This is a genomic window from Streptomyces sp. NPDC107521 (genome assembly GCF_055598485.1).
This window is the reverse complement of sequence record NZ_JBVKAT010000015.1, coordinates 1-57,671: the sequence shown is the minus strand read 5'-3', so window position 1 is coordinate 57,671 and position 57,671 is coordinate 1. Positions and strand designations below refer to the sequence as shown.

Here is a 57,671-nt window from a genome sequence, read left to right as displayed (position 1 = left end):
CCGGATCACGAAGAGCGGCTGGCCGAACTCGACCAGCTCCGCGTCGGCCGCGAGGATCCGGGTGACCTCGCCGGACACGCCCGCGGTCACGGAGTTCATCAGCTTCATGACCTCGACGATGCACAGCGCCGAGTCGGCCTCGACCTTGTCGCCGACCTCGACGAAGGGCGGCTCGCCCGGCTTCGGGGCGCGGTAGAGGGTGCCGAGCAGCGGGGCCCGCACCAGGGTCTCGTCGGCCGCGAGGGAGCTCTCGTCGAAGCCCGCCGCGGGGGCGGCGGGGGCGGGCGACACCGGCGCGGGGGCCGGGGCGGACGCCGGGGCGGCGGCCGCCCGCTCGGGGGCCGCGGCCTGCGCCGGGGACGCGGCGGGGGCGGGGGCGGCGGGCTCGAGCGGCGCCCCGCCCCGGCTGACCGCGATCCGCAGATCGCCCTTCTCGAACCGGAACTGGGTGAACTCGGCGTTGTCGAGCAGCTCGATGATCGCTGCAAGCTCCTCGAGGTCTATGTCCACGAATCGCGTGCCCTTCCGTGCTCCACGTCACACGCTGCGTGTGACGTGGAGACCATCGTGGAGGCACCTTCCCAGGAGCGCAATGAATTCGGGCAACTTTCTTCTGGGCGCAAAGCTGCCTGGTCGGGACGGGTTGGCCGTACCGGAGGGGCGCGGTCCGGGGGTGCGGGAGCCCGTCGGGACAAGTCCCTTGGCGGGCATGGAAAAACGTTCCGTCAAACGGCGTCAGGAATGTCCCCGTGCGGTCTCTTCACGGGGGAGACGGCATCCGTGCCGCCTCCCGAGACGGCAGAGGAGAGGGGCATCGTGACCACCACCGGTCCGCGGACCACCGGGCGGACGGCCGGACAGGCGGCCGTACTGCCGACCTGCAGACAGCTCCAGGTCCTGTCGGGCGTCGCCCGGGGGTACAAGAACGTCGAGATCGCCGGGCACCTGCACGTGGCCCGGCCGACCGTGCAGCGCCACGTCGACCGGCTGGGCAAGAGCCTGGGCACCAGCGAACGCGCGCGGATGGTCGCCATCGGCTACGAACGCGGCTGGCTGGCCCGGCTCTCGCCCGAGCCGCGCGAGTGGGTGGTCCTCACCGGGCGCTGCCAGGACGTGCTCCGGCTCATCGCCGAGGGGAAGAGCAACGAGGAGATCGCGGACGGCCTGCACCTGAGCGTGAACACGGTCAAGAGCCACGTCCGCCGCATCCTCGACGTCCTCCAGGCCCGGCACCGGGCCCACGCCGTGGCCCTCGCCTACCAGCACGGCCATCTGCGCCGCCGCCCCGACCCGCACACGGCCCACCCCGTACCGGTGGCGCGGGCCGCGTAGCCGGTACGGGCGGGGGCGACGGGCGGACCGGGATGCGCGGCGGGCGCCGCGGGCCCGGAGCCGCGGCTGTCCCGCGCCGGACCTGGCCGCGGCCCGGCACCGCCCGCCTCCGCCGGGGACGGGTGTGCCCCGGCGGGACAGGGCCGCCGGGGCACGCGGCCCGGACCGGCGAAGCCCCCGGACCGGGAGGCCCCGGAGACCCGGTCCGGCCAGGAGCGGGGGACGAGCGCACCGGGTGCGCGGTGCGCCTTGGTCACGGGCCGGGCCGATCGGGTCCGGATGGACGGCGGCCCGTGCGGCGGGCCCGGACCCGTGCGGCGGCGGAGAGCCCTCGGACCGCCGCCGCACAGGGCCCCGCGCGCGCTCCAGCCCGGACGCCGCGCCCGCCCCGGCGGTCCGGCCGGCCTCCGGGCCGGGGGCGATGTCCCGGACGGGAGCCGGACCGCCCCGGCGTCCGGGGCGTGCTGCCGTGCCGGATGCGCGGGAGTGCCGGAGGATGTGGGGAGAGGACCGTCCGGTGTCCGCCGCGGGACGGACCCGCCGGGCCCGGCGGGGGTGGTGGGCGACGCCGCGCGCGAAGGCCCACGCCCGCGTCCACGGGAGCGCACCGATGGGGAGGCCCGGTCCCCCGGACGCGCGCGATGGCGACACCGGGGCGCGGTGATGCCCGTGCCGCGGGCGTCCGACCGGCCCCGGACGCCCGCCGGGCCGGAAGCGGCGGGCCGCAAGCGGCGGGCCGCAAGCGGCGGGCCGGAGGACGCCCCGGCGGAGGAGGGACGAGGTGGAGGACAGGCACCTCCTCAAGCGGTACGAAGCCCTCCTGGGCGCGGTGCCCCAGCTGGTGTGGGCGATGTCGGCCGACGGCGTCGTCACCCGGCTGACGGGCCGGGGGATCCCGGAGAGGCTGTGGGCACCCGACGGCGGGGCCTCGTGGATGAACGCGGTGCACCCGAAGGACCGGGAACGGTTCCGGCGCGTGTGGCGCAGGGCCACCCGGCGCCGGCTCCCCGTCGACGAGATCGTGCGCGTGCGACTGGAGAACAGCCCCGACCGGTACCGGCACGTCAGGATCGTCGCGGCGCCCGTTCCCGGCGGGGACGAGGAGTGGGTGGGCACCGCTGCCGACGCCGAGGACGACTGGCGCACGCGGATGCGGGAGAAGCTGCTCGCCCGCATGGCGTCGGTACCGGCCGCACGCGATCTCTCCGAGGCGTTCATGACGGCCGCGGCGGCCGTCGTCCCCGAACTGGCCGACGCCGTGGCCATCTTCCACGTGCAGAGCGACACGCCGGACGGATCCCCGCCCGCGCGGGACGCGCCCTCCGCGGTACCGGTGGGGCGGGTGGCCCTCGCCCCGGGCCTGCCCTCCCTGCCCGAGCTGAGCGGGGACTTCACGATGGGCCCGACCACGCAGCGGGCCATGCGGTCCCAGCGCTCCCAGCTGCTGACCTTCTCGGCGGGCCGCCCGCCCGAGGGCAGCTTCTCCCGCGTCTCCGACCAGTGGCTCCGGCGGGCCGGGGCCACGAGCGTGGCCCTGCTGCCCGTCGTGGTCGACGGCCGTACCGTCGCGCTGGCGAGCACGGCGACCTGCCGCGGGAACCCGCCCGCGGACGAGGCGGACCTCGCGCTCCTTCAGGACGTCTTCCAGCAGATGAGCGGACCGCTGCGCCGGACGCTGGAGATGCAGGGCATCCGGGAGACGGCCCTCACCCTGCAGCAGTCCTTCCTGGCCGCCCCCTCGTACGTCGGGGGTGTGACGATCACGGCGCTGTACCACCCGGCCGACTCCGCCGCGGAGGTCGGCGGTGACTGGTACGACGCCGTCAGGCTCTCGGACGACTCGCTCGCGGTGTCGATCGGCGACATCGCGGGCCACGACCTGGACGCGGCCATGGCGATGGGACGGGTCAACAGCACGCTGAGGGGCCTTGCCTTCGACAGCGGACCGGCGGCGAGCCCGGCGGCCACACTGCACCGGCTCGACCGCATCGTCCAGGCACTCGACAGCCCCTCGATGGTCACGGTGGTCCACGCGATCCTGCGGCGGCGGGAGGGCGACGCCTGGGACGTCACCCTGTCGAACGCCGGACACCCGCCGCCCCTGTTCGTCCCCGCCGGCGCGCCACCGCGGTATCTGCACGACCTCGCCGCCCCGGACCCGCCCCTCTGCGTCACCGACGCCTTCCCCCGCACGGACCTCTTCGTGGCCATGCGCGAAGGCGACACCCTGCTGCTCTACACCGACGGGCTCGTGGAGAGGCCCGGGACGGACATCGGCCACAACCTGCGGCGCCTGCGGGAGCGCACCGGCGCCCTGGCCCGGAGAGGAGTGCCCCTGCCCAGCCTGATCCGTGAACTCCTGCCGTCCGTCCACGACCGCCGCGACGACATCGCCGTCATCGCCCTGCGGGCGGAGAGGGAACGATGACGCGGGCGGAACGCGCCATCGGCCCCCCGCCCCGCACGAGCGGTGGGAAGACCACCGGGCCCGGACCACCGCGAACCCGGCACGAGCAGCACGCCACGCACCCGTACCCACCCTCAGCGGGAAGGTGTCACATGAACACTCCGAACAGCAGGCCGCAGGGGCTCGTCACCTCACGGGCCCACTCCGCCCGGGTCTACGACTACATCCTGGGCGGCAAGGACCACTACCCCGTCGACGCCGAAGCGGGCGACGCCATGTGCGAGCACTGGCCCGCCCTCCCGGTCCACATGCTGGAGAACCGGCGGTTCATGCACCGCGCCGCCCGCTACCTCGCCCGGGAACGGGGCATCCGGCAGTTCCTCGACATCGGGACCGGGCTGCCCACCTCGCCGAACCTGCACGAGGTGGTGCAGGAGGTGGCACCGGAGTCGCACGTGGTCTACGTCGACAACGACCCCATCGTCCTCGCCCACGCGCGCGCCCTCCTGCACAGCTCGCCCGAGGGCGCCACCGTCTACGTCGAAGCCGACATGCACGACCCCGACGCCGTGCTGAACAGCCGGGAGTTCCACGAACTCATCGACCTGGACAGGCCGGTCGGCCTGATGGTGATCGGCATCATGCACTTCATCCTGCCGCCCGAGGACCGGCGCCTGATCCAGCGGCTGCTGGATCCGCTGCCGTCCGGCAGCTACCTGGCGATGACCATCGGCACCGCGGACTTCGCGCCCGAGGAGGTCCACCGGGTGGCGGAGGATTACCGCAGGCAGGGCATGCCCATGACGCTGCGGGACCTCGCCACCGCCCGGTCGTTCTTCGACGGGCTGGAGCTCCAGGAACCGGGCATCACCCAGGTGCACCTCTGGCGCCCGGGGCCCGAGCAGGACGGCATCGACGGCCGCGACATCGCCATGTACGGAGCGGTCGCGAGGAAGCCCTGAGGAAGGACGGCCCCGCCCCGCCCGGACGGCCCCGCCGGGCCGCCCGCACGCGGTGCCCCTCGCCCGGCCGGGCGCCCGGTGCCGCGGGCCGCGCCGGCCGTCGGCGGTGCCGTGCGGCCGGCCCGGCGGCGGAGCCCTCCGGGGTGTCAGGGCGTCCCGCCGGCGGCCATGCTGATCAGCTTCTGGGCCGGCAGCCGCAGGCGCACCGTGTCCTGGGCGAACCGCTGGGGAGTGACCGCCGAGCGGACGTTCAGCCGCCCGAGCGGGGTCTCGAACCGGTAGAGGTACTGGCCGCCCAGGTAGTGGTGGTCGATCAGCCGCCCGCTCAGCAGGTTGGGGGCGGACGGCGACTCGTCGTCGGCGTCGAGCACGACGATGTCGCCGGGGCGGATGCCGAGGGTCAGTTCGCTGCCCAGCGGATGGTCGCCCGGGCCCAGGCGCAGGCGCACGCCCCGCGCGGTGACCTCCGGGCCGGACGAGGCGTCGCACGAGGTGACCGCGGCCGACCGGATGAGGTTCATGTGGTCGAGGAAGGTGGCGACGAACTCCGACTTCGGCGCCCCGTACAGCTCGGCCGGTGTGCCCTCCTGGACGACGGCGCCGTCGTGCACGATGCCGACGCGGTCGGCGAGCATCATCGCCTCCTCCTGGTCGTGGGTGACCAGCAGGCAGGTGATCCCCTTGCGCCGCGCGAGTTCCTTCAGCTCCAGCCGCAGGTCCATGCGCAGCCGGGCGTCGAGGTTGGACAGGGGCTCGTCCATGAGCAGCACCTTGGGGTGCAGGGCCAGGGCCCTCGCCAGCGCGACACGCTGCTGCTGGCCCCCGGAGAGCTGGGTGACCTTGCGGTCCGCCTGCTCGGTCAGCCGGAAGAGCCCGAGCGCTTCCTCGACCCGGGCCGCGGCCTCCGGCCCCGGCGGGCGGCGGACGCCCCGGCGCAGGGGGAAGGCGATGTTCTGCCGGATCGTCATGTGCGGCCACAGGGCGTAGGACTGGAAGACCATGGCCTGGGGCCGCTCCTCGGGCCCCACCCACACGTCGGGGGAACGCCCGAAGACCTGCCGGCCGTCGATCCACACCGAGCCGCTGTCCGGGCGCTCCAGGCCCGCCACGATGCGCAGGGTCGTCGTCTTGCCGCAGCCGGACGCGCCGAGCAGCACGTAGAACTCGCCCCGGTCGACGGACAGGGAGACCTCGCGCAGTGCCGGAACCGGGTTGCGGCCCTGGGTGAACGCCTTCGACACGCCTACAAGTTCGATCATGGTGAGGCTCCTAGAGGGACTGGCGCCGGGCGACACGGCAGAAGGCGACGAGGAGGACGGTGATCATCCCGAGCTGTATCACCCCGAGGGCGCCGGACAGGCTGGTCTCGCCGGCCGAGCTGTAGCCGTAGATCCGGGTGGACATCACGTCGGTCCCGTCGCTGGAGAGGATCAGGGTGATGGTCAGCTCGCGAAGGGTGAGCAGGGCGATCCAGAACCAGGCGTAGACGAGGCTGCCGCGGACGGTGGGCAGGACGACGGAGAGGAAGGCCCGGCCGCGGCGTACGCCGGAGACCGCGGCGGCCTCCTCCAGTTCGTGGTGGACCTGGAGCATGGTGCCGTGCAGCGTCCGGTACGCCGTCGCGACGAACCGGCAGGCCACCACGAGGGCGAGGAAGGCGGCGGTGCCGTACAGCGGCAGCCACCTGTACACGGAGAGACCCACGTACACGAAGGACACGGCCATCACGATCGAGGGAATCGCGAGGGTCATCATGATCAGCGCGTCCAGCCCCCGCCGGCCGCGCAGCCGGGTGCGGGTGACCAGCCAGCCGGCGCACGCGGCGAAGGCGACGGCGGCGGTCGGCACCACGGCGACCAGCAGCAGGGTGTTCGGCAGGACCTCCCCCAGGTCGTAGGCGGCGTCGGTGTAGGCGGCGAAGGACAGGTCCGCGAACGCCTCGGCCGACGGGGGCCTCAGATACGGCATCAGCGAGGCCCAGACGAGCATGAGGACCGGGAGGACCACGCCGGCCAGGGCGTACGACCCGATCAGGCCGTAGGCCGCGGTCCGGCCGCCCCGGGTCAGCCGGATCGGCTCGCGGGCCGCGCGCTTGCCGGTGACGGTGGCGAGCTGGCCGGCGCGCCGCATCGCCCGGTAGTAGGCGAACATGACCAGCCCGATCCCCAGCGCCATGCCCAGGCCCACGGCCGCCGCGTTCCCGTACTCGGGGACGCCGGTGGAGCCCTGGGTGTACTGGTAGATCAGGGTGGACAGGACCGTGATGCGGGAGGGCATGCCGAGCATCCCCGCGTAGTCGAACACCTCGACCGCGACGATGAAGAAGAAGATCGACACCCCGGCGATCGCGGGAGCGGCCACCGGCAGCAGCAGCTGGAGGGCGGCACGCCAGCGGGGGATCCCGTGGACCGCCGCCGCCTCCTCGATGTTGACGTCGATGACCCGCAGGGTCGGCACGAGCATGAAGAACGCCGGTCCGGCGAAGTCGAGGCCCTGGAGCAGGATGATCCACTTCAGGCTGTACACGTTGCTCAGCGGGGCGCCGCCGCCCAGGTCGCCCCACCAGGTGTTGATGATCCCGTTGCTCGGGTTGAACATGAAGATGTAGCCGAGGGCGACGAGGAAGCCGGGGATCGCCATCTTGGCCGCGGCCAGGAAGAGGATCACGGTCTTGCCACGCAGATCCGTCCTCGTGTAGAGCCAGGCGAGGGGCACCGCGACGACCAGCATCACCAGCACGCTGCCCACGCCGAGCACCAGCGTCCGGACCAGCGTGCCGCCCAGACCGCTGGAGGCCAGCACGGTACGGAAGTTGTCCAGGGACAGTGCTCCGCCCCCGAACCCCTCTCCCGGCCCGAAGGCCGCCCAGACCAGACCGGCCAGGGGGACGAGGAGGACGGCGCACAGGAGGACGATCATCGCCGCCAGCACGGCCAGCGGCACATCGACGCCGCGCCGGGGCCGGCGCGCCCGGGAGGGCGGCCCGGGCCGAGGCGTGCCCCGCTCGTCGTCGTCGGCGGCGGGAGGGCCGGTGACGGCCTCGGACACGCTGTGTGACCCCATCTCTACTTCCTCAGCAGCTGGGCGACCTGCTTGTCGACCTTCTCGTAATCGTTCATCCACCAGTCGAGGTCCGCGGTCATCACACCGCCGGCCTTCTCGGCGAGTGCGTGCAGATCGGTGCCGGGCGTGGTGTACCGGGGCCAGTCCAGCACCTCGAACGCCTTCCTGCGGCCCTGTTCGGTGGCGTTGAGCCAGTAGAGGAAGAGCTGGGCCGCGGCGGGGTTGCGCGCCCCCTTGAGGACCAGGCCCGCGCGCGGGACCACGGGGGTCTTGACGGGCGCGTACGCGATGGGGGCCTTGGCGGCGCGCTGGCTCTCGCCGATGCGGATGCCGTATCCGATGGGGAACTCCCCGCTGCTCACCTGGGTCCGCACGGCGGTCGGGACGGACGCCATGGACGCCCTGCCCTTCTCGAGCAGACGGTTCACGAAGTCGAGCATTCCGTCGGTGCCGAGGCCGGCGGCGAGCGGGCTGAACACGTCCGGCAGCCCGGCGGTGACGATCTTGCCGCGCCAGGTGTCGGTGAGCAGGTCGTCCAGGGTGCGGGGGGCGTCGGCCTCCTGGACCGAGCCGGTGTTGTAGAGGACGGCGCGGGCGATCTCGGCGATGTAGATGCCCTGGTGGCCCTGCCAGACGTCGGCGGGGGCGACGCCCTCCATGGAGGCCCAGTCGACCTGCTGCACCAGGCCCTCGGCGTTGAGCTGCTTGACCACCAGGGGAGTGGTGGCGAAGACGTCGATGGCCGGCGCGATCCTGGCCTTCGACTCCTGCACCAGCTTGCTGGCGTAGCGCGGGTCGGGTTCACCGCCGACGAACGAGATGTCGAGGTCGACGCCGGTGTCGGCGCGCAGCGCCTGGCGGAGCTTCCGGGCGTGGGCGGAGGTACGGGAGTCGGTGCTGACGAACAGGCGGACCTTGCCCTCCTTGGCCGCCTCGCTGGCGAGGGAGTCGAGCGACGACGGCAGCTTTCCGCCGCCCGAGCCGCCCGTGCCGCCGGGTCTGGAATCCGTGCCGCTGCCGCAGGCGGCGAGGAGTCCGCCCGCTCCCAGCGCGGCCATGCCGTGGAGGACCGAACGGCGGTTGAGTGAGGGGAACTGCTTGGTCATGGTCGGTATCACCTTGCTGAGAGGGCCGGACGGGCTGTCCGGTCGGAGCCGCGGGGTGAGCCTCCCGGCCGCGCGGTACGGGGGTACCGCGCGGCCGGGGCGTCCCGCGGCCGGGGACCGCGCCGGGCGGCGGGAGGGCCGGGGAGCGTGCCGGGGGGATCCGGGGAGGGATCCGGGATCAGACGTCCACGGTGTTGAGCCGGGTGGACACGGTGTTGAACTCGCGGCAGCCGGACTCGGTCGCGGCCACCACACCGCCGACGATCGCACCGCTCCTGCCGGACCGGGCGTCGGGCTGGAGGGAGAAGGTCATGCCGGGCCTGATCTCGAAGTCGAAGAACGGACCGGCGTGGCCGTCGGCGTGAGGATACGTTTCTGCGTACGAGTCGACGTGCTCCCGGATGCCGAGGGCGGAGCCGCCGCCGGACAGCAGGGGGTTGAGGGAGGCGAACTGGGGCGTCAGGTGCCACATCCCCGACTCGGTCAGCGGCACCTCCATCGCCGCGCACACCTCGCCGAAGGTGGCTCCGGGCCGGACCGCGGCCACTCCCGCCTCGTAGGAGGCACGGGCGACCTCGGCGCAGCGGGCCGTCCCGGCCGGCGGCTCGCCGAGCGTAAAGCTCATGTTGACATGGGTGTTGAGCTCGGCGTAGTTGGGGAAGATCTCCGCCCACACCATGTCCCGGCGCTCCAGCTTCCGGGAGGGCTCGGGGCGGGTGAGCCAGGTGGGCTCGCCCCAGGCGTAGTTGTCGAGCCCGGTCTGGAAGAGCATCCAGGTGACGCGCATCCCCTTGCGCATCATCGTCGCCACGCCCTCGGCGTACAGCTCCGTCTCGTCCACTCCGGGCCGGGCGAGGGCCATCATGGCCTCGATGGCGGCGTCGCCCGCGGCGGCCGCGGTGGCGATGTGGGCGAGGTCCTCGTCGCTGCGCCGGGCCATCACCAGCCCGTAGTCACGGGTGACGTCGACCAGGGTGGCCTCGGGGAGCCGTTCGCTGATGGCGTCCCAGACCGGCTTGGACACCCAGCCGCCCGGGTAGAACGGCGAGCCGTAGCCCGCCCCGATCACTCCGAGCCGGCCCCTGCCGAGCTTCTTCTCGTGGGCGATCGCGGGCAGCAGTTCGGGGGCGGAGCCCACCCTGATGTCGTCGATCCAGGTCTCCAGGCCGCGTTCCCTGGAGAGCTGGTGCTGCGCGGCGACCTGCGCGGCGAAGGCGACCATGGTGGGCTCGCCGTGCCGGGGGAGGACGTAGTGCTGGTAGCGCCGGTCGCGGAAGAGGTACTGGCCCGCGTCGTAGCGGTCGCTGCGGTCGGCGCCGAAGATGAGCAGGCCGTCGAGCTCATGGGCGTCCATGAACTCCTGGGTCTGCCGCATCCGGAACGCGCGCTCGCTGTGCGGCGCGGCGGCTTCCGGGATCGTGGTGCCGCCGGAAGCGGAGAGGGGAGTGGGAGTCGGCACGGGTCGCTCCTTTCGTGGCCCCCGCGGGCGCACCGCGCGGTCGGCGGTGCCCGAGGGGGCGTCGACTCGGTCTTCGGGCGAGTCGTTGCGGGGTGATCGGGAAGGGCGTGGGGGACCGGGCATCGCATGACCGTCTGTCCGGAGGTAAGGAAGGGCCGGGCCGCACGGGGACGCGCGGGCCGGGACGGGCCCCGCCGGAGGTCCCTGCGGGCACCGGGCGGGCCGAGCCCCTTCGGGCCCGGCGGGCCGCCGGGCGGTGTCCGCCGGTCCGGCCGGCGGTGGTGCCGGCCCGCCGGCGGTCCTCGGGCCGCCGGTCCTCGTGGCCGGACGGCGGCCGTCGCCCCGCCGCGCCGCGCGGGGCGGCGGGGTCCTGGTGCGCGCCGCGGCGCCGGGCGTCCCGTCCGTCGTGGACGGGGGGCCGGGCCGGGCGGCGTATCCGGCTCGCCGTCCGCATCGCGTCAGCGCCCCGCGCCGTCCGGCCCGGGGCCGGACGGGGGCCGCGGGACCCGCCTGCCGGCGGGGCCGTGCGGCCGGTGCGGTCCGGCGCCCCGGGAGCGCCGTGCGCGGCCGGAGCGGTGTCCGTCCCCGGACCCGTCGCGTTCGGCGGGGAGCGGAGCGGTCACCGCCCTCCGGGCGGGGGCGCGGAGACCGGCGCGGGCCGGACGGCATCCGGGCGGTTCGGTGCGGAGCCCGTTGAGCGAGGTGGATGACCCGGCCATTCAGGTGCCTCCGATCTCGTGGTCGAACCTCACGTGTGCCGCGCGGCGCCGGGCGGGGTGTCCGGCCGTTCGCCGTACCCCGGCCCCGGATTTTCCGCCGCGCTTTCGCGTGCGCCGCTGCCGGCCGGAGGACCCGTCCGGCAACCGGGAGCCGTCCGGCTGCCGGGGGGAGAGCCCCGGCCTCCCGGTGAGCTCGTGGTCCGAGGGGCTGGTCCGGTGCCGAGACCATAGGCACCGACCACCCGGATGCACAAGGCTCAGACAAAAGAAGCTTTGGCTTGAGCATCTTTGCTCGCCCGCTCCTGCCGCCGCCCCGCCCGGTGCCGCCCCCCGCCCCGCCCGGGTCCGCCGGGCCCGCCCCCGCGGCGGCCGGGTCAGTCCAGGTGCCGGAGCCGGGTCTCCAGCTTGCGCAGCAGCCGGGCGAGCTGCTCCTGCTCCCCTTCGTCGAGCGACGCCAGCATCTCCCGCTCCCGCTCCAGGTGGTCGTCGATGATCCGGTCGATCAGGGCGAACCCCGCGGGCGTCAGCTCCGCGTACACGCTCCTGCGGTCCTCGGTCGACCTGATCCTCCTGATCAGCCCGTCCCGCTCCATCCGGTCGAGCCTCATCGTCATGCCGCCCGAGGTCAGCAGGGAGGAGTTGGCCAGCTCCCGGGCGGTCTTGCGGTACGGGGGCCCCATCCGGCGCAGGCTGGCCAGGACCTCGAAGACGGACTGGTTGATGGAGTGCCGGTCGTACAGCCGGTTCGACAGGTTGCGGATCAGCAGGCTGCAGCGGGTCACCCGGCCGACGACGTCGATGCTCCGGGGGTCCAGCGTCGGGCGCTCCGCCCGCCACTCGGCGATGATCCGGTCCACGTCGTCCGGCGGACCCTCCCGGGTCGTGCCGGCGGCGGCCCCCTTCGGCCGGGAGCCGTCCTGGCCAGGGGTTTCGGTTCGCCCGGCGCTTGGTGAACTCACGTGCGCCCGCCCTTCGGTCGTCTGGAAAAGCTGAGCAGCAAGAATATCAGCGATAGCTATTGACGCTCTAAGAGACTTATATCTAAGTTACTTGCGCCGGGGAGGCCCCGGCCCGGCAGAAGCTGCGCAAGGGGGCGTCATGGCTGGTGGGGCGAGAGACATCATCGTGGCCGGAGGGTTCCGGCAGGGACGCGGTGAACCGCTGCCCTCGGTCGACCCGGCGACCGGCCGGGTGTTCGCCGAGGTCTCGACCGCGAGCGTCGAGGACGTCGACGAGGCCGTCACCGCGGGGGAGGCGGCCATGCGGGACCCCGCGTGGCGCGACCTGCTGCCCCACCGGCGGGCGGCGCTCCTGCACCGGGCCGCGGATCTCATCCACGCGGAGTCGGAGAACCTCGCCCGGCTCCAGACCCTGGACAACGGCAAGACGATCACCGAGACCCGGGCCCTGGTGGCGAGCGCCGCCGGCACCTTCCGCTACACCGCCTCCGCCCTGGAGACCCTCGACGACACACTGACGACGGCCCGCGGTCCCTACCTGAGCATGAGCGTCCACGAGCCGATCGGTCCCGTCGCCGCCATCACCCCGTGGAACTCGCCGATCGCCAGCGAGGCCCAGAAGGCCGCCCCCGCGCTCGCGGCGGGCAACGCGGTGCTGATCAAGCCGGCGGAGTGGTCCCCGATGGCGGCCCTGAGCCTGGGCGCGCTCCTGCTGCGCGCGGGCTTCCCGCCCGGCCTGGTCAGCGTGCTGCCGGGACCGGGCCGCGTGGTGGGGGAGGCACTGGTCCGCCACCCGGGCGTCCGCAAGGTGACCTTCACCGGCGGCACCGGCACCGGCCGCCGGATCGCCGCCGTCGCCGCCGGGAAGCTGATGCCGGTCTCCCTCGAACTGGGCGGCAAGTCACCGACGATCGTGCTGCCCGACGCGGATCTGGACCAGGCGGTCCGGGGCATCGTGTTCGGCATCTTCTCCTCCCAGGGACAGGCGTGCGTCGCGGGATCGCGGCTCATCGTCCACCGGTCCGTCCACGACGAGGTCGTCGAGAGGATCACCGCGGCCGCCGAAGCACTGGTCATCGGCGCTCCCGCCCGGGAGAGCACCCACATGGGCCCGCTCATCGCCGCGGAACACCGCGCCGAGGTCGAGTCGTACGTCCGGCTCGCGGCCGAGGAGGGCGGGCACATCAGCACCGGAGGGACACGACCCTTTGGGGACGACCTCGGTGACGGCTTCTACTACCGGCCCACCGTGATCACCGGGCTCGGCCCCGGGTCACGGGTCTGCCGGGAGGAGATCTTCGGGCCCGTCCTCGTCACGCTCCCGTACGACGACGAGGACGAGCTGCCGGCCCTGGCCGACGCCACCCCCTACGGGCTGGCCTGCGGCATATGGAGCCGCGACTACCGCAGGGCGTGGCGCCTGGGCCGCCGCATCGAGGCCGGCACCGTCTGGATCAACACGTACAAGCAGCTCTCCGCGGCCACCCCCTTCGGCGGGGTCAAGGAGAGCGGCCTCGGCCGCGAGAAGGGCCGGGAGGGCATCCGGTCCTACATGACCCAGAAGGGCGTCTACTGGGGCCTCGACGAGACGCCGTCCGCCTGGGGCCTCTGACCCCCCGCCGGCCCCGCCCCTCCGGGACCCTCCGCACCCGCACCCCGCGCCCGGAGCCCCCGATACCCCCGCCCGCGGCACACGGCACGCGGCACCACCCCACCCCACCCGACACACGCACCACCCCACCCGACACGTAAGGACACGCCCGTGAACCAGCACAGCACCGCCCACGAAGACCGGTCCCCCTCCCGCCTCGGGGAACTCCTCGACTCCTGCGTGGCCACCCGCGAATCACGCCACGAGGACTGGGACACCCTGGGCTTCCAGGCCAAGGCCGGCGACGAGTTCCGGCGCGCGCAGATCCGCTACGTCGGATCCGGCGCCACCGGCGACCACGAGGGCGACGACCGGATACTCCCGGCCGGCCACTTCACCTTCTCGAACATGCGCCTTCCCGCGGGAGCCGTCGGCCCCGAGCACACCCACCACGACGCCGAGGAGGTCTTCTTCGTCCTCGAGGGGAGCCTGGAGGTCACCGTCCACGACACCGAGGACGGCACGCTGACGGCCAGCCGCACCCTCGGCTACCGCGACCTGGTCAGGGTCCCGGCCGGAGTGCCCCGCAGCCTGCGCAACACCGGGGAGACCGACGCCCTCTTCTGCGTGATCATCGGCGCCGCCCGGCCGCAACTGCCGACCTACCCGTCGACCTCCGCGATGCACGGCGTGACCCGTGACTGACCACCGCCCCTTTGGCCCGGCGGACCCGCCCGCCCCGGTCGCCCGGCTCCGCTCACTGCGCTCGGTGACCCTCCACACGCCGAACGCCGCCGACTCCGCCGCCTTCTACGACGAGGTGTGGGGCCTGACCCCGGTGGAACGCGACGGCGGAGCGGCCTGGCTGCGCGGCACCGGCACCGAACACCACATCCTCGAGGTCCGGGAGGCCGACCGGAACGCCGTCGGCAAGATCGTGTTCTCGGTCGGGGACCGCCGGGAGATCGACTCCGCGGCCCGGCGGCTGGCCGGACACGGGGTGCCGCTCCTGACCGGCCCCACCGCGCTGGACCAGCCGGGCGGCGGCTACGGACTGAGGTTCGCCGACCCCGAGGGCCGGCTGATCGAACTGTCCTGCGAGGTCGAGGCCGTCACCCCCGGCGACCCGGAGGGCCGCGCCGCGATCCCCCGCAAGCTCGCCCACGTCGTCCTCAACACCGTCGACATCGAGGCCGCCTGCGCCTTCTACACCGACGTCCTCGGCATGCGGATATCCGACTGGTCGGAACGGCAGATGGCGTTCCTGCGCTGCGGCACCGACCACCACTCCATCGCCTTCAACCGGGCGCAGTGGACCTCGCTCAACCACGTGGCCTACGAGATGACGACGATCGACCACTTCATGCGCGGCATCGGCCGGCTCAGACACCACGGACAGCTCCCCCTGTGGGGCCCGGGACGGCACGGCCCCGGCAACAACACCTTCTCCTACTTCGCCGACCCCTCGGGACTCGTCTGCGAGTACACCTCCGAGGTCGACCAGGTCCAGGAGGACACCTGGCTCTGCCGCACCTGGCGGCGCACCCCGGAACTCTCCGACCTGTGGGGCACCGCGGGACCGCCCTCCGCGGACACCCGCACCCGCATGGCCGGCATCCCCGACCCCGGAACCCTCGGCGGCCCGGCATGACGGCCCCGCGCGAACTGACCGTGGCCGTCCTGGGACACGGAGCCATCGGGTCGGCCGTCGCGGCGGCGCTGCTGGCCGACGCCGTACCGGGCGCCAGACTGGTCGCGGTCGTCGACCGCGTACCGCCGGCCCCGCCCGTGCCCGCCGCCTCGCTCGACACGGCCCTCGAACGCGCCGAACTCGTCGTGGAATGCGCCGGGCAGACCGCCCTGCGCGAGGCCGGACCCGCCGTCGTGGCCGCCGGCCGCCACCTGCTCGCCCTGTCCACCGGCGCCCTCGCGGACACGGCCCTGCACGAACGCCTGCTCGCCGGCCCCGGCCGGCTCACCCTGTGCGCCGGCGCCGTCGGCGGCCTCGACCTCCTGACGACCGCCACGCGCCAGGCCCCCTTCGACACCGTCACGATCCGCACGACCAAGGCCCCGAGAGCCCTGCTGCGGCCCTGGATGACCGAGCGCGAGACCGAACGCCTGCACACCGCGACGGCCCCGTTCGAGGTGCTGCGCGGACCCGCCCGCGAGGTCACCCGCGCGTTCCCCGCCACCAGCAACGTGGCGGCGTCCGTGGCCCTGGCCGTGGGCGACTGGGACCTCGTCGAGGCGTCCGTCGTCGCCGACCCCGAAGCGACCCTGAGCCGGCACCGGATCGAGGCGTCCGGACCCACGGGCCGGTACGCCTTCGACGTCGCCAACCACCCCTCCCCGGACAACCCGAGAACCAGCGCGGTGGTGCCGTACGCGGTCCTGCGCGCCATCGGCGCACTGGTGGGGACCAACGGGAGCGTGGCATGACCACCACACGCACCGTCACCGCCGGAACCGGCCTGCGCGTCGACACCGCGGGCGAACACGGCACCCCCGTGCTCCTGCTCCACGGGATCGGCTCGGCCGCCGCCTCCTTCGCCGGACAGCTGCCCGCACTCGCGCGCCACCACAGGGCGGCCGCCTGGGACGCCCCCGGATACGCCCGCTCGGACGACCCCCCCACCCCCTACCGCATGGACGACTTCGCCGACGCCGCCGCGGCCGTCCTGACCGGCCTCGGACCACCGCCCGCGCACGTCGTCGGGGTCTCCTGGGGCGGCGTCGTCGCCACCCGCCTGGCACTGCGCCACCCGCACCTGGTGCGCTCCCTCGTCCTCGTCGGCTCCACCCGCGGCTCCGGCCGCGACCCCGCGGCGGCACGGGCGATGCTCGAACGGGGCGGGGAACTGGCCGCGCTCGGGGCCCGGGAGTTCGCCCGGACCAGAGCACCCCGGCTGCTCTCCGACCGGGCCCCGGCCCCGGCCGTCGCCGCCGTGCGCGACCTGATGGCCCGCTCCGTACGCCTGCCCGGATACGCCGAGGCCGCCGCCTCCATGGCCGAGACCGACCACACCGGGGCACTGACCACCCTGCGCCTGCCCACCCTCGTCCTGGTCGGCGAGCACGACCGGGTCACCGGCGTCGCGGAGTCGGAGCACATCCACCGGCTGGTCCCCGGCAGCGCGTTCGCCGTCATCCCCGGCGCCGGCCACCTCGCCAACCAGGAGCGGCCCGACCTCTTCCTCCGCCTCCTGGAGGACTTCCTCACCGACGTGGACACCCGGCCCGGCCCGGCCGCGGCCGGGCCCGCCCCCCGCGAGGACCCGCCACCGGGACGGGCCGCGACAACGGACGGCGCGACGCGCGACAAGGAGCGCACATGGACCTCCGACTGAACGGCAGGGCCTACCTGGTCACCGGCGCGAGTTCCGGCGTGGGACTCGCCACCGCCCGGCTGCTGCTCGACGAGGGCTGCGCCGTCGCCGCGTGCGCCCGCGACGGGGCCCGCCTCACCGCCGCCCTCGGCCCCGACACCGACCGGCTGCTCACCGGGGCCGCCGACGTCCGCGACCCCGAGGCGGTCCGGCGCCTGACCGAACGGGCCGCCGGACGCTTCGGCCGCCTGGACGGCGTCGTCAACAACGCCGGCCGCTCGCTGATGGCCCCCTGGGACGGCACCTCCCGGGACCAGTGGCGGGCCGAACTCGAACTCAAGCTCTTCTCCGTGCTCAACACCGTCGAAGCCGCGCTGCCCTGGCTGGGCGCCTCCGACGGACCGTCCGTCGTCAACGTCAACGCGATCCTCGCCCGCCAGCCCGAGCCCGCCCTCGCCGCCACGTCGGCCGCCCGGGCCGCCCTGCTCAACCTCACCCGCACCCTGGCCACCGACCTCGGCCCGCGGGGCATCCGCGTCAACTCGGTCTCCCTGGGACTGATCGACACCGGCCAGTGGCGACGGCGCCACCAGGAGAACGGCGGCGAACACGACTACACGGCCTGGAGCGCCGCCCTCGCCGCGGACCGGGGCATCCCGATGGGCCGTCTCGGCACGGCCGAGGAGGTCGCGTTCCCCGTCGTCACCCTGCTGTCCCCCCGGTCGGCCTACGTCACCGGGGCGACGCTCGACGTCGGCGGCGGGGTGAGCCGCTATGCGTGAGCGCCACCCGCCGACGGCGGACCCGCCGCCCGCCCCCGCGACGGCGCCCCTCCCCCCGGAACCGAGAACGAGAACGGAGCCTCCCATGCCCCAGGGCGACGGCGGTGAACTGCTGGTGACCGTACTGCGCGAACAGGGCGCCGAAGTGGTCTTCGGAGTGGTGAGCGTGCACAACCTCCCGCTCGTCGAAGCGGTCAGCGGCGCCCTGAGGTTCGTCCCGGTGCGGCACGAGGCCGCGGCGGTGAACGCGGCCGACGCCTACGCCCGGGTGAGCGGCGGCCTGGGCGTCGCCCTGACCAGCACCGGAACCGGCTGCGGCAACGCGGCCGGCTCCCTGATCGAGGCCCAGTCGGGCGGAGCACCGGTCCTCCACGTGACGGGCCAGATCGACAGCCGGTACCTCGGACTCGGCCGCGGCGTCATCCACGAGACCCGCGACCAGATCGGACTGCTGCGCGCGGTCTCCGCCCACACCGCGACGGTACGGCCGGGCGCGGACGCGGGCGCCCTGCTCCGCGACGCGATCGCGCACGCCCGCACACCCCCGTGCGGCCCGGTCAGCGTCGAGTGGCCGATCGACCTCCAGTACGCCCGCCACCGGCTCGACGGCCCGGCCGCCCCGGCCGGCCGGCCGCCCGCCCCGGACCCCGGACAGCTCGCCGCCGCGGCGGAACTCCTGGCGGCGGCCCGCCGGCCCGTGATCTGGGCCGGCGGCGGCGCCCGCCGCGCCGGCCGCCCCCTGCTCGCCCTCGCCGAACGGCTCGGGGCCCCCGTACTGTCCAGCAACGCGGGCCGCGGCACCCTGCCGGAGGACCACCCGCTGGTGGTGGGCAACTTCGCCGCCTCGCCCGCCGGCAGGGAACTGCTGGAGAGCGCGGACCTCCTGCTGAGCGTGGGAACCCACTTCCGCTCCAACGAGACCGCCGACTACACCCTTCCCCGGCCGGACCGCCACGTTCAGATCGACATCTCGGCACCGGCGATCGGCCGGGTCGTCCCCGCCGACGCGGGGATCGTCGGCGCGGCCCAGCCCGCCCTCACCGCTCTGCTGGAACTGCTCCCGGACAGCGCCGCCGAGCCGGGATGGCGGCAGCGCGGCGCGGACCTCGCCGCGCGGGCCCGCACCGCGCTGCGGGCCTCGATCGGCCCGTACGCACCGGTCTGCGACGCGCTCAGGAGCCGCCTGGACCGGTCGTCGGTGATCGCCCGCGACGTGACCATCGCCTCCAGCCAGTGGGGCAACCGGCTGCTGGAGATCTACGACCCCTCGACCAACCTCTTCCCGCTGGGCGGCGGGATCGGCCAGGGCCTGTCCATGGGGATCGGCGGCGCCCTCGCCCGGCCCCACACGCCCACCCTGGTCATCGCCGGCGACGGCGGACTCAGCGTCCACCTCGGTGAACTCGGCACACTCGCCCAGGAGCGGCCCTGGCTGGTGCTGTGCGTCTTCAACGACGGGGGCTACGGCGTGCTCCGCAACATGCAGGAGGCCCACCGCGGCCGGCGCAGCGGAGTGGACCTGACCACGCCCGACTTCGCGGCCCTGGCCGCCGCCTACCGGCTGCCCTTCCAGCGGGTGACCCGCGCCCAGGACTTCGCCCGCGCCCTCGACGAGAGCCTCGCCGTCCGCGGACCGAGCGTGATCGAGATCGACGTGGACGCGCTCGGCCCCACCCCGGTCCCCTTCACCCCGCCCGTCACGGTCCCCGGCACCTGACCCCCGGCCCCCGCCCCCGACCCCTCTGGACGTAACCCATGACGAACGAACTCCTCGACGGACAGTCCTACCTGGAAAGCCTGCGCGACGGCCGCACCGTCTACATCGACGGCGAGAAGGTCGAGGACGTCACCGAGCACCCGGCGTTCCGCAACAGCGCGCGCTCCGTGGCCCGCCTCTACGACGCCCTCCACGACCCCGTGACACGTGACGCCCTGACCTTCGAGGACGACCAGGGCATCACCACCCACCGGTTCTTCGCGCCGTCCCGCACGCCCGAGGAACTGCTGGGGGCACGGGACGCCATCGCCGCGTGGTCCCGGCTCAGCTACGGCTTCATGGGCCGCACGCCCGACTACAAGGCTGCCTTCATGGCGAGCCTGTCCAGCGACCCCGAGCTGTACGCCCCCTACGCGGACAACGCCCGCGCCTGGTACCGCCGTTACGCGTCCCAGGCGCTGTTCCTCAACCACGTCCTCGTCAACCCGCCGGTCGACCGCAGCCGTCCGGTCCACGAGGTGGGCGACGTGTTCGTGCACGTCGTCAGGGAGAACGACCGGGGCATCGTCGTCAGCGGCGCCAAGATGCTGGCGACCGGCTCGGCACTGACCCACGCCACGTTCGTCGCCCAGAACAGCGCGGTCGGGCTCGAACCGGGCAAGGCCGAGGACTTCGCCCTGGCGTTCATCGCCCCCATGGACACCCCCGGCTGCGTCCTGCTCAGCCGCAGCTCCTACGAGGCCGCCGCCACCAGCCCGTTCGACCACCCGCTCTCCTCGCGCTTCGACGAGAACGACGCGGTCCTCGTCTTCCAGGAAGCACTCATACCGTGGGAGAACGTGCTGATCTACCGGGACGTGGAGAGGGCCAACTCCTTCTTCCCCCGCTCGGGGTTCATCAACCGCTCGCACCTCCAGGCGGGCACCCGCTTCGCCGTCAAACTCGACCTGATGGCCGGGCTGTTCGCGCGGGCCGCCAAGTCGAACGGCACCGACGGGTTCCGCGGGGTGCAGGCGGCCATCGGTGAGGTGTTCACCCTGCGCAACACCGCCTGGGCCCTCTCCACGGTCATGGCGACGGACACCCAGCCCGGCCCCGGGGGAAGCGTCGTCCCCCGCATCGAACACGCGGGCTCCCTGCGCATGTTCACCTCCCAGGCCTGGGAACGCGTCCGGGAACTCTTCGAGACGCACCTCGGGGGCGCCCCGCTGGTCGTGCCCTCCAGCCACCGCGACCTCGCCAACCCCGAACTCCGCCCGCTCATCGACCGCTACTACCGCGGCTCGGACTCCTCGGCCGAGAGCCGCATCAAACTCTTCAAGCTGGTCTGGGACACCATCGGCACGGGCTTCGGAGGACGCCACGACCTGTACGAGCGGGTCTACTCCGGCAACGCCGACCAGGTCAGGATCGACGCCCTGAACGCGGCCCGGCGCGGCGGACTCGCCGACCGCCTCGACGCCTTCGCCGGGGAGTGCATGGCCGACTACGACCTCGACGGCTGGGTCCGCGGCCCCTGGGCGCAGCGGTGAACCGGCCCGTGGACCAGGCACCTGCGGAGCAGGCGCCCGTGGAGCAGGCTCCCCTGGACCAGACGCTGTTCCGGCACGTCATCGGGCACTTCGCCAGCGGCGTGGCCGTCATCACCACCCGGGACGGCGACACCGACCACGGAATGACCGTGAGCGCCGTCTCCTCCCTCTCCCTCGACCCGCCGATGCTGCTGATCTGCGCGCACACCAAGGCACCGACACACGCGGCCCTCCACCGCGCGGGAGTGTTCTGCGTCAATGTGCTCGGCGAGAACCAGGAGCACCTCGCCTCCCAGTTCGCCGGTCCCCGCGCCGACAAGTTCGCCGGCGTCGCCCATGAGCGCGGTGCCCGGGGAGTGCCGATGCTCACGGACGCGCTGGCGGTCCTGGAGTGCGAGGTGGTGGAGGACATCGTCGGCGGCACCCACCGGGTCTTCCTGGCCCGGGTACTGGGCGCGCGGGCGCGGGAGGGATCCCCGCTCGCCTACTTCCGGGGCGGGTTCGGCCGGTTCGAACCCGCCCGGCACACCGTCGCCCACGAACGGCTGCGGGACCTCGTCATCAGCCGGCGGCTGCCGCCGGACACCGGCCTGCGCGCCGAGGACCTCGCCGAGCTGCTGGACACCCCGGTGGCCGCGGCCCACTACGCGGTGACCCGGCTGGTGGGGGAGGGGCTCATCGGCCGCGACCCCGAACGCGGACACGTCCTGGTCCCCCTGGCCCGTGCCTCCGTCGACGCGTTCGACGGCCGCCTCGCCCTGGAGATCGGCGTCGCGGCCGGCCTGCCGGGCCCCCTGGACCCGGCAGCGGTCCGGCAGTGGCGGGAGATCGCGGACCGGGCGGGGAAACACGTCGCCCACGGACGGATCACGGACACCGACGGCTACCTCACCGCGATCGAGGAGTTCCACGAGTACCTGATCGGCCTCGCGGGGAACCCGAGCCTGCGCCGGATCTACCGGCGACTCGGCACACCCGGCCTCATGGCCGCGGCACTCAGCGGCAGCGACACCCCCAGCGCCCACGCCGTCGAGGAGCACCACGAGATCATCGACGCCTTCGCCGTCGGTGACTTCGCCGGGATCAAACGGGTTCTCACCCTCCACAACCAGCACACGAAACAGGCGCAGCACCACGGCGTCGGCGGGGAGGCGACCGGCTCCTGAGACACGCCGACGCCCCCGGCCCCGCCCCCGGCCCCCGGACCGACCGCCGACCGGCGGGGAGCGCCGGGGGCCGTCCGGCCACGACACCATCGCCGCCGCACCCGGGCCACTGCCATGACGGCCGGACCGGTGGGGCGCGAGCCCGCTCGGCCGGATTGACCGCCTGAGGCCGCCCCCGGCCGCCCGCCCCGCCGGCCGCCCGGACTTGACGTCCCGCGGATCGGCCATCGGGGCGGTCGCCCGTCCGGCCGTGGAGCCGTGGACGGAGGCCGAACGCCACCGTGCCGCGGGTGTCCGGTGCCGGCCGGGCACCCGCGGCACGGGGCCGTCCGTCGGTGAGCGGGGCGGGCGTCGCGGCCTCCGGGAACGGAGGCGGCCCCCTGCGCATCGGAGAGCCCGCGCGGACGAGGCCGTCAGGACCAAGGCGGGTAGGGCTTAAGGGCCGTCCCGTAATCCCCGGTGGATCAGCGCACGGCGTCAGATGCGGTGCATCGCAAGGCGGAGAGCCGTCCCCATACCGGGCGTATTCGGGCGATCCGGCAACGCGGCGAGGCGCCGTAGCCGTCGTCGTGCGCCCGCCGGGGACTACGGGGCAGCCCTTAGGCTTGCTTTCGTGTCGAGTGCTCACTTCCTGTCCGGCGGGACCGGCTCGGCCGAGCAGGAGCGTCAGTACGCGCGCTACTACTCGGCGATAGCGACCCGGAGCCGGAGCCGGACCACCCCGCACCTCACGACGTACACGCTCCGTCCCGAGGTCGGCCGGGGATCGATCGAGGTGACGCGGCTGCGGGGATCGTTGCGGGTGATCCGGTACGACGTGGGCTTCACCGCCGATCACCGGGTCGGCTATCACTTCCCCGGGGACCGCTTCGAGCTGGAGGTCTGCCTCGACGGCCGGCTGCGCATAGCCGAGGACGAGGCGGGAGGGGCGGACCTGGGCCGGTTCTCGTCGTCACTGACGCCCCCGCGGCCGACCAGGGGAATGATCACGCACCCCGCGGGCCGGTCCTATCGCGGTCTCTCGCTGACCGGGTCCCGTGACGCGCTCTCGCCGTATCTGGGGAGCGTCGGCACCGGGGCGTTCGCGTCGGCGCTGGAACGGCTGGACTCGTCCGGGGGCGCCGACCTCTACCTCGGGCGCGGAGCACGCCTCCACGGTCTGCCGGGCCCGCTGGCGGACATCTTCGGATCGCGTGCCGAGAGCCCCGGCGGGATCCTGCTGATGGAGTCGCGGGTGATGGCGGCCCTGGCACTGCTCGTCGACGCGGCGTCGGCGCGCGAGCACCACGACGGGCTGGACGACCACGAGGCGGAGGCACTGCGCCGGGTCCCGCTGATCCTGTGGCGGGAACGCCACGACCCGCCCGCCCTCGCCGAGGTCGCCGGTGAGCTGTCGATGAGCCCGAAGCGCCTGGCCCGCGGTTTCAAGGCGCTGTTCGGCGTGACACCGTTCGAGCACCACCGCCGCCGTTGCCTCGAACGCGCCGCCGAACTGCTCCTGGAGACGGACTGGACGGTCGAGCGCATCGGACACGAAGTGGGATACGCGTCGGCCGGCAACTTCGTCTACGCCTTCCGCCGACGCCTCGGGACGACCCCCGCCGCGTACCGGCGCGGGCACACCTGACCGCTCCGTCCGGATCACCGCGCGCCGGGGAAGGAGTCCGGCGGCATGGACCGCGGCCGGGCGGGACGCGGCTCTTCCCGCGGCGGGCGCCCCGCCGCCCTGCGGCGAAGACCTCACCGCTCGCGGCGTCGTCCGGAACCCCATGCGGCGCGCCGGGAGGGCTTCCCGCCACCGGGGGCGCCCGCACCGGACACCGCCGCTCCTTCCGGGCGGCCGGGGCGGACCCCGGCGCGGGCCCGCCGGCCGTGGGCGACGGGCCCGCGCCGCTCGCTCCACATGAGCCGGTCCCCCGCTCCACACCCGGTCCGGGCCCCCGGCGCGACGATCGGTGCGGACCGCTTCCCGGCGGCCCGCACCGACCGCCCCTGGAAGAGGTCCGGACCCCGTGTCTCCCCGTGTGCCGCACGACCCGCGTCCGGCCGCCCGCTACCGCGGCGCGGTCCACCCGGCCGGCCACGGCGGTGCCGTCGCCGCCGGAGAACACCGGGAGGTCCCGGCCCCCGGCCCGGTCCGCGGGGCACGTCACGCCGGCCGCGAGACCTTCGCCGACCGGGAAGGAGCCCCCGCCCTCGCGCACGGCCCGGCACCGGCACCGCCCGAGGGGCGCGTGAAACGGCAGATGCCGCTGGTCATCTCCTGCACGGCGACCTTCCTCCTGCTGGCGTACGCCACGGTCGTGACCGTCGCGATGCCGGTGATCGCCGCCGATCTCCGCACCGGCTTCGCCACCCTGCAGTGGGTCATCGACATCTACACCATCGCCCTGGCCGCGCTCCTCGTCCCGCTGGGCACCCTCAGCGACAGGATCGGCAGGCGTTCCCTCCTCCTGTGGAGCCTCGTCGCGTTCGCCGCCGCCTCGCTCGCCTGCGCCTCGGCCCCCGGCGTCCTCGTGCTCGTCCTCGCCCGGCTGGTGCAGGGGACCGCCGCCGCCGCGCTGTTCGCCACCACCCTGCCGCTGCTCGACGCCTCCTACAGCGGCCGGGCCAGGCACCGTGCCTTTGCCGTCTGGGGGGCCGTGTCCGGACTGGCCGCCGCCGTCGGCAACGTCTCCGGCGGACTGCTCTCCGCCCTCGGCTGGCGCGCCGTCTTCGCCGCCGCCGTCCCCCTCGCGCTCGCCGCCGCGGTACTCACCGCGGTGTTCCTGCCCCGCGACCGGCCGGGCGGGCGCTCCCCGCTGAACGCCACCGGAATGGTCCTGCTCGGGGCTGCCGTCGGCGGACTCGTCGCCGCCACCCTCGTGTTCGCCGAGCACGGCCCCCACATGACCGCGACGACGGTTCTCGTGGCGTGCGCGTGCCTGGGCACCGTGTTCGTCGTCCATGAACGCCGCCGCCCGGACCGGGCGCTCATCGGCCCGGCGCTGGTCCGCAACCCCGTCTTCCGCACGACGGCCGTGGTCGCCGCCGCGTACTACTTCGCCGCCTTCGGCACGCTCCCGGCCGTCTCCTTCTGGCTCCAGGACGCACACGGCCTGGCCCCCGCGGCCGTCGCGCTGGTCCTCTCCGCGCAACCGGTGGCCTTCTTCCTCACCTCCGCGCTGTCCGGTGCCCGCCTCGGCCGGCTGGACCGGCGCGTCCCCTTCACGGCCGGTCTGGTGATCTGCGGTTCCGGATGCCTCGGCCTCGCACTGCCCGCGCTGGCACCCGGATGGCAGAGCATCCTGGCCGCGCTGGTCCTCACCGGTGTCGGCTCCGGGATCATCTCCCCCGTGCTGCCGGCCGCCGCCATGGACGGTGTGGCCCCGTCCCGGACGGGCGTCTCCTCCAGCGCGGTCAACGCGGCACGCCAGTTCGGGATCAGCCTCGGCATCGCCGCGTGCGCCGCCGCCGTACGCGTCCACCGGTCCGGTGACGACCCCGCCCGGTGGCCCCGCGCCCTGGTCACCATCGCCCTGGCCACCGCCCTGGTCTGCGCCGGGGCAACCGCGGCCGTGCTCCTCGGCCTGCGCCGCCGCCCGTCGCCGGACACGCCCGCGTAGCACCGTCCGGGCCCGGAGGGGAATCCCCCGCGCCCCGCGGCGGGCGGTGGCCCAAGCACCACCACCACCGCGGCGGCCGACGGCCCCCTCCGCCCCGGCCGGCGCGCGCCGGGACGGGGAGGACGGCGCGGCCGGAGCCCGCGATCGACCGATCACACCGGGCCGCGACCCCCGCGGTCCCGCCGCAGCACCGGGGGAGAGGGCATCGGCCCCGGCTCCCCCCGACACCGGCTACCAGGAAGGCCCTCCATGGACACCTCCGCCGACCCGGCCCCCACCAACCCCGCTTTCCTCAGCGACAACATGGCGGGGGCCTCGCCCGAGATGGTCCGGGCCGTCGCCGACGCGGCTGCCGGACAGGCCCCGCCGTACGGCAGGGACACCCTGACCGAAGCCGTCCGCCGCCGACTGAGCGCCGTATTCGAACGGAAGGCTTCCGTCTTCCTGGCCAACACCGGATCCGCCGCCAACGCCCTGGGCCTGGCCGCCCTCACCCGGCCGTGGAGCGGCGTGCTGTGCCACCCGGCCAGCCACATCAACAACAGCGAGTGCGGCGCTCCCGAGTTCTTCACCGACGGCGCCAAGCTGCTCGCCGTTCCGGGCGACGACAGCAAGATCGACCCCGACGCCCTGGAGCGGGCGGCGCGCCACCGGGCCGGTGATGTGCACAGCGTGCAGCCGTCCGTGCTGAGCATCAGCCAGGCCACGGAGAGCGGCAGCGTCTGCACCCTCGGGGAGATCCACCGCCTGGCCGGCATCGCCAAGGACGCCGGCCTGCGCGTCCACATGGACGGTGCGCGCTTCGCCAACCCCCTGGAACACTCGGCGCCACCCCCGCCGAGATGAACTGGAAGGCCGGCGTCGACGTGCTCTCGTTCGGGGCCACGAAGAACGGCGCGATGACCGCCGAAGCGATCGTCTGCTTCGATCCGGCACTGACCGGCGAACTCACCTTCCGCGTCAAGCGGGCCGGGCAACTCGCCTCCAAGATGCGCTTCCAGGCCGCCCAGATGCAGGCATACCTCACCGATGGCCTCTGGCTGCGCAACGCCCGCCGGGCCAACGCCATGGCCGCACGGCTCGGCGACGGCCTCAAGACCATGGCCGGCACCGACCTGCTGGCCACCCCACAGGCCAACATCATCTTCTGCCGCCTGCCCGAGCAGACCATCGACGCACTCCTCGCGGAGGGCTACACCTTCTACCGGGGCGCTGGGGACCGGGGATCGTCCGGCTCGTCGCCGCCTTCTCCCACACCCCTGACGGCATCGACCGGTTCCTCGACGCGATCCGCCACCACGCCCGCTGACCCCGCGGCCACGGACCGCTCCGGCGCACGGCGGGCATCACACACCAGGGCCTCCGGGCACCGCGGGACAGCCGGTCCGGTGCGCGGGAGCGGCCCCGCGCGCTCAGCGCTGACGTGCTCAGGGGCCCGGCCGGGGGAACGTACCGCCGACGGCCCCCGCCCCGCCCGCACAACCGGCTTGGCCTCCCGGACAGCTCCATTGCAGGATGTCCGCAGGATCCCGGACGGGACACGCCCGTCCGCCCGGACATCACCCCGAGGAACCCATGCACTCCCGCTTCGACGACACCGCCTGGCGCTACGGCCCGCTGGCCACCCTGTTCTACGAACTCGACAAGCCGGTCGGCACCTCGTTCGGAGACGTCGAGTTCTACGCCGACCGCCTGCGGAACGTGTCCGGCCCCGTCCTGGAACCCGCCGTGGGAACCGGCCGCGTCCTGATCCCCCTGCTCGAACAGGGGCTGGACGTACGCGGATACGACACCTCGGCCGCCATGCTGGAGCAGTGCCGCCTCAACTGCGCCCGGCGCGGGGTGCGGGCCGAACTGTCCGAGGGCGACATGACCACGCACCACGCCCCGGGGGCCTACGAGGCGATCGTGATCCCCACGGGGTCCTTCGCCCTGCTGCCCGATCAGGCGAGCGCGCGGACCGCGCTCGCCGCCATGCACGGGAACCTGGCCCCGGGAGGACGGCTGATCGTCGACGTCGAACCGCCGTCCACGGGCACGGCCCCCGACGACGGACCGGTCCGCCACCACTGGAGCGGCGACAACCTCATCACCCTCACCACCTGGCGCACCCACGTGGACCCGGTCGCCCAGCGCACCACCCGCTGGCTCCGCTACGAAGCCTGGCGGAGCGGCGCCCTGACGCGCACCGAACTCCAGGTCTTCTCCCTGCTGTGGTTCGGGCTGGCCGAGTTCACCGCCATGCTGCACCGGGCGGGCTTTGCCCGGGTCGGTGTCCACGGCGGCTACCGGGCGGGCACCGCGCCGACCGCCGCGGACGACGTGTGGACCTTCGAGGCCACCCGCGCGTAGCGAACCCGCCCCCCGTTTCCCACCCGCCCCCGGACGAACCCGGCGGGGCCGCCGCGGAGCGCGCGCTCAGGCGGAGGACGCGGCCGGGACCCGCATGCCGAGCCACTGCTCGGCGCCCCGGGCGGGGAACCGCACCACCTCGGCGAACCCCGGTTCCGCCACGAGACGCGTCGAACGGACGTTGCCGGTACGGGTGGTGGGCACCACCGGCTCGCCGGGACGGACGCCGCCGGACCGGCCGAGTGCCACCGCGCACGCCTCGGCGGCGTAGTCAAGGCCGCCGCCCGCGCCCTCGGCGCAGCCCCCGCCCCCGACCCCGGCGCCTCCCCTCCAGCGCGTCACCACCGCGCTGAACCCCTTCATCCGCACCGGACAGGCCCAGGGCGACGTCCACCCCGGCATCACCCTCGCCGGCCTCCACCCGCTCCTCGGCAACGCCCCCACCCGGCGCGCCCCCGACACCACCGCCCGCCGGCTCACCCTCGTCCTGCCCGGCCTCACCACCCGGGCCCGCCCCGGCACCGCCATGCGACACCGGACGAAGCCCGGGCCCGCCCGCCACCGCGGCAGGACGCAGACACCGCGCGCACCGTCCCCTCCGGCGCCACCGGCACGGCCGGACGGGGAGCCAAGGACGCCCGCCCGCGCCACGACACGGTTCACCGGGCTCCTCACCGCCGGCCGCACCCCGCCGGCCCCCGGCTTCGCGGACTCCACCACGAGGACTTCACCGACCTCACCGCGCCCCGGGAGGAACCGGCCGGCCACGACGGCCGCTCCTCCCGCCCGGGCACCTCCTCCACCGGGAGCGCGGAACACCGGACGGCCGCCGCGCTCGGCGCGGTTCACCGCGCGGTTCACCGGGCCCACCGGTTCGCGCGCCGACGAATCCGAACGGCTCGACCGACGGATCCGGCCGCGCCCCGCTCCAGCCCCGCCCCGCCGGGCCCGCCGACGGCCCGCGACGACCGCTGAGCCCGGACGGGCTGCGGACCACCGCGTGCGCGCGGGCGGCCCGCCCCGCAGGGCCCGGGGGCACGCCCGCGCACCCGGAAACCGGCGGCGCCCCCCGTGGGACGCGCGGCCGCGCCTTCCCCATTCGCGCGACCGGTCCGCGGCACCGGGCAGAATGGGGGCGATCACCAACCCCCAGGAGACGGACGACCCATGGAATTCCGCGACGACGTGGATCTTGATGCCTCCCAGGTCGATGACCGCGGCAGCGGCGGCGGCCGCATACCCGGAGGCGGGCTCACCATCGGCGGCGGCCTCGTCGGCGTCGTCGTCCTGGTCGTCGCACTGTTCCTGGGCGTCAACCCGGCCAATCTCCTGAACGGCGACGACTCGGCCCCCGCCGCCTCCCAGCCGGGTGAGAACCTGAACGAGAAGTGCCGCAAGGGCAGCGACGCCAACCAGTCGGAGAAATGCCGCGTGGTGGGCGTCGTCAACAGCATCCAGCGCTACTGGCAGGGCGCTCTTCCCGAGCACTTCCAGCAGACCTACAGCAAGGCCGGCACCACCCTGGTGTCCGGCACCTGGAGCACCGGATGCGGCCGGGCCACCTCCGCCATGGGCCCGTTCTACTGCCCGGCCGACCGCGGCGTCTACCTCGACCTCGGCTTCTTCCGGGAACTGGAGGACCGCTTCGGCGCCAAGGGCGGACCCTTCGCGCAGGCGTACGTCATCGGCCACGAGTACGGGCACCATGTGCAGAACCTGCTGGGCACCATGAACCGCGCCGGCCGGGACCGTACGGGAGCCGACAGCGGCTCGGTCCGGCTGGAACTCCAGGCCGACTGCTACGCCGGCGCCTGGGCCAAGAACGCCGTCACCACCGGCTTCTTCGAGGCACCGTTCACCGACTCCGACATCCGCGAGGGCCTCGACGCCGCGGAGGCCATCGGCGACGACCGCATCCAGGAACGCACCCAGGGCCGCGTCGACCCGGAGAGCTGGACCCACGGCAGCTCGCGGCAGCGGGTCCACTGGTTCACCACCGGGTACACCACGGGCTCCCCGGCCCGCTGCGACACCTTCACCGGCGCCGTCTGACCCGTCACCAGGACCCCGGCCGGTCCTCCCGGACCTCGAAGCCCGTCGCACCCCCTGAACCCGGACGGTGCGACGGCCACCGGGCTCCGCCCGGTGGATCACCGGCGGAGCCCGAGCCGGACCACTTCGGCGGTGACGGTGCGACGGAGGACATGGGCCCGCTCACCGTGAGCGGCGGCCACGCACCCCCCCGGCCGCGGTGGAGGCGGACGGCTGCCGCGCGAACGAGAAGCACCAGCCCCTCCCGCCGGCGCACCCGCCCCTCCCGCCGGGCAGCCCACTCCGCGCACCCGCACGACGCCGCACCCGCACGACGCCGCACCCGCGCCACCCCGCGCACCGCACCCCGGCCGCACACCCTCGCCGCGCCCCCGCCGCCGCGGGGAACCACCGGCGGCGGAGCCCGACGAACGCGGCCCCGGCCGCGAAGCCGCTGACCCGTGTACGGCGTTGCTCCTGGGAGCACGCCCCCAGGAGTTCCCGAACGACCCCGCTGAATCAGGAGCCTGCTCACTGTCGGGGACCACACCGCCGAACCTACTGTTCCTGCTCCAGGAAGACGTACGACGTGCCGCCGCCCGGCCCAACGGCAGGAAGACGGCACGTCAGGGAGTAAGGAGTCACTGTGCGACCGAAGGTCCGGACCACGCTGCGCTGCGCCCTGGCAGCCGCTGCGGCAACCGGTTTGACCGTTTCCCCGGTGGCTCAGGCCAACCAGACCACCCGCGCCGGAACCCGGCCCCCCACGGTGCGGGCAGCGCACCTGGAGCACATGACCATTCCCGACATCCAGCGCGCGATGGCCCATGGACGGCTCACGTCGCAGCAGCTCACCGATCTGTACCTGAAGCGGATCCGCCGGCTGAACCCCGGGCTCAGGGCCGTGGTCACGGTCAACCCCGACGCGAGGGACATCGCCCGGGCCAGCGACCAGACGCGCCGAACCCACGGGGCACGGGGGCCGCTGGAGGGAATCCCGGTGCTGCTGAAGGAGAACATGAACACCGCCGACCGCCAGCCGACCACGGCCGGTTCGACCGCGCTCCTCGGCGCGCGGCCGGACCGGGACGCGCAGGTGGTGAAGCGGCTGCGCGCCGCCGGAGCCGTGATCCTCGGCAAGGCGAACATGACGGAGTGGGCCAACTTCCGTGACCCGTACGCCGTAGCGGGCTGGAGCGCGGTCGGCGGGCTGACCCGGAACCCGTACGTCCTGGACCGCAGCGCCGCCGGGTCCTCCAGCGGTTCGGCCGCCGCCGCTGCCGCGAACCTCGCCACGGTGACGCTCGGCACCGACACCGGCGGCTCCATCGTCGACCCGGCGGGCCTGACGTCCACCGTCGGCATGCGCCCCACGCTGGGGACGGCGAGCCGGACCGGCATCGTGCCGATCTCCTCCCGTCACGACACCCCGGGCCCCCTGGCCCGCAACGTCACCGATGCCGCCCTCACCCTGTCCGTGATCAGCGGCCCCGACCCCGCCGACCCGGACACCGCCACCGCCGGGACCCTGCCCGCCGACATCGGCGGATTCCTGGACCGGGGCGCGCTGCGCGGCAGGCGCATAGGCGTGTGGCGCGCGGGCCACACCGGCGTGGACCACGACGTCGACCGGGTCTTCGAGGCGACCGTGCGCGAACTGGAGGCGCTGGGCGCGACCGTGGTCGAGGGCGCCGACGTGACCGAACCGGAGGAACTGCTCAGCCACCTCCTGCCGGCGCTGCTCTCCGAGTTCAAGCACGACATCAACGCCTACCTCGCCGCCACGCCCGGCTCCCACCCGAAGGACCTGGCCGGCCTCATCGCGTACAACGAGAACCACCCCCGCGCCGAACGGATGGACTGGTTCGGGCAGATGTACTTCACGGAGGCGCAGAAGAACGGCGCCGGCCTGGAGGATCCGGCGTACCGGGCACATCGTGCCGCTGCCACCGGCCTCGCCCGCCGCTCGATCGACGACGTGCTGAGGACGAAGAGGCTGGACGCGATCGTCACCCCCACCGCCCTGCCCGCACCGGCGGCCGACCACCAGTTCAAGGACGGGGACACGAACCCGTTCGCCAGCACCACCAACAGCTCCGTCGCCGCGGGCTACCCCCAGATCAGCGTCCCCGCCGGATACACCGCCGAGGGACTCCCGCTCGGCGTGACCTTCCTCGGCACCAGGGCGAGCGACGCCCGACTCCTCGGCTACGCGTACGCCTTCGAGCAGGCGACGCAGGCCCGGAGGACGCCGCGCTACCTGCCCACCACCGGCTGAGCCCGCCGTCCCCCGCCGCCGCCCGCCCCCGTCACCCGTGCTCGCCCGCCCTCACCAGACCCACCTCGTAGGCGGCGATCACCGCCTGCGCCCGGTCACGGACCCGGAGCTTCGCGAAGAGCGCGGTGATGTGGTTCTTCACCGTCGACGGACTGATGAACATCTCCGCGGCGATCGCCGTGTTGCCCAGGCCGGTGGCGATCAGCCGCCACACCTCGCGCTCGCGCGGCGTCAGCCCGGCCAGGACGCCCGCGGGCACGGCCCCGGCGGCGGGCTCCGCGGGGTGCCGCGGGACCGTCACGTACGAGGAGATCAGACGGGTCAGCAGGCGCGGGGCGACCACCGCCTCGCCGGTGCGGACCACGTGCAGCGCCGTGACCAGTTCCTCGGGCGAGACGTCCTTGGGCAGGAAGCCGCAGGCGCCCGCGCGCAGCGCGGCCACCACGTACTCGTCCAGGTCGAAGGTGCTCAGCGCGAGGACCCGGCAGTCCGGCACCTCCCGGGCGAGCCGTCCCGTGGCGGCGATGCCGTCCAGGCCCGGCATCCGGATGTCCATGACCACGACATCGGGCCGCAGCCGCCGCGCGAGTTCCACGGCCCGCGCGCCGTCGGCGGCCTCGCCGACGACCTCAACGGTGGGTTCGGGCCCGAGCATGAGCACCAGACCATGGCGTACCAGGAGTTGGTCATCGGCGATCAGCACCCGGATGACCGAGGGACCCGCCGCCCCCGCCCCGCTCCCACCGTCCGCCGCCCCGCTCATCGCGGCGCCCCCTCGTCCGCCGGCAGCGGCAGCCGGGCCGCGACCCGGTAGCCCCGGCCCTCGCGCCGGCCCGTCTCCAGCGACCCCCCGTGCAGCGCGACGCGTTCACGCATGCCGATCAGGCCGTACCCGCAACCGGCCACGGACACGAAGCCCTCCGCCGTCCCGTCCCCGCCGTCCACCACCTCCACCGTCGTCTCACGCTCCCCGTACGTGAGACACACACGCGCACGGGCACCGCTCCCGGCGTGCTTGCGGGTGTTCGTCAGCGCCTCCTGCACGACACGGAACACCGTCAGCTCCATACCGGCAGGCAACTGCCGTAAGACGCCCCGCACTTCGAACTCCGTGGGCAGGCCCGCCGCACAGGACTCGGCGACGATCCGCTCCAGGTCCGCGACGCCCGGATGGGGCACGGTCGTCATCTCCCGCGCCTCCCCGTCGGCCCGCAGCACGTCGAGGAGCTGCCGCATCTCGTGCAGCGCGGTCCGGCCCAGGCCCTCCAGGGTGACGAGGGCATCCCGCACGACCTCCGGGTTCCGGTCCAGATTGGCGCGGGCACCGCCCGCCAACAGCCGCATCGTCGTGACGTGATGGGCGACGATGTCGTGCATCTCGCGGGCGATACGGCGCCGCTCGTCGGCCACGGCCCGCTCGGCCAGCAGCCTGCGGTTCGCCTCCACCTCCTGCTGCCAGCGATTGACCACGAGCCCGGCCACGACCACGAACAGCACACCTACGCAGTTCCCCGCCAGATTCAGGAACGAGGCCCGCGACCAGGGCACCTGCCCGGCCAGGGGCAGCACCGCACTCACCAGGGACGCCGGCACGTACACGGCCGGACCCCGCAGACGCACGAGGGAGTAGAGGGCGACGATCATGGCGGCGTTGAAGCCCTGCCCCACCGGCCAGCTCAGATGGACGGCGAGCCCGACGGCCAGGACGGCGACGAAGGTGAGCACCGGGGCCCGCCGCCGAAGGAGGAGCACCAGGACGGACACCGCCATCAGCAGACAGCCGGCCACGGGGACGAACCCCTGCACATCCTGGCTGGTGAGGACGAAGCCGATCAGGTCCAGAGCCGCCGCACCGACCGCGACGAGGGCGTCGTCACGGGTCCGGGGCAGGCTCTCGCCGGAAAACGTCCTGCTCCGCCCCGCGACGGGCGCGGCAGGGATTGGGGGCATGGTGTTCCTTCCTCAGCCCTTTCTCGACACCTCGACATACATTCTTCCCGGGCTCCGGCCCACGTCATGGGGCCCGAGGACGATCCCGCCCTGGGAGCAGGATCCCGGTCGGCGCCCCACGGCACCGCACGGCCGGCCACCCTCCGCGCCGAGCCCCGCACCGGGCCCTCCCCCCACGCCCCGCCCGCCCGGAGGCGCCGGTCCGCGCACACGCCGCGAGGCCGCTCTGCGTACGGGCCCGGGCGACCCGTGTCGGCCACAGCACGCGCCCCGGCCCGCTACCGGCGAGCGCACACCGGGTCCGTGTCCGGCAGACGGCCGCCGGCGAGATAGGCGTTGACCGCGTCGTCGACGCACGCGTTGCCGTAGAGGCCGTAGAGCCCGTGCTGGTCGGCACCTTCGAGGGTCAGCAGACGTGAGCCGGTCAGCATCCGGTGCAGGGCGACGCTGTCACGGTGCGGCGTGCGGGGGTCTCCGGTGGCGGAGAGGATCAGCACCCGCGCACCGACGCGCACCTCGGTGGGCGCCTCGCGCGGAGCGCCCCAGAAGGCACAGGGGCTGATGTTGCCGAGCAGCGGACCGAGCAGCGGGTGCCCGGCGCGCCCGGCCTCGATCCGGCGCCAGTAGTACTCGGGACCGCGCGGCGCGGCACGGTCCGCGCACAGGACGGCCTGCGTGGCGCTGCCGCTCGGTGATCCCTGCGGGCCGAACAGCAGCCGCAGCAGCGCGGTGGCGGGGGCCGAGGGGGTGACCGGCAGCCCCTCGGCGGCCTCCGCGAGCATCGCCATCTGCTCGGCGAGGGCCGACCGCTGCCGGTCGGAATCGCCCACGAGACCGATGAAGAACAGCACCGGCACCCGGGTGTCGTCGAGCCGGAAGACCTCGTCGCCGGTGCCGACGACGAGCGGGCGGGCCGCCGCGGTCGCCACGGTGCGCAGGATTCCGGCGGTCACCTCCTCCCGGGTCCGCCCGAGCCCGTACGTGCCGTGGCGCCGTGCCGTCCAGCGCGCCCAGTCGGCGAAGGCCCGCTCCTGCCCGGGCAGTTGGTTCGGCAGGAGCGCGGGGCCGGAGTGGCGCGGATCCGGCGCGCCGTCCAGGACCATCCGGTCGAAGCGACCGGGGAACATCTGGGTGTACACCGTGCCGAGGTGGGCGCCGTAGGACAGACCGACGAACGAGATCCTCCGCTCGCCGAGCGCGCCCCGGACCACGTCCAGGTCCCGGGCCGCGTCGCGGGTGCCCGCGTACGGCAGCAGGTCGCCGGCCGCCGCCCGGCACCTGGCGGCGAGGTCCCGGTGGAGGGCGACCTGGCGTTCGAAGGAGGCGCGGCCCGACCCGGCGGAGAGAAGCCCGCCGACCGGCCAGCCGCAGTCGATCTGCCCGCTGCGCCCGACGAAGCGCGGGTCCAGCCCGACGATGTCGAAGCGGGCGGCGGTCTCCTTGAGCGCGGTGTGCACCCGGGGCGGCGCCCCGATCGTCGGTGCGCCGGGACCGCCGTCGTTGAGCAGCAGCGCACCGATCCGGTGGCGGCCGTCGGTGGCCCTGATCCGGGAGAGCGCCAGCGTGACGGTGCGCCCGCCGGGGTCGCCGTAGTCCAGCGGCACCGTGACCTCCGCACAGCGGGCACCGGCCCGTTCCAGCGCCGCGCCCTCCCGGTCGTCCGGGCCCAGGACGCAGCTGCGCCAGTCAAGACGCTGCCCGTAGTAGCGTCCGAGCCCGTGAACGGCGCCACCCACCGGGGCGGCCGGGCCGACGGTGACGGCCAGACAGGCCGCGAGCGCGAGGCCCGCCATGACGGTACGCCGACCGGCGCGGGGCCGCCGGGCCGCGGGGGCGGTGCGCCGGTAGCGGGGGCCGGCCATGACGACTTTCCGGCGGCGTGGTTTCTCCATGGGAACAGCAGAACAGCCCCGGTGCTGGAATCATCGGCACGGCGGCCGGGGAACCGACGGAATCGCCCAACCGCCGCCACCGCACACTCGCAGGAGACGGAACGGGAGTGGCAACCGCAGAGCGGAGCACACGCACACCAACGGACGTCCACCCCCGGCGGCATGATGCCGGCCGGCCCTGCCCGCGTCGGCCGCGGCCCCGTCCGGCGCCGGGCGAAGGGCACGGACGCCGGTGCCGTCGCGGCACCGCCCGGGGCCGCCCGTTCCGACGCCCGGCAGGCACCCCGAGCCTCCCCACGGGCCGCGTGGCCTTCGTTGCAAAAGGGAGCGAAAGGAAATCCGCATGACTACGAAACAGCCCAGGACCGAGCTCGACGCACGCTACAGCTCCGCGCTCGACCCGCGCCCGGGCACCAAGGACGTCACCGCCACCGACTGGGCCGAGACCGAGCGTCGGTTGCGGGCCGCCGAGATCTTCTGGATCACCACGGTGCGCCCGGACGGCCGGCTGCACGTCACGCCCCTGATCGCCGCCTGGCACGAGGGGGCGCTGTACTTCAGCACCGGGCCGGGAGAGCAGAAGGCGAAGAACCTGGCCGGTAATCCCCACTGCGCACTCACCACCGGGCACAACTCGCTCTCCGAGGGCCTCGACATCGTGATCGAGGGCACGGCCGAGCGGGTGACGGATCCGGCGCGGCAGAACGGGGCCATCGCCGCGTTCGAGGCGCAGTACGGGGACCACATCACCTCCCCGGAGGGGACCTTCCACGGCTTCGGCGACGGTATCCGCAAGGGCGACGGCCTGCTGTTCGCGGTGACACCCGGCACGGCGTACGGCTTCGGGCACGACGGCCGGGTGTTCAGCCACACCCGCTACACCTTCCAGGACCTGCCCGACGATTGATCTCCCGGTGGGCCGGCCCACCGTTTCCGCCATGTCCGCTCGCCCGGTACGCGGCTTCGGCACGCCCTCTTCCTCAGACCCCGCCGAGATGCCGCAGAACAGTACGAGACCGCCGTCGGCGCCGACGGCCCGGCCGACGGTCTCGCGGTACATGGTCCACATCACCCGGGGACAGCGGTGCAGCCCTTCCGCTCTCAGCGGCAGCATGCCCGTCCGCAGGTACGTTCCCGCGTCACCCCACTGCCCGGGCCCCGTCGTCCGGCCGAGGCAGCAGAACAGGACCACCGGCGCCCCGAACGCCCCCGAGTTCGAGGCAGCGACCATCCGGGGCCGGCCCGGGGCCGTCGCGCTCGACCCCCAGCGCTTCGTGCCGTTGGACGGCCGCGCGGCCTGCTTCACCGGAGTCCGGAAGCGGCCGCGCGCGCCGCCTCCAGCTCGGCCACCGGCCGCCCGACCCGCTTGTTCCGGACCCGCCCGAAGCTGTTGCCCCACATCATGTGCAGCTGGTCCGTCCCGCCGGAGGCCGGCACCACCTCCGGGACGTCGGACGAGCCGGCCCTGCCCGACAGGACGGCCACCCGCACCTCCCGGATGTCCGCCCGCGCGTGGCGGCGGAAGCCGAGCCGGAGCCGCTCGAAGCGTACGAAGCGGACGAAGCCGGGAGCGGCGGGCGGGGGCTCCGCATGCGGCAAGGACGACTTTCGGCAGTGTCGGGGGATCCGCCCGGCTGCGTACCGTCGTGCGGGTGAAGACAGAGTTCATCGACAGCAGGGTCCGGCGGGTCCCGCGTGCCCCCCGGCGTACCGCCCGCGCCGCCGCCCCCCGGGCCGTGCCGTCCGTCGTCCCCGGCGGCCTGCTGACCGTCGCCGCGGCGGCCTGCGTCGGGCTGAGCGCCGTCAGCCTGTGGTGGGCCCTGCCCGCGGCCGTGACGGCGTTCTTCGCCGGCCGGGAGCCGGGCGGGGCCGGGCCCGCGCTCCTGGTCCTCGCCGCGGTCGTCGCCGGCGGGGTGGTCGCGGTGGCGATGGTGCCGGCCTGGCTGCTCATGGCGGGGCGGTACGTCGCCGTGGTGTCGGTGGCGGCGATGCTGCCCTGGTTCGCCGGGCGGTTCTGGCGCCAGTACCAGGAACTCGTCCGGGCCGGCTGGGAACGGGCCGGCCGGCTGGAGCGCGAGCAGCGACTCGTCGCTGAGCAGGCACGCTCGCGGGAACGGGCCCGGATCGCCCAGGACATGCACGACGTCATCGGCCACGACCTGAGCCTCATCGCCCTGTCGGCGGGCGCCCTCAAACTGGCCCCGGGACTGGACGAGCCCCAGCGGGCGGCGGCGGGCGAGATCCGGGCCCGGGCGGCAGCGGCGGTGGAACGGCTCGGCGAGGTGATCGGCATCCTCCGCGAGGAGACGGACGAGGAACCGCCGCGGGCGTCCGACGCCGGCATCCCCCGCCTGGTCGACGACGCCGCAGCCGCCGGGCTCGTGGTCGAACTGCGGATCGACGGCGACGCCGACGGCTCGGGAGCGCCCGGGACCGTCGCGCGGGCCGCCCACCGCGTCGTTCAGGAGGCCCTGACCAACGCCGCCAAGCACGCGCCGCAGGCACCGGTGAGCGTGCGCGTGACGTACACCGCCGAGGAGACCGCGGTCCACGTCCGCAACGGCCGCGCCCCCGCACGCGGCGGTCCGGAATCCGTACCGGGCACCGGACGGGGCCTGACCGGGCTGGACGAAAGGGTCCGGCTGGCAGGCGGCACCTTCGCGTACGGTCCGTGCGAGGACGGCTTCGAGGTCACCGCACGGCTGCCGCACACCCCGTCCGCCCGCCGCCCGGCGTCGGCGGCACCCCGGGAGCCGGCACCGGCACTGCCCCAGGAGCACCGCCGCGCCCGCGGCCGGGCCCGGCGGGCCCTGGTGACCGCGATCGTGCTGCCCCTGGTGGCATGGGCGGCACTGAGCGCCGCACTCATGGGCTGGGACGTCCACTCCTCGCGGCAGTCCGTGCTGGACCCGGGCGACTACGCCCGGCTGAGGGTGGGACAGGACCGGGACACACTGCGCGGACTGCTGCCCGAACGCGAGACCACCCAACGGCAGGTGGGAGGCGAACCACGGGGGAACGGCGTCACGTGCGCCTACTACGCGATGACGGCGGACCGCTTCGACGACCGGTCCGGAGACGCGTACCGGCTCTGCTTCCGCGACGGCAGGCTGACGTCCAAGGAGGCACTGACCCCGTGAACCCGCCGCACCCGCCACGCCCGCCGCACTCCGCCCGTACCCCGCACACCCGCCCGGAAGGGAATGGTGACCGCCCGATGATCCGGGTACTGATCGCCGACGACGAGCCGATGATCCGCAGGGGCGTGCGCTCCGTGCTGTCCATCGACCCGGAGATCGACGTCGTCGCCGAGGCGGGCGACGGGCACGAGGCCGTGGAACTGGCCCGCCGCCACCGCCCCGCCGTCGCCGTGCTCGACATCCGGATGCCGGGGACGAACGGCATCGAGGCGGCGGCCGAGATCCGGCGCACCGTACCGCAAACCGCGGTGGTGATGCTCACGACCTTCGGCGAGGACGACTACATCCTCCGGGCACTGGGGGGCGGCGCCACCGGATTCCTGATCAAGTCGGGCGAACCCGAGGAACTGATCGCAGGGGTGCGCGCGGTGGCCGACGGCGCCGCCTATCTCTCACCGAAGGTCGCGGCCCGGGTCGTCGCCCATCTGTCGGAGACCGGGGCGGGCGTCCGGGCCGAACGCCGCGCCGCCGCCCGGGAACGCGTCCGTTCCCTCACCGCCCGGGAACACGATGTGCTCGTCCTGCTCGGCGGCGGGCTGTCCAATGGGCAGATCGCCCGGCGCCTCCACGTGGTGGAAGGCACGGTCAAGGCGCATGTGAGCTCCATCCTGGCCCGGCTGGGGGTGGAGAACCGCGCCGCCGCGGCGGTCGCCGCCCACGAGGCCGGAATCGTCCCGCCCGCGGCGGCCGGACCGCCGCCCGAGCGCTGAGGCCGCCGTCCGGGCGAGCGGCAGGAACGCCAGCAGCACGGCCCCGACCACCGCCGCCGCAAGAAGCGCACCGGCGAGCACGTCGTGCGGATAGTGCACGCCCACCACGACCCGCAGCAAGGCCGCGGCCCCGGCCAGCGGCAGGACGACGGCCATCAGACGGGGCCGCAGCGCGGCCAGCCCGACCGCGAGGCCGGCGGCCAGCGTGGCGTGGTTGCTCGGGAAGGACCAGTCGCCGGGCGGCGGGCACTCGGCCACCGCCTCCGCCGCACCGTCCAGGACCCGGCAGGGCCGTGCCTCGTCCACCACCAGCTTCACCGCCTCGCTGATCGCGTAGGCGAGCACGGTGCCGACGCCGGTGAGCACCGCGCCGCCCGACAGCCGGGCCTCCCCGCGCCGGACCGCGCCCCACCACACCCGGACCAGCAGCAGCCCGAGCACCACCAGGGTGCCCTCGGTGGCGGCCCCCAGCAGCGGCGCCGCCCACGACGGGGCATCCGCCACCGCGTCGGTCACCGACCGGTACACGGACACGGAGACACCGTCCCGCACCCGCACCGCCTCGTCCGTGCCCCAGCCGCCGGGCGCGAGCCCCACCACGCCGAGCGCCCCCGCCGCCAGGACGGCACAGGCGAGCAGCGGCCGCGCCCCGCCCTGCTCTCCCGCACCCCGGGCCCCGCCTCCGGTGCCCCTCATCGCTCGGTTCCGGGCCCGGCCCCCGGCCGCGCCTGCGCTCATCGCTCTCTTCATACGAGCGAACCTAGGAGCCGGACGCACGGCGAATCCCGGCCGAACGGAAGGCATCACCCCCGACTTTCGCCGGGTGCCGAACAGCGGCCCGCCCCGGCCCTGTTGCCCGACACGGCCGACCTGCACGCCACGCACACACGGGCGTCCCGGGGCCGTCATGACGGGGCCTCGAAGCGGTGCCGATGACGGACCGGGCCCCGGCCGGCCCCCGCGCGTACGCGCGAGAACCCCCCGCCCCGGGGCGGTCACCGCCCGGCCCCGCCGCGGAAGCCCCGGCTGCGCGGTCCGCCGTTGCCGGGGAGAGGGCCCGGCAACGGCGTCGGGCACGCCCCGCGCCCCGGCCCGCGGCTCCCTTCGCACCGTGCGGGGCTCGGGCCGCTCGCGGGACGTCAGTCCTGGACGAGCGGGGCCGCCGCCGGGAGCCGGGCGAAGGACGCGGCGAGGGCGCCTTCGTCGAGGGGCTGGTCGTGAAGGCGGTCGGCGAGGTGGTTCTCATAGGCGGTGAGGTCGAAGTGGCCGTGCCCGGACAGCCCGAAGAGGATGCTCTCGGCGTGTCCGGCCTCCTTGCAGCGCAGCGCCTCACGGACGACGGCGGCGATCGCGTGGGAGGACTCGGGAGCGGGGACGATCCCCTCGGTGCGGGCGAAGTGCACCCCGGCCGCGAGGCATTCGGTCTGGGGAAGCGAAAGCGCTTCGACGAGGCCGCGCTCGACAGCGGCGCTGAGCAGGGGGGCGATGCCGTGGTAGCGCAGGCCCCCCGCGTGCAGGGCGGGCGGCATGTAGGCGTGGCCCAGGGTGTGCATCCGCAGCATGGGGGTCAGCCCCGCGGTGTCGGCGAAGTCGTAGGCGATCTGCCCGCGGGTGAGGGTGGGGCAGGCGGTGGGTTCGACCGCGATGATCCTGGGCGGGGGCCCGGCGGCCGGGTGGAGGAAGGGCGCGATGAGCCCGCCGAGGTTGCTGCCGCCGCCCACGCACCCGATCAGCACGTCGGGGTGGTCGTCGGCGAGGGCGAGCTGTGCGACGGCTTCCTTGCCGATGACGCTCTGGTGCAGCAGGACGTGATTGAGGACGCTGCCGCCGGCGAAGCTGGTGGCGGGGTCGGCCAGGGCGAGTTCGGCGGCCTCGGAGATGGCGATGCCGAGGCTGCCCTCGCAGTCGGGATCGGCGGCCAGCGCGGCCCGTCCGGCGGCGGTCTCGGGGCTGGGACTGGGCACGCAGCGGGCCCCGTAGGCTTCCATGAAGGTACGGCGGTGGGGTTTGTGCTGGTAGCTGACCCTCACCATGAAGATCTGGACGGCGAGCCCGAAGAGGGCCCCGGCGTAGGCCAGCGAGGAACCCCACTGGCCGGCGCCGGTGTCGGTGACGAGCCGCCGGATGCCGGCCTGCTGGTTGTAGAAGGCCTGCGCGACGGCGGTGTTGGCCTTGTGGCTCCCGGTGGGGCTGCAGCCCTCGTACTTGTAGTAGATCCGGGCCGGAGTGCCGAGGGCGCGTTCCAGGCGGCGGGCCCGGAACAGGGGAGTGGGCCGCCACTGCGCGTAGGCCTGCCGGATCTGCCAGGGGATCTCGATCTCGGCCTCGTGGCTGGTCTCCTGCCGGGCGAGTTCCGGCGGCATGATCGCGAGGAGGTCGTCCGCGGTCACGGGCCGCCCGGTGACGGAATGGACGGGCGGAGCGAGACCGCCCAGGTCGGCGGCCAGATTGTGCCAGGTACGGGGGATGTCCCGTTCGCCGAGCAGGTACCTGGTGGTCGTGGTGTCCGGCATGGTTGCCTCCGGCGGTGGGCCGCGTGCGGGTCACAGGTCGAGGGTGACGTCGTAGGACGAGAGCCAGTCGTTGAGCCACAGGGCGAGTTCGAGGCCGCCGCGGTTGTAGGGCAGGCTGACGTCCCCGGGGTCCGCGGCGGCCACGCGCCGCGCCTTCTTCTGGTCGAGGAGCGGCAGGACGGGGGAGTCCCCGTCGGCCAGGACACCGGCGAGCCGGTGACGCAGCGCCAGCTCGTAGCCGGGGTCCTGGGTGGCGGGGTAGGGCGATTTGACGCGCCGCAGGATGGACGCGGGAAGCAGGTCGGCGACGGCCGCGCGCAGCAGGCTCTTCTCCCGGCCGTCGAAGGACTTCATCGCCCACGGGGTGTTGAAGACGTACTCGACCAGGCGGTGGTCGCAGAAGGGGACCCGCACCTCCAGACCGACGGCCATGCTCATCCTGTCCTTGCGGTCGAGCAGGATCTGGAGGAAGCGGGTGAGGTTGAGATGGGTCATCTCGCGCAGCCGCCGCTCACCGGGATCCTCGCCGGGCAGCACGGGCACGTCGGCGAGGGCTTCCCGGTAGCGGGCCTGCCGGTTGCCGGGGAGGTCGAGTTTCTCCTTGAGCCCGCTGTCCAGCAGGGACAGGCCGCTGAAGTAGCGGGCGGAGCCCGAGGTGTGCCAGGGGAAGGTGTCCGCCTCGATGGCGGCGGGGTTGCGGAACCACTGGTAGCCGCCGAAGAGCTCGTCGGCCGCCTCGCCCGACAGCGCGACGGTGGACTGTTCGCGGACGGCCTGGAACAGCAGGTAGAGGGAGGGCCACATGTCACCCCAGTAGGCCGGTGGCAGGTCCACGGCTCCGAGGACCGCCGCACGGACCGCCGGGTCGGACAGCCGCCCGCTGTCGAGGAGGACCTCGGTGTGATCGGCCGAGACATGACGGGCAAGTTCCGTGACGAAGGGTGCGTCGCGGGTCTCGCGCACGCCGTCGGCCTCGAACCTCTCGGCTCCGCCCGCGAAGTCGACGGAGAAGGAGTTCACCGGGCCGCCGCCCCCGGCGGCGAGGGCACGGGCGGCGAGCGCGGTCACCGCGGACGAGTCCAGCCCTCCGGACAGCAGTGTGCACAGCGGCACGTCGGAGACCATCTGCCGGGTGACGGCGTCCTCGAGCAGACCGCGCACGGTGGCGATGGTGGTGGCCAGGTCGTCCGTGTGCTCGCGGGCCTCCAGCCGCCAGTACCGGCGCCCATGGTGGCCGTCCCTGCCGACCCGGACGAGCTGACCGGGCCGCACCTCGTGCATGCCGTGGAAGACGGTTCGTCCGGGTGTCTTGAGCATGTCCAGCACCTCGCGCAGGCCGTCGGCGCCGACGGTCCGGGGCGCGAGCGGATTGGCGAGGATCGCCTTGGGCTCCGAGCCGAACAGCACGCCGTGCGGGGTGGGAAGGTAATAGAGCGGCTTGACGCCCATCCGGTCGCGCAGGAGGAGGAGTTCCTCGACGCGCGGATCCCAGACGGCCAGGGCGTACATGCCGTTCAGCCGGTCGGCCATACCCTCCCCCCACTCCAGATACGCGTGGAGGACGACCTCGGTGTCGCTGCGGGTGCGGAAGCGGTGCCCGCGGGAGGCGAGCTCGGCACGCAGCTCGCGGAAGTTGTACACCTCCCCGCTGAAGGTCATCGCGGCCAGCACCCGGCCGTCCTCCTCGGCCGTCATCGGCTGCAGGCCGCCCTCGGGGTCGATGACCGCGAGCCGCCGGTGCCCCAGGGCGGCGTGCTCGTCGAGCCAGACGCCGCCGTCGTCGGGACCGCGGCGGGCCATGGTGGCCGTCATCGCCTCGACGGTCGCCCGTTCCCGGGGCAGGCTGAGCCGGTAGTCCACCCAGCCGGTGATTCCGCACATGGTGATCAGTCCTCTCCACACGGGTGGCCCGCCCAGGAGCGGGCGGGCCGTCGGCGGTGTTCAGCCGCTCACCCGGTCATTGACGATCTTGATCAGGTCCCGTGGGGTCGGGGTCCTGCCCAGCACGTCCTCGGGCAGGACCACCCCGCACTGCCGCTCCAGCTTCACCACGGTGTTCAGCAGGGCGAGGGAGTCCAGGCCGAGTTCGGCGAAGGAAGTGTCGAGGTGCGCCTCGTCCAGCGGCACGATCTCCTCGTCGCCGGCGCACGAGGCGAGGATCGCGGCGAGGTCCTTGACGGTGAGTTCAGGCATGACGCGTCCTTTCCCGGCGCACTCGGCCGGAGGAGATTCGATGAGGGGAACGGGGCGCGGGCCCGCCGACCGGATCAGCGCGAGGAGCCCTCGCCGGCCGGGGCACGGAAGACGGCAGCACAGATGTTCCCGCCGAAGCCCAGCCCCACCTGCAGGGTGATGCCGCCGGCGTGCGCGACCGCCCCCCGGGCGAGCTGGGAATGAGCGTCCCCGGCGGCCGGGACCGGAGCGGGCAGCACGCCCTCTTCATGCGCGCGGGCCGTCGTCACCGTGTCCAGCAGCGGCGCGGCACCCATGGAATGACCGAACATCGGCTTGAAACCGTAGGCGGTGGCCCGCGGGCCGAGACGGCCGAGAACGGCCAGGTCCGCGTCGTAGCACTCGCGGGTGCCGGTGCCGTGGGCGTTGTAGTAACCGATGTCCGCCGCCCGGACACCGGCCCGCCGCAGGGCGTCGTCAACAGTCGTCAGAACGTGCCGGAAGGACGGCTCGATCGCGACGGGATGGAAGGCGTCGTTGGCCAGACAGGAGGAGACCAGCTCCAGATAGGGCTGCGCCTGGCGCGCCGGAGTCAGGACCAGCGCCGCGGCACCCTCACCGAGGACGAACCCGCGGGTGCCCTTCTGGAAGGGACGGCACACCTCGTGCGGGGGACGGTCGTGGATGAGCGGACCCACCGACGCACCGAGACGCATCTCCTCGCCGTCGAAACCCACATCAGCACCGGTCACGATGACGTCCGTGGCGTCGCCGCAGGTCAGCAGACGCTGCGCCAGGGTCAGGGCATGCAGCCCGGAGGAGCAGGCGGCACTGGTGACCACCGACGGCCCGGTGAACCCGTGCTTGATCATCACAAGGGCGGGCGGAGTCGTCCAGGTCTGTTCGACATAGGAACTGCGGGGACTGATCCACCCCGGGTCGAGGTAGCGGTTGCGGACGAGTTCGAGGTCGGCACGGGTCGTGGCGTGGACGATCGCGACACGCTCGCCGGGCGACCAGCCCCGGGTGAGGGCGTCCGCGACCGCCTCGTCCGCCGCGGCGAACGCGGCCCGCACGTACCGGGTACGGCCCACCTCCGGATCGCCGCCCTCGGGCACACGGGCGAACCAGCACGGGTCGGGGAACCGCCCGCCCAGACCACGGTGCAGCCGGGCACTGGACTCCCCCGTGGCCAGACCGGACCAGAGCTCCTTCATCCCCCAGCCGTATCCCGACACGGCTCCGATGCCGACGACGCCGGCGGCGGTGAGTTGCATGTCCACTCCTTGGGCACTCACTTGTGGGCGACGACGAGGCCGTTGGCACCGGGAGCCTCCACGACCAGCCCGACCCGTTCGACCGACCGGAAACCCGCATCGGCCAGCCAGCTCTCGTACTCGCGGCGCGTACGATTGGCGCCGCCGGCCGTGTGCACGAGCATGTTGAGACTCATCAGCGCGGCCGTCTGCGGTCCGGTGCCGTCGTCGTCGACGAACGCCTCGGCCACCACGAGTGCCCCGCCTTCCTCCAGCGCCCGCAGACAGAGCCCCAGAACAGCGCGGCAGCCCGGCTCGTCCCACATGTGCAGGATGTTGGAGACCAGCATCACGTCGTGACCGGCGGGCAGCTCACTCGCGGTGAGCAGGTCACCGTTCCGAGTCCCGATCCGGTCGGCGTACCCGTCACGGGCGATCCGCTCCCGGGCGAGCCCGCACACCGAGGGCAGGTCGTACACCGTCGCCGACAGCCCCGGATTGCCGCGGCACAGCTCCAGGCTGAAATCGCCCTGGCCACCGCCGAGATCGAGCAGCCTCCGGAACCGCGAGAAGTCGTACGACCGGGCCACGGCATCCGCGGTGAACGCGGACCCCGACGACATACCCCGCCAGAACAACGGCTCCCGCTCGGCGGCGTCGGCCGCGAACCGCCGCTCCGCCTGCGGAACGCGCCCCGCGGTACCGTCCGCGCGCAGCACGTCCAGCAACTCCGCCCAGGACCGGTACTGCTGCTGCTCCACCAGGCGGACGAAGTCCCCGAAGTAATGGGGACGCCCGGCCACCAGATACCCCGCGGCGAGCGGACTGTTGCCGTAGCCCGCAGCGGTGCGGTCGACGAGCCCGAACGAGGCACACGCCGCCAGCAGCATCCCCGCCGGCCGCTCCCGCAGACCGAGCAGCTCCGCACACCGGGCCACGGACAGCGGCCCGTGCGCCGCCAGGACGTCGAAGAGCTCCAGCCGCACCGCCGACGCCAGCACCTGGGACGCACGGAACCCGTCGAGCAACCGCATCAGCGGCATCGGCGTGGGCCCGGCGGCTGCTTCCCGCCCCGCCCCGGCACCCGGCACCACGGTGGCCACGGCCGGAGCCCCGATCCCACCGGTATGGCCGCTCACCGGCTCTGGGCGGGCTTGACGGCGAACAACTCCTCGCCCTCCTCCCGGAGCCGCCAGCCGCCCAACAGCTCACGGACCTCCGCCTCCTCACCGCCCAGCTTCATGTTGCTGACGATCAGCAGCCCACCCGGGCGCAGCGCCCGCACCAGGACCTCGACCTCGGCGACACTCACCTCCATGCCGTCGAAGAAGGCCAGATCGGCCTCACCCGCGGGCAGTTCCGCAAGCACGTCGACGGCCTCACCCGTCACACAGCTCACCCGGTCGGCCAGCCCCCGCTCACCCAGATGCTTCTGCGCCAGCTCCGTGTGGACCGGGTCACGGTCCACGGTGTGCACACGGGCCCCGGCACCGGCCAAGCAGGCGGCGGAGTACCCGAGCGAGGTGCCGATCTCCACGGCGGTGCGCGCACCCGCGTCGCCGGCCCACGCCGCCAGCCGCGCGCCGTCACCGAAGGGGTGAGAGCCGCATCCATGAGCCCGTTGGTGGTCGAGGGTGGCGTCCTTGAGATCCGACATCGGATCCTGCACAGCAGATCGCATGCGAAACCTTCCGACGATGAGAGACGCGGGCGCCCGCGCAGAGGACATGACGCCTGCGTGAGTTCAGGGGAAAGGCAGAAGGCCGCGGCGGACGCGTCGATGCCCGGCCGAACACAAACCCTCATCGGCCCTGCCACGACCACACAAACACCGTCACCGGCGGGCGGCACATTGAAGCGGCTGGTCAGGCGACACAGCCCGGCGCGCCGAACGAGCCGGACACGGAAAAACCGCAGCTCATCCACCCCGCCCATCCCCAGTACCCGCCCTTCCGCCCCGCCACGTCCGCGGAAGCAGCGCCTGATCCCCGGGACGGGGCCGCCGGGCGGACTGCCGACGACGGCAGCCGCCCCCCGCCGACCCGCGCCGCGGTGCCCGAAGCACTCCGGGCCCGCATGCGCGGCAGGACGAGCCGGATCATCCGGGCCGGTCCGAAGAGGTTCACGCCGATCTGCGCGCGGGCCCCCTCCGGGAGAACGTCCTTCAGGGCCCGGCAGGAGCCGTATCCGGCGTTGTTTGACGAGGACGCCGACGCGCCCCTCCGCCGCGATGACCCCGGCAACGGCCCCTCGGCCGAGGCGTCGTCGGCCACCCCGAGCGCGACGGTCCGCGGACCCCGGACGGTGAAGCCCTCCACACGCCCGCCATCGCCGCCCGCCTTCCGGACGTACCCTCGCCGGGCTCACCGGCCCCGGAAGGGGCGCCCGTGCACATCACCACCGAAACGGCCGCGACGTCCGCGCGGATCACCCGCACGGGAACATCGGCCACAGCACCCCGCCCCCGCTGGAAGCCGCGGCCGCCGCGCTGCCGCCGACCGGGACCGCCGTGCGCCGGGACCTGAGCGAGACCGGCTTCACAACCACCGCCGGCCTCCGCCCCCTCCTCGACACCGCCGCGCCGCGCACCCCGCCCCGCAGCACCACCGTGTACCGTCCCCAGCCCCCGCAGATGATTCCCCGAGCCTCGTCAGCAAGGAGGCCGGCACCGCGCCCGATCCGCAAGGGACCCGGCTCGCGGCCGGACGACTCATGCCAACAGGGCACCGGGAAGGGGAAGATGGGAGGGCCGGATAGCGTGACGCTCGTCCACTGACGGGGAGAGCGGGGGAGCGATGCGGATAGCGGTGACGGGCGCCGCGGGCGGGCGGCGCAGCCGCTCGCAGGCGGAGACGGCGTGGACGTCCTAGCGATGGCCGGGCGGAAGCCGCCCTCCGCGGCACTGCCGCCGCAGGCCGAGGCCGCCGTCGCCGACTACCCCGGTCCACCCGCGCTGCGCGCGGCGCTCACAGGCGTGGACACCCTTGTCCTTGTCTCCAGTGACGGGCCCGAGCACCCCCACGGGCGTTCCGGCCCCTCCCTCCCCGTGTGCGGCCCTCCGGGCCACCGCATGCCGGAGCACACCCGCGCACCGGACCCGTATGAGCCGGACGGCCCTCGCGCAGCCGCGGAACGGTCCCGCTCAGCCCTCGCGGACGCGGATGCCGGGGCGCCACCCGAGCATGCGGGAGATACCGAGTCCACTGGTGATCACCGACGGCAGGACGGACTGCGGCTGCACCGAACCGGCCCGGACGACGACCGAGAGCGAGGCCACCACCCGGCCCTCACCGTTCATGATCCGAGTGGCGATGGAATCGGCCCCGGCGGTCAGCTCCCCGCGCACCAGGGCACTGCCGGTACGCCGGCAGTCGGCCAGCTCCCGGCGGAGCGCGTCCGGGTGGACGACCGTCCGGGACGTGTAGCGGCGCAGCCCGGCGCCGAGGACCCGGCCCGACAACTCCGGCCCGGCATGCCCGAGCAGCACCTTGCCGACGCCCGAACAGTGCAGCGGCAGCCGCCCGCCCACCTGCGAGACCAGCCCGAGCGCCCGGCGCCCCGAGAGCCGCTCGATGATCACCGCCTCCTCGCCCTCCAGCACCGCGAGCTGCACGTGCTGGTGCAGAGCCGCGTACAGGTCCTCCATGAAGGGCTGGGCCATCGTCCGCAGCGACTCCGTCAGCGGCGCCAGCGTCCCGAGCCGCCACAGCCGCAGCCCGACCGCGAACCGGCCGTCGGGCCGCCGCTCCAGCGCACCGGCCTCCGTCAGCTCCAGCACCAGCCGCCGCGCGGTGGCATGCGGCAGCCCCGTCTTACGGGCCAGCTCCGCGAGGCTCAGCTCGCTCTCCCCGGGCCGGAAGGCGAACAGCAGCCCGAGGAGACGGGAGCTGACACTCCGGCCCGGCTCGTTCGTACGGGGCACGCGCCCTCCTCGCACTCGGCCGACGAGACACCCCGGTCCGCGGGCGGCTTCGCGGTGACGCCCTGGGGGACACCCGGGCCGATGCTCCGCCCGCCCGACCCAGAAGCGGGACCCATGTTCATTCAATGAACCATCATGCCCCGCACCGATGTGAGCCGTGCAACATGAACGACGCCGCGCCCGCACGGCCCGGCCCCCGAACCATCGCACCGGACCGTCGTACCGGAGCCCGCGCAACCGAGGAGCTTGAGGATGACAGCACGTACGACCGCCGCACCCAGGATCGCCATCCTGGGCGGCGGCATCGGCGGACTCGCCACAGCGGCGTTCCTGCGCCGCGAAGGGCTCACCAGCACGGTGTACGAACAGGCCCCCCGCCTCGCCGAGATCGGCGCCGGACTGGTCGTCGCCCCCAACGCCGCCCGCCAACTGCGCCGGCTCGGCGTCCTCGACACCTTCCGCGACCGCGCCGTACCCCTCGACACCGGCTGGGAGTTCCGCCGCTGGCAGGACGGCACCGTCCTCTCCTCGGAGAACCTGGCGGACGCCTGCCAGCACCTCTACGGCGAACAGACCTACACCGCGCACCGCGCCGACCTGCTCGCCGCCCTCCACTCCCGGGTACCCGCGGAGAACGTCCGGCTCGGCCGGGAGTGCGTCGGCCTGGACACCGCCGCAGCCGCGTACACGCTGCGCTTCGCCGACGGCAGCACGGCCACCGCCGACATCGTGATCGGCGCCGACGGCGTCCACTCCGTCGTCCGCGACACCCTCTTCGGCGCCGCACCCGCCACCTACTCCGGACTCTGCGCCTTCCGCGCCCTCGTCCCCGCCGAGAACGCCCCCGGATTCGCCCGCCGCCCCGCCCAGACCCTGTGGATCGGCCCCGACCACCACCTCGTGCACTACCCGGTCTCCGGCGGCGACCTGGTCAACCTGGTCGCCTTCGCCCCCGCCGGCGCCTACACCACCGAGTCCTGGACGGCCACGGCCACCGTCGAGGACTTCCTCACCGAGTTCACCGGCTGGGACCCCCGCCTGACCGGACTCATCCGCGCGGCAGGCACCCCCGGCCGCTGGGCCCTGCTCGACCGCGAACCGCTGACCCACTGGTCCGACGCCGGCATGACCCTCCTCGGCGACGCCGCGCACCCCATGTTCCCGTTCTTCGCACAGGGCGCCGCCCAGGCCATCGAGGACGCCGCCGTCCTCGCCGGCTGCCTCGCCCACGGCCTCGGCGACCCGGCCGCCGCGCTGCGCCGCTACGAAGGACTGCGCATCCCGCGCACCACCCGCCTGCAGACCGTCAGCCACGGCCGCGCCCACGTCAACCACCTCCCGGACGGCACCGAACAGCGCGCCCGTGACACCGCCTACGCCCGGCAGGACCCGCTCCTGGCCAACGGGTGGATCTATGAGTACGACCCGGAAACGGAACTGGACCCGATGGCCACCGCCCGGTGAACGTGCGGCAGAACCCACGGACCGCAAGGACGCCGCGGCCCCCCGGGGCCCCGCGTCCCGGCACGGCCGGAACCCCGACGGACGGGAAGACACGATGAAGTTCGCACACGAGACAATGCCCCAGCGAGTGGTCTTCGCCCCCGGCGAGTCCGCCGCCGCGGTGGCCGCCGAGGTCGCGGCGCTCGGCGCCCGCAAAGCCATGCTGATCGCCTCCGGCCGGGAAGCCGCCCTCGCCGACCCCATCGCCCGGGAGATCCCGGTCGCCGTGCGCCACCAGGAAGTCGTGATGCACGTACCGGTCGAGGTCGCCGCACGGGCCCGCGAGGCTGCCGCCGCCTTCGACGCCGACGTGCTGGTCAGCGTCGGCGGCGGCTCCACCACCGGCCTCGCCAAGGCCGTCGCCCTCACCACCGGCCTGCCCGTCATCGCCGTCCCCACCACCTACGCCGGCTCCGAGGCCACCAACGTATGGGGCCTGACCGAGGACGGGACCAAGACCACCGGCGTCGACAACGCCGTACTGCCCCGCTCCGTCGTCTACGACGCCACCCTGCTGGAAAGCCTGCCGGGCGAACTGAGCGTGGCCTCCGGACTCAACGCGATGGCCCACTGCGTCGACTCCTTCTGGGGACCCCGCGCCGACCCCATCGACCGGACCCTCGCCCAGGAGGGCGTCCGCGCCCTCGCCACCGCACTGCCCGCCGTCGCCGCCGACCCGGCCGGCCGGGAGGGCATCGAACAGACCCTGTACGGCGCCTACCTCGCCGCGGTCTCCTTCGCCGGCGCCGGATCGGGACTGCACCACAAGATCTGCCACGTGCTGGGCGGCATGTTCAACCTCCCGCACGCCCAGACCCACGCCGTCGTCCTGCCGTACGTCCTCGCCCTCAACGCGCCGCACGCCCCCGACGCCGAACGGCGCATCGCGCAGGCGTTCGGCAGCGACACCGCCTCGGCCGGACTGGCCGCACTGCGCGCCCGGCTGAACGCCCCGACCACGCTCAAGGAATACGGCATGCCCGAGGACGGCATCGCCAGGGCCGTCGCCCCGATCCTCGCGGCGGCCCCCGCGGGCAACCCCGCACCCATGACCGAGGACACCGTCACCGGCCTGCTGCGCGCGGCCTGGGAAGGGAGCGAACCGTCATGACCGACGTCCGCACCGGGGGGACCGGCACCGGCCCGGGACCGGCACCCGCCGCGCCCGCCGTCGGCGCCGAACAGGCCGCCCGCGAGGAGGAACTCCTCCAGCGCGTCCTGCGCTCCTTCGACGCCTGCGCCGACCCGCGCCTGAAGCTCCTCATGCGCTCCCTCGTCAGCCACCTGCACGCCTTCCTGCGGGACGCGCGCCCGACGGAGGAGGAGTGGAGCCGGGCGATCGCCTTCCTCACCGAGGCCGGCCACCTCACCGACGACCGGCGCCAGGAGTTCATCCTGCTCTCCGACACCCTCGGCGCCTCCATGCAGACCATCGCCATCAACAACGCGGCGTACGGCGACGCCACCGAGGCCACCGTCTTCGGCCCCTTCTTCGTCGAGGGGTCACCCGAGATCCCGCTCGGCGGCGACCTGTCCTTCGGCGCGACGGGCGAACCCTGCTGGGTCGAGGGCACCGTCACCGGCCCGGCCGGCGCCCCCGTGCCCGGCGCCCGCATCGAGGTCTGGGAGGCCGACGAGGACGGCCTCTACGACGTCCAGTACGACGACGGCCGCACCGCCGCCCGCGCCCACCTCTTCACCGACGAACAGGGCCGCTACCGCTTCTGGGGCATCACCCCCACGCCGTACCCGATCCCGCACGACGGCCCGGTCGGCCGGATGCTCGCGGCGGTCGGACGGTCGCCCCACCGCGCCTCGCACCTGCACTTCATGGTGACCGCCGAGGGCTGCCGCCGCCTGGTGACCCACATCTTCGTGCGCGGCGACGAACTCCTCGACCGCGACAGCGTCTTCGGCGTCAAGGAGTCCCTGGTCAAGGACTTCGTACAGCAGCCGCCGGGCACCACGGGCCCCGACGGGCGCCTTGTCGACGGCCCCTGGTCACGGGTGCGCTTCGACATCGGCATGGCCCCGGCCGGGACCTGACCGACGGCCCGCCGGCCACGGGCCCCGCAAGCCCGGGCCCGGGCCACCGGCACCACCGGACCCGTGGCCGCCCGAGCGGCGGCCACGGCCGGGCCCGCCCCCGCCCCCCGGCCCACGACGCCCCCGCTGCCCCCGCCGCCCGGCCGACGGAACCGGGCCCCCGAGGAACCGGGACACCACGGCGCAGTACGCAGTACCCCGCTGCGCTCCAGGACCAGGGCACACACACCCTCACCAGCCCGCCCTGACGGCCCCGCCCTCACCGCCCCGCAGCGCCCGGACCCTTCGCGCCCCGGCCCTGCGCCGCGGTCCACGGCATGCGCCACCAGCCCCAGCCCCAGGCCCGGCCGACCCCGCCCGCCCCCCGGCCCCCGGCCCCCGGCACGGTGGCGAAGCCTTCCCCGGAAGAACGGAATCCCCTCGATGTCCGCACCCGCATCCGCACCCCGCGTCACCGCGAAACGCAGCACCCACTGGGTCCTGTTCATCTGCTGCCTCACCGTCATCTTCGACGGCTACGACCTGATCGTCTACGGGACGATCGTCCCCGACCTGCTCGCCCACAAGGAATGGGACCTCACCCCCGCCGAGGTCGGCCACATCGGCAGCGTCACCCTGGTCGGCATGCTGATCGGCGCGCTCGGCGTCGGCACCATCACCGATGTCCTCGGCCGCCGCAAGGTCATGATCGGCTGCCTGGTCTGGTTCTCGGTCGCCATGCCGGTCACCGCTCTGGCCCCCGACCCGACCGTCTTCATGCTGCTGCGCTTCGTCACCGGTCTCGGCCTCGGCGGTGTCGTCCCCACCGCCATCGCCCTGACCATGGAGTACTCCCCGGAGGGCCGCCGCCAGCTCAACAACTCCCTGATGTTCTCCGGCTACTCGGTCGGCGGCGTCCTCGCCGCCCTGCTCGCCCTGTGGCTACTGCCGGCGGCCGGCTTCCGGGCCATGTTCGTGGTCGGCGTGCTCCCGCTGTTCCTCGTGCTCCCACTGGCACTGCGCATGCTCCCCGAGTCGATCGCCTACCTGACCGCCAAGGGCCGCCTCGACGAAGCCGCCATGTACGCCCGCCGGTTCGGTGTCCCCGGCCCCGGAATGCCCGGCGCGGCAGGCGAGCCCGCAGCACCCGCGCCGGCCGCCTCCGGCAGGGCGGGCGGCGTCCTCGACATCCTGCGCACCCTCTTCGGCGGCCGACGCCTGGCGATGACCCTGCTGGTGTGGGCGATCTCCATCATCGGCCTCCTGCTCGTCTACGGACTCAACACCTGGCTCCCGCAGTTCATGCGCGGCGCCGGCTACTCGATGGGATCGGCGCTCACCTTCCTGCTGGTCTTCAACCTGGGCGCCGTGGCCGGTGTGATCATCGCGGGCGCACTGGCCGACAAACTGGGGGAGAAGCTCGTCATCGCCTGCTCCTTCTGCCTCGCGGCCGCCGCCGTCTGCCTCTTCATCACCAAACCGTCGACGGTCCCGCTGCTCATGGTGGGCGCCCTCGCCGGCTTCGGCTCCAACACACAGACCCTGGTCAACGCGTTCATCGGCGGCCTCTACCCGCCGACGGCCCGCGCGACCGCCCTCGGCTGGGCCCTCGGCGTCGGCCGGATCGGCGGCATCCTCGGCCCCACGTACGGTGGTTACGTCCTCACCAAGGTCGAGACCGGCTCCCTCGGGGACAACTGGGTCTTCTACGCCTTCGCCATCCCGGCGGTGGTGGCCGCCGTCCTGACCCTCCTGGTGCCGCGCAGACCCTGGACGACTCCGCCCACCGCCACCACCGGGCCCCCCGCGCCGGCCGCACGGGACATCACCACCGGCGCCTGACCGAACCCCCGGCCCCGGCCCCGCCCGCGCGGACCGGGGCCGCGGCCCGTGGGGAACGGCCCCGCCGGGACGGCTTCCGGACGGCCACCGCCCGCCGGCAGCCGTCCCGGGGCACACGAAGCCCCCGGCCTCTCTGGCAGCACACCTGAGCCCCTGCCCGCACGGGGCGGGGGACGTCCGCCGGTGCGTCATCCGCCCCGGCCTGCCCCCGTGTCCCGCCGGCGCAGCAGCCGCGTCGCGGATTCCTCGAACCGCTGCTCGGCCGGCCACCGGGGGTTCCTGCCCAGGTCGGGCACGAGAGAGAGCACAGGACCGGGGGGAGCCGGACCGGACCGACGTCTCCCTCCACGCAACGGCAGAGCACCACGACCGCAGGTTGGTGTGAAGTGCCGTTGCAGTGCCAGTAAGGGGATGCCATTACTGAGCCAGTGAGCCCTTTCCAACCTGTCTCTGACGTAGGACAGTTGGGATGACGACGCGGTGAAGCCCCTGGTAGATGGGTTTTCGACCAAGAGAACCGTCTCCGCCAGAGGCTTCACGTGCTCGTTCACCCGTCGGTCATCGACGTGTCCAGCTCTGCCCTCCGCTTCCTCACCCAGCAGTTGCGGCGGCACCGCCGTGCGATCGGCTCTCGTCGGCGGCGCCTGAGCGCCGGCCGTCAGGCCCTGCCGACACTCGCCCATCTGCGAGTGGGACACACGTATGCCCAGCTCGCGGCCGGCTTCGGCGTCGGAACCACCACGGCCTACCGTTATGTCACCGAGGCTGTCCAACTCCTGGCCGCCCTCGCCCCCAGCTTCACCGGCGCTGTGCGGACCGCGTCGGTGAAGGCGTTCGTGATCCTGGACGGCACGGTGCCGCCGATCGGCCGCATTGCCGCGGACCGGCCGTTCGACTCCGGCAAACACAAGAAGCACGGGATGAACGTGCAGGTCATCGCCGACCCCTTCGGCCGGCTGCTGCGGGCCTCACCGGCCCTGCCCGGCGCCGTCCACGACATTCGCGCGGCCCGCGAACACGGCATCATCGGCGCCCTCGCCGAGGCCGTCATCAAGTGCTGGGCCGACAAGGGCTACCGGGGTGCCAACGGCACGGTCCGCATCCCGTGCCGGGGCCGGCGGGAGACCCCTTCCACTGGCCGGAAGGCTGTGAACCGATCCCACGCAAGGATCCGGGCCCTCGTCGAGCAGGCCGTCGCCACCCTCGAGTCCTGGCGGCTCCTCCGCAAACTGCGGTGCTCGACCACCCGGATCACCAGCCTCGTCCAGGCCGTCCCCACCCCTCATCTGACCAGCTCAGAGTGAAGAGGGAAAGGGCTCAATGCCCCTGCTACGAACAGCAGTTCCTGGTAAGCGCGAAAGACTTCGTTGGTATCCACGGGAGCTCCGGTGAGAGGGGCGGTTGCGGTGACTGCCGCGATCACACTGAGGTGACGTCCGAGGCGGCGCGGGGGACATCGGCTGCCGGCGCAGGAGCGGCAGCCGCAGCGGCGGCCTCCCTGGCTGCGCCCATCTTCTTGCGGCCGGGCAGGATCACCAGCGCCAGCAGGCCTCCGACGATGGGTGCGACTGCGGCCGCGGTGAAGCCGATCTGCGGTCCGTCGGTGAAGACGAGGGCCACCGCGTCCCGTACCGGGCCCTGGACCCTGGCCGACAGCGAGGCGATGACGCTCAGGTCGCCCGAGGACAGGACGTCCACCGCGCTGGCCCGCGTCGCCGGCTCCAGGTCCACGCCTTTCAGCGCGTCGGGGACCGCACCGTGCCGGACCGATTCGGTGCCTGGTCCACCGTGCACAACCGGTTCCGGCAGTGGCGGGACGCCGGGGTCTTCGAAGCGCTGCTGGAAGGGGTGATCGTCGAGACGGCCGAGCGGGTTGGGGTGGACCTGTCGCTGGCCAGCGTGGACTCCACGACGGCCCGGGCCCATCACGACGCAGCCGGGATGCGACTGGAGGAGGGCGTCCTGGACGCGTTGGAGAAGGCCGCCGTCGAGGCGGAGGCGGCCCGGCGAAAAGGGGCGGCGCGGAGGAACAAGACGGACGGGGTGACGTCTGCAGTCCCGGCCAGGGCGAACGGCGACGCGTCCGGCGACGGCGCAAGCTGCGTTGGAAAGCCGCGCTGCTCGGGTGCTCGCGAGGCGGACAAACCAGCAAAATCCACCTGGCTGCCGACCACCGCTGCCGGCCCCTGGCCCTGATCCTTAGAAGTCATCTCATTTGGATGGAGTCGGTAGGCTGTCGGTCATGGTGGGGATCGTTGAGCGGCTGGTGCCGGATGAGTTGTGGGAGTTGTTTCAG

At 74.0% G+C, this 57,671-nt stretch carries 45 protein-coding genes and 3 pseudogenes (1 of these 48 running past the window's edge); 27 read left to right on the top strand and 21 right to left on the bottom strand.

Annotated features, from left to right (window positions below; all coding sequences use genetic code 11):
• Positions 1–510, bottom strand: the 5' portion of a protein-coding gene (gene accB / locus ACZ7LB_RS21965; protein ID WP_471470475.1) for an acetyl-CoA carboxylase biotin carboxyl carrier protein. Its footprint begins 12 nt before the window's first position; 510 of the gene's 522 nt are visible here — the first part of the coding sequence; the start codon lies at positions 508–510; the stop codon falls past the left edge of the window.
• A gap of 306 nt (positions 511–816) precedes the next feature.
• On the opposite strand from accB, the gene ACZ7LB_RS21960 reads away from it, so the two are divergent.
• The 3 genes from ACZ7LB_RS21960 (at position 817) to ACZ7LB_RS21950 (ending at position 4,701) form a co-directional block, all read left to right on the top strand.
• Positions 817–1,332: a helix-turn-helix transcriptional regulator gene (locus tag ACZ7LB_RS21960; protein WP_471470474.1), complete on the top strand. Its 516-nt coding sequence runs from the start codon at positions 817–819 to the stop codon at positions 1,330–1,332.
• Positions 1,333–2,113: 781 nt separating this feature from the next.
• Positions 2,114–3,760, top strand: a complete 1,647-nt coding sequence (locus ACZ7LB_RS21955) for a PP2C family protein-serine/threonine phosphatase (protein ID WP_471470473.1) — start codon at positions 2,114–2,116, stop codon at positions 3,758–3,760.
• Positions 3,761–3,891: 131 nt separating this feature from the next.
• Positions 3,892–4,701, top strand: coding sequence for an SAM-dependent methyltransferase (locus ACZ7LB_RS21950; protein ID WP_471470471.1), 810 nt, complete (start codon positions 3,892–3,894; stop codon positions 4,699–4,701).
• Between the two features lie 146 nt (positions 4,702–4,847).
• Here the strand turns inward: ACZ7LB_RS21950 and ACZ7LB_RS21945 are convergent, their stop codons facing one another.
• From ACZ7LB_RS21945 to ACZ7LB_RS21925, 5 genes are all read right to left on the bottom strand, one after another.
• A complete protein-coding gene (locus tag ACZ7LB_RS21945) occupies positions 4,848–5,960 on the bottom strand; it encodes an ABC transporter ATP-binding protein (RefSeq protein WP_471470470.1) in 1,113 nt (370 codons plus the stop codon).
• A gap of 10 nt (positions 5,961–5,970) precedes the next feature.
• The gene (locus ACZ7LB_RS21940; protein ID WP_471470469.1) at positions 5,971–7,764 is read right to left on the bottom strand and encodes an ABC transporter permease; all 1,794 of its coding nucleotides are present in this window, start codon (positions 7,762–7,764) and stop codon (positions 5,971–5,973) included.
• A 2-nt stretch (positions 7,765–7,766) separates the two neighbouring features.
• Positions 7,767–8,870 carry an ABC transporter substrate-binding protein gene (locus ACZ7LB_RS21935; protein WP_471470468.1) on the bottom strand — a complete coding sequence of 368 codons (1,104 nt, stop codon included), beginning with the start codon at positions 8,868–8,870 and terminating at the stop codon, positions 7,767–7,769.
• A 178-nt stretch (positions 8,871–9,048) separates the two neighbouring features.
• Positions 9,049–10,329 carry a M24 family metallopeptidase gene (locus ACZ7LB_RS21930; RefSeq protein WP_471470467.1) on the bottom strand — a complete coding sequence of 427 codons (1,281 nt, stop codon included), beginning with the start codon at positions 10,327–10,329 and terminating at the stop codon, positions 9,049–9,051.
• A gap of 1,093 nt (positions 10,330–11,422) precedes the next feature.
• The gene (locus ACZ7LB_RS21925) at positions 11,423–11,905 is read right to left on the bottom strand and encodes a MarR family winged helix-turn-helix transcriptional regulator (protein WP_471470465.1); all 483 of its coding nucleotides are present in this window, start codon (positions 11,903–11,905) and stop codon (positions 11,423–11,425) included.
• 241 nt (positions 11,906–12,146) lie between these two features.
• On the opposite strand from ACZ7LB_RS21925, the gene ACZ7LB_RS21920 reads away from it, so the two are divergent.
• The 13 genes from ACZ7LB_RS21920 to ACZ7LB_RS21860 all read left to right on the top strand — a co-directional run bounded on the left by ACZ7LB_RS21920 (position 12,147) and on the right by ACZ7LB_RS21860 (position 28,081).
• The gene (locus ACZ7LB_RS21920; protein WP_471470464.1) at positions 12,147–13,619 is read left to right on the top strand and encodes an aldehyde dehydrogenase family protein; all 1,473 of its coding nucleotides are present in this window, start codon (positions 12,147–12,149) and stop codon (positions 13,617–13,619) included.
• A 150-nt stretch (positions 13,620–13,769) separates the two neighbouring features.
• Positions 13,770–14,303 (top strand): cupin domain-containing protein, encoded by a 534-nt coding sequence (locus tag ACZ7LB_RS21915; RefSeq protein WP_471470463.1) that lies wholly within the window; start codon positions 13,770–13,772, stop codon positions 14,301–14,303.
• A 64-nt stretch (positions 14,304–14,367) separates the two neighbouring features.
• A complete protein-coding gene (locus ACZ7LB_RS21910; protein WP_471470462.1) occupies positions 14,368–15,249 on the top strand; it encodes a VOC family protein in 882 nt (293 codons plus the stop codon).
• The gene (locus ACZ7LB_RS21905; RefSeq protein WP_471470461.1) at positions 15,246–16,040 is read left to right on the top strand and encodes an aspartate dehydrogenase domain-containing protein; all 795 of its coding nucleotides are present in this window, start codon (positions 15,246–15,248) and stop codon (positions 16,038–16,040) included. The genes ACZ7LB_RS21910 and ACZ7LB_RS21905 overlap by 4 nt, the downstream gene beginning before the upstream one ends.
• Positions 16,037–16,948 (top strand): alpha/beta fold hydrolase, encoded by a 912-nt coding sequence (locus ACZ7LB_RS21900; protein WP_471470460.1) that lies wholly within the window; start codon positions 16,037–16,039, stop codon positions 16,946–16,948. Before ACZ7LB_RS21905 ends, ACZ7LB_RS21900 begins: the two co-directional genes overlap by 4 nt.
• Complete coding sequence (locus ACZ7LB_RS21895; protein WP_471470458.1) at positions 16,933–17,709, top strand: SDR family oxidoreductase; 777 nt, start codon at positions 16,933–16,935, stop codon at positions 17,707–17,709. Before ACZ7LB_RS21900 ends, ACZ7LB_RS21895 begins: the two co-directional genes overlap by 16 nt.
• A gap of 85 nt (positions 17,710–17,794) precedes the next feature.
• Positions 17,795–19,426 (top strand): thiamine pyrophosphate-binding protein, encoded by a 1,632-nt coding sequence (locus tag ACZ7LB_RS21890; protein WP_471470456.1) that lies wholly within the window; start codon positions 17,795–17,797, stop codon positions 19,424–19,426.
• A 38-nt stretch (positions 19,427–19,464) separates the two neighbouring features.
• The gene (locus ACZ7LB_RS21885; protein ID WP_471470454.1) at positions 19,465–20,958 is read left to right on the top strand and encodes a 4-hydroxyphenylacetate 3-hydroxylase family protein; all 1,494 of its coding nucleotides are present in this window, start codon (positions 19,465–19,467) and stop codon (positions 20,956–20,958) included.
• An 8-nt stretch (positions 20,959–20,966) separates the two neighbouring features.
• The gene (locus ACZ7LB_RS21880) at positions 20,967–22,124 is read left to right on the top strand and encodes a flavin reductase (protein ID WP_471470453.1); all 1,158 of its coding nucleotides are present in this window, start codon (positions 20,967–20,969) and stop codon (positions 22,122–22,124) included.
• 613 nt (positions 22,125–22,737) lie between these two features.
• Positions 22,738–23,751, top strand: a complete 1,014-nt coding sequence (locus tag ACZ7LB_RS21875) for a helix-turn-helix transcriptional regulator (RefSeq protein ID WP_471470451.1) — start codon at positions 22,738–22,740, stop codon at positions 23,749–23,751.
• A 607-nt stretch (positions 23,752–24,358) separates the two neighbouring features.
• Complete coding sequence (locus ACZ7LB_RS21870; RefSeq protein ID WP_471470449.1) at positions 24,359–25,729, top strand: MFS transporter; 1,371 nt, start codon at positions 24,359–24,361, stop codon at positions 25,727–25,729.
• A gap of 249 nt (positions 25,730–25,978) precedes the next feature.
• Complete coding sequence (locus ACZ7LB_RS21865) at positions 25,979–26,575, top strand: threonine aldolase family protein (RefSeq protein ID WP_471470447.1); 597 nt, start codon at positions 25,979–25,981, stop codon at positions 26,573–26,575.
• A 729-nt stretch (positions 26,576–27,304) separates the two neighbouring features.
• Entirely contained in the window at positions 27,305–28,081 is a 777-nt protein-coding gene (locus ACZ7LB_RS21860; protein WP_471470445.1) for a class I SAM-dependent methyltransferase, read from the top strand.
• Positions 28,082–28,147: 66 nt separating this feature from the next.
• Here ACZ7LB_RS21860 and ACZ7LB_RS21855 read toward each other — a convergent pair whose 3' ends face one another.
• Positions 28,148–28,483: a hypothetical protein gene (locus tag ACZ7LB_RS21855; RefSeq protein ID WP_471470443.1), complete on the bottom strand. Its 336-nt coding sequence runs from the start codon at positions 28,481–28,483 to the stop codon at positions 28,148–28,150.
• Between the two features lie 765 nt (positions 28,484–29,248).
• Here ACZ7LB_RS21855 and ypfJ point away from each other — a divergent pair.
• Positions 29,249–30,133 (top strand): KPN_02809 family neutral zinc metallopeptidase, encoded by an 885-nt coding sequence (gene ypfJ / locus ACZ7LB_RS21850; protein ID WP_471470441.1) that lies wholly within the window; start codon positions 29,249–29,251, stop codon positions 30,131–30,133.
• A gap of 625 nt (positions 30,134–30,758) precedes the next feature.
• Positions 30,759–32,390, top strand: coding sequence for an amidase (locus tag ACZ7LB_RS21845; protein ID WP_471470439.1), 1,632 nt, complete (start codon positions 30,759–30,761; stop codon positions 32,388–32,390).
• Positions 32,391–32,421: 31 nt separating this feature from the next.
• Here ACZ7LB_RS21845 and ACZ7LB_RS21840 read toward each other — a convergent pair whose 3' ends face one another.
• The 3 genes from ACZ7LB_RS21840 to ACZ7LB_RS21830 all read right to left on the bottom strand — a co-directional run bounded on the left by ACZ7LB_RS21840 (position 32,422) and on the right by ACZ7LB_RS21830 (position 36,232).
• Positions 32,422–33,153, bottom strand: coding sequence for a response regulator (locus ACZ7LB_RS21840; protein WP_471470437.1), 732 nt, complete (start codon positions 33,151–33,153; stop codon positions 32,422–32,424).
• Positions 33,150–34,340 carry a sensor histidine kinase gene (locus ACZ7LB_RS21835; RefSeq protein ID WP_471470435.1) on the bottom strand — a complete coding sequence of 397 codons (1,191 nt, stop codon included), beginning with the start codon at positions 34,338–34,340 and terminating at the stop codon, positions 33,150–33,152. The genes ACZ7LB_RS21840 and ACZ7LB_RS21835 overlap by 4 nt, the downstream gene beginning before the upstream one ends.
• A gap of 278 nt (positions 34,341–34,618) precedes the next feature.
• The gene (locus ACZ7LB_RS21830; protein WP_471470433.1) at positions 34,619–36,232 is read right to left on the bottom strand and encodes an alpha/beta fold hydrolase; all 1,614 of its coding nucleotides are present in this window, start codon (positions 36,230–36,232) and stop codon (positions 34,619–34,621) included.
• Positions 36,233–36,575: 343 nt separating this feature from the next.
• Between ACZ7LB_RS21830 and ACZ7LB_RS21825 the strand changes: the two genes are divergently transcribed.
• The gene (locus ACZ7LB_RS21825; RefSeq protein WP_471470431.1) at positions 36,576–37,139 is read left to right on the top strand and encodes a pyridoxamine 5'-phosphate oxidase family protein; all 564 of its coding nucleotides are present in this window, start codon (positions 36,576–36,578) and stop codon (positions 37,137–37,139) included.
• A gap of 18 nt (positions 37,140–37,157) precedes the next feature.
• Here ACZ7LB_RS21825 and ACZ7LB_RS21820 read toward each other — a convergent pair.
• Both ACZ7LB_RS21820 and ACZ7LB_RS21815 read right to left on the bottom strand, forming a co-directional pair.
• A pseudogene (locus tag ACZ7LB_RS21820) lies at positions 37,158–37,524 on the bottom strand (nitroreductase family protein); the annotation flags it as partial.
• Between the two features lie 10 nt (positions 37,525–37,534).
• A complete protein-coding gene (locus ACZ7LB_RS21815; protein WP_471470429.1) occupies positions 37,535–37,831 on the bottom strand; it encodes a hypothetical protein in 297 nt (98 codons plus the stop codon).
• A gap of 53 nt (positions 37,832–37,884) precedes the next feature.
• Here ACZ7LB_RS21815 and ACZ7LB_RS21810 point away from each other — a divergent pair, with 53 nt between their 5' ends.
• Entirely contained in the window at positions 37,885–39,372 is a 1,488-nt protein-coding gene (locus ACZ7LB_RS21810) for a sensor histidine kinase (RefSeq protein WP_471470427.1), read from the top strand.
• Positions 39,373–39,449: 77 nt separating this feature from the next.
• Positions 39,450–40,142 (top strand): response regulator, encoded by a 693-nt coding sequence (locus ACZ7LB_RS21805; protein ID WP_471470425.1) that lies wholly within the window; start codon positions 39,450–39,452, stop codon positions 40,140–40,142.
• Here ACZ7LB_RS21805 and ACZ7LB_RS21800 read toward each other — a convergent pair.
• From ACZ7LB_RS21800 to ACZ7LB_RS21765, 8 genes and pseudogenes are all read right to left on the bottom strand, one after another.
• Positions 40,116–40,838 (bottom strand): annotated as a pseudogene (locus ACZ7LB_RS21800) (phosphatase PAP2 family protein); the annotation flags it as partial. The gene ACZ7LB_RS21805 and the pseudogene ACZ7LB_RS21800 overlap by 27 nt on opposite strands.
• A gap of 443 nt (positions 40,839–41,281) precedes the next feature.
• Positions 41,282–42,655, bottom strand: a complete 1,374-nt coding sequence (locus ACZ7LB_RS21795; protein ID WP_471470424.1) for a TrpB-like pyridoxal phosphate-dependent enzyme — start codon at positions 42,653–42,655, stop codon at positions 41,282–41,284.
• A gap of 30 nt (positions 42,656–42,685) precedes the next feature.
• Positions 42,686–44,536, bottom strand: coding sequence for an asparagine synthase (glutamine-hydrolyzing) (gene asnB, locus ACZ7LB_RS21790; RefSeq protein ID WP_471470423.1), 1,851 nt, complete (start codon positions 44,534–44,536; stop codon positions 42,686–42,688).
• A gap of 60 nt (positions 44,537–44,596) precedes the next feature.
• Positions 44,597–44,848 (bottom strand): acyl carrier protein, encoded by a 252-nt coding sequence (locus tag ACZ7LB_RS21785; protein WP_471470422.1) that lies wholly within the window; start codon positions 44,846–44,848, stop codon positions 44,597–44,599.
• Between the two features lie 74 nt (positions 44,849–44,922).
• A complete protein-coding gene (locus tag ACZ7LB_RS21780; RefSeq protein ID WP_471470421.1) occupies positions 44,923–46,104 on the bottom strand; it encodes a beta-ketoacyl synthase N-terminal-like domain-containing protein in 1,182 nt (393 codons plus the stop codon).
• A 17-nt stretch (positions 46,105–46,121) separates the two neighbouring features.
• A complete protein-coding gene (locus ACZ7LB_RS21775; RefSeq protein WP_471470419.1) occupies positions 46,122–47,186 on the bottom strand; it encodes a methyltransferase in 1,065 nt (354 codons plus the stop codon).
• A 32-nt stretch (positions 47,187–47,218) separates the two neighbouring features.
• Positions 47,219–47,764 (bottom strand): O-methyltransferase, encoded by a 546-nt coding sequence (locus ACZ7LB_RS21770; RefSeq protein WP_471470418.1) that lies wholly within the window; start codon positions 47,762–47,764, stop codon positions 47,219–47,221.
• A gap of 1,461 nt (positions 47,765–49,225) precedes the next feature.
• Entirely contained in the window at positions 49,226–50,005 is a 780-nt protein-coding gene (locus ACZ7LB_RS21765) for an IclR family transcriptional regulator (RefSeq protein ID WP_471470417.1), read from the bottom strand.
• Positions 50,006–50,257: 252 nt separating this feature from the next.
• On the opposite strand from ACZ7LB_RS21765, the gene ACZ7LB_RS21760 reads away from it, so the two are divergent.
• The 5 genes from ACZ7LB_RS21760 to ACZ7LB_RS21740 all read left to right on the top strand — a co-directional run bounded on the left by ACZ7LB_RS21760 (position 50,258) and on the right by ACZ7LB_RS21740 (position 56,679).
• Positions 50,258–51,469 (top strand): FAD-dependent monooxygenase, encoded by a 1,212-nt coding sequence (locus ACZ7LB_RS21760; protein ID WP_471470416.1) that lies wholly within the window; start codon positions 50,258–50,260, stop codon positions 51,467–51,469.
• 94 nt (positions 51,470–51,563) lie between these two features.
• Complete coding sequence (locus ACZ7LB_RS21755) at positions 51,564–52,619, top strand: maleylacetate reductase (protein WP_471470415.1); 1,056 nt, start codon at positions 51,564–51,566, stop codon at positions 52,617–52,619.
• Positions 52,616–53,554: a dioxygenase family protein gene (locus tag ACZ7LB_RS21750; RefSeq protein WP_471470413.1), complete on the top strand. Its 939-nt coding sequence runs from the start codon at positions 52,616–52,618 to the stop codon at positions 53,552–53,554. Before ACZ7LB_RS21755 ends, ACZ7LB_RS21750 begins: the two co-directional genes overlap by 4 nt.
• 423 nt (positions 53,555–53,977) lie before the next feature.
• Positions 53,978–55,375, top strand: coding sequence for an MFS transporter (locus ACZ7LB_RS21745; RefSeq protein WP_471470412.1), 1,398 nt, complete (start codon positions 53,978–53,980; stop codon positions 55,373–55,375).
• A 539-nt stretch (positions 55,376–55,914) separates the two neighbouring features.
• Complete coding sequence (locus ACZ7LB_RS21740) at positions 55,915–56,679, top strand: transposase family protein (RefSeq protein WP_471470410.1); 765 nt, start codon at positions 55,915–55,917, stop codon at positions 56,677–56,679.
• 115 nt (positions 56,680–56,794) lie between these two features.
• Here the strand turns inward: ACZ7LB_RS21740 and ACZ7LB_RS21735 are convergent, their stop codons facing one another.
• Positions 56,795–57,106, bottom strand: coding sequence for a hypothetical protein (locus ACZ7LB_RS21735; RefSeq protein ID WP_471470631.1), 312 nt, complete (start codon positions 57,104–57,106; stop codon positions 56,795–56,797).
• A 21-nt stretch (positions 57,107–57,127) separates the two neighbouring features.
• Between ACZ7LB_RS21735 and ACZ7LB_RS21730 the strand changes: the two are divergent.
• Positions 57,128–57,576, top strand: a pseudogene (locus tag ACZ7LB_RS21730) (transposase family protein); the annotation flags it as partial.
• Positions 57,577–57,671 lie beyond the last annotated feature (95 nt).

Excerpts from the sequence above, each read along its gene's own strand:
- ACZ7LB_RS21950 (WP_471470471.1), top strand. The coding sequence starts at position 3,892 with ATGAACACTCCGAACAGCAGGCCGCAGGGGCTCGTCACCTCACGGGCC.
- ACZ7LB_RS21945 (WP_471470470.1), bottom strand. The coding sequence starts at position 5,960 with ATGATCGAACTTGTAGGCGTGTCGAAGGCGTTCACCCAGGGCCGCAAC.
- ACZ7LB_RS21940 (WP_471470469.1), bottom strand. The coding sequence starts at position 7,764 with ATGGGGTCACACAGCGTGTCCGAGGCCGTCACCGGCCCTCCCGCCGCC.
- ACZ7LB_RS21935 (WP_471470468.1), bottom strand. The coding sequence starts at position 8,870 with ATGACCAAGCAGTTCCCCTCACTCAACCGCCGTTCGGTCCTCCACGGC.
- ACZ7LB_RS21920 (WP_471470464.1), top strand. The coding sequence starts at position 12,147 with ATGGCTGGTGGGGCGAGAGACATCATCGTGGCCGGAGGGTTCCGGCAG.
- ACZ7LB_RS21905 (WP_471470461.1), top strand. The coding sequence starts at position 15,246 with ATGACGGCCCCGCGCGAACTGACCGTGGCCGTCCTGGGACACGGAGCC.
- ACZ7LB_RS21900 (WP_471470460.1), top strand. The coding sequence starts at position 16,037 with ATGACCACCACACGCACCGTCACCGCCGGAACCGGCCTGCGCGTCGAC.
- ACZ7LB_RS21895 (WP_471470458.1), top strand. The coding sequence starts at position 16,933 with ATGGACCTCCGACTGAACGGCAGGGCCTACCTGGTCACCGGCGCGAGT.
- ACZ7LB_RS21890 (WP_471470456.1), top strand. The coding sequence starts at position 17,795 with ATGCCCCAGGGCGACGGCGGTGAACTGCTGGTGACCGTACTGCGCGAA.
- ACZ7LB_RS21885 (WP_471470454.1), top strand. The coding sequence starts at position 19,465 with ATGACGAACGAACTCCTCGACGGACAGTCCTACCTGGAAAGCCTGCGC.
- ACZ7LB_RS21865 (WP_471470447.1), top strand. The coding sequence starts at position 25,979 with ATGGACACCTCCGCCGACCCGGCCCCCACCAACCCCGCTTTCCTCAGC.
- ACZ7LB_RS21860 (WP_471470445.1), top strand. The coding sequence starts at position 27,305 with ATGCACTCCCGCTTCGACGACACCGCCTGGCGCTACGGCCCGCTGGCC.
- ACZ7LB_RS21855 (WP_471470443.1), bottom strand. The coding sequence starts at position 28,483 with ATGCCGGGGTGGACGTCGCCCTGGGCCTGTCCGGTGCGGATGAAGGGG.
- ypfJ (WP_471470441.1), top strand. The coding sequence starts at position 29,249 with ATGGAATTCCGCGACGACGTGGATCTTGATGCCTCCCAGGTCGATGAC.
- ACZ7LB_RS21840 (WP_471470437.1), bottom strand. The coding sequence starts at position 33,153 with ATGAGCGGGGCGGCGGACGGTGGGAGCGGGGCGGGGGCGGCGGGTCCC.
- ACZ7LB_RS21835 (WP_471470435.1), bottom strand. The coding sequence starts at position 34,340 with ATGCCCCCAATCCCTGCCGCGCCCGTCGCGGGGCGGAGCAGGACGTTT.
- ACZ7LB_RS21830 (WP_471470433.1), bottom strand. The coding sequence starts at position 36,232 with ATGGAGAAACCACGCCGCCGGAAAGTCGTCATGGCCGGCCCCCGCTAC.
- ACZ7LB_RS21825 (WP_471470431.1), top strand. The coding sequence starts at position 36,576 with ATGACTACGAAACAGCCCAGGACCGAGCTCGACGCACGCTACAGCTCC.
- ACZ7LB_RS21805 (WP_471470425.1), top strand. The coding sequence starts at position 39,450 with ATGATCCGGGTACTGATCGCCGACGACGAGCCGATGATCCGCAGGGGC.
- ACZ7LB_RS21795 (WP_471470424.1), bottom strand. The coding sequence starts at position 42,655 with ATGCCGGACACCACGACCACCAGGTACCTGCTCGGCGAACGGGACATC.
- asnB (WP_471470423.1), bottom strand. The coding sequence starts at position 44,536 with ATGTGCGGAATCACCGGCTGGGTGGACTACCGGCTCAGCCTGCCCCGG.
- ACZ7LB_RS21785 (WP_471470422.1), bottom strand. The coding sequence starts at position 44,848 with ATGCCTGAACTCACCGTCAAGGACCTCGCCGCGATCCTCGCCTCGTGC.
- ACZ7LB_RS21780 (WP_471470421.1), bottom strand. The coding sequence starts at position 46,104 with ATGCAACTCACCGCCGCCGGCGTCGTCGGCATCGGAGCCGTGTCGGGA.
- ACZ7LB_RS21770 (WP_471470418.1), bottom strand. The coding sequence starts at position 47,764 with ATGCGATCTGCTGTGCAGGATCCGATGTCGGATCTCAAGGACGCCACC.
- ACZ7LB_RS21760 (WP_471470416.1), top strand. The coding sequence starts at position 50,258 with ATGACAGCACGTACGACCGCCGCACCCAGGATCGCCATCCTGGGCGGC.
- ACZ7LB_RS21755 (WP_471470415.1), top strand. The coding sequence starts at position 51,564 with ATGAAGTTCGCACACGAGACAATGCCCCAGCGAGTGGTCTTCGCCCCC.
- ACZ7LB_RS21750 (WP_471470413.1), top strand. The coding sequence starts at position 52,616 with ATGACCGACGTCCGCACCGGGGGGACCGGCACCGGCCCGGGACCGGCA.
- ACZ7LB_RS21745 (WP_471470412.1), top strand. The coding sequence starts at position 53,978 with ATGTCCGCACCCGCATCCGCACCCCGCGTCACCGCGAAACGCAGCACC.